Raw genomic sequence first — 57671 nt, 5'->3', positions numbered from 1 at the left:
ATGCTGCTACGCCAACCGTCGCTACCCGTCATCGCCGTGCTACGTGACAGTCTGCCGGCACTGCTGCTGCGAGTGCGCATCATCGCCGAAGCTGTTGCCGAACAACGGAAAGCGGCCCGCGGGTGAGCTTGATCAGCGTTCACTTCGACATCGACGTCTTGGCCCGATCCTCGATCGTGCACCGCGAGGACTACAGCGCCATCGGCACCGACAATTTCGCCTTGTTCCGCCGAGAAAAAATCATCACCCCTACCGGTGAAGTGATACTTGTCCCGATCGTGTCGGGCAGCGGCTTCCGCGGCATCTTGCGCCGCATCGGAGAGTCACTGACCGCCGCCGTGCTCAACTACGAAGACACCGCCCTGCCCATCCCGGCAGCACACCTACTCACCAACGGCGGCCGGCTGGCCAAATCCGCGCGGCCCCTTACTGACGAGCAAGAACGCCGCCTCAAGGCTCTACTGCCCCAGGTCGCGGTATTCGGCGGGGCGGCGTCGGGCCGCATCATGTCGGGGCTACTGGACGTCGGCAAGGTGCTGCCCGAGATCGCCGAACTCTCCCACATCCTGCCCCGCCCACCGCGATCCAAAGCCTTGTCTGCCGTGCTTGGCGTCGCAGAAGAATCGTTTAGCCACCTGTCCGATCACCGCACCACCACCGCCTGGCCTCCCAGCACGGACTCGGATGAAAACAGCAGTCCGCTCGGACGATTCGGGGTGGAGACGCTGCCGGCCGGAACCCGACTTCAGACCTGGGTTCGACTCACCAACGCCACCCCCATCCAAGCAGCATTTCTGCTTTCCGTCCTGGACGAATTCGCCACCCGAGGACACCTCGGCGGCCGCATCGCCGCCGGCCACGGACAGGTCACCGCCACCGTCACCGCGACCACGCTTCGCGGAAATCTGCCCAGCGACAACATCGACTGGGCAGCGGACCTAACCGCTCACCGCGACGAGGCGATCACCACGCTATCGCAACTGAGTTGACACACACACATGATTGCTCTGCAGATCACCGCCACCACACCACACGGTGTCGTGCTGTCCCGCCCCTGGGGCGTGGCCTTGGATGGATTACTCGCCTCAGTACTGTGGCACCGCCGTAAGTGGGCCGCCCGCACAGCGGGCGAAGAGTTCACCTATCAGCACACCAAAGACCCTGAGACACTGGACCTTCCCCTCGCCAAATGCGGCAATCCCACCTCTGACGCCGACTGGCACTGGATGGCCACCTTCGCCGACCTCCACCCCCATCACGTCACCGACCCCGACATGCGCTGGCGCACCTCACGCACGAATCGGGGCCGGCTTCAGCAGCTGACCCCCGTCATTGGAAGCCAAGCAGTTTCCGACGCCCAGGGCCGCTATCAAAAGCGCATCGTCCCTGTCATGGCGCATCCCGCCGCGACCTTGACCTGGCGCGCCGTCGGCGACGCCGACCTCATCCGTGAGCTGCTCACCGACCTCTTTTCGATCGGCAAGCACCGCGGGGTCGGAGAAGGCCTCGTCACACGATGGGAAGTCACCGAAACCCCCGATATCTCACGCTGGGCCGCCGGCCACGAACACGAGCCCGGCGTACTCGGCCGCACAACGCCGGTGCGCTGCCTCACCCACACCCCCGGTGTCCAGACAGGACAGCTGGGTACCGCCGCCGTCCGGCCCCCGTACCTGCACCCTGCGAGCCGCGCCAACGCCTACCAACCAGCCCGCTAGCAGGCTCGCATCACGGCCACGAATGGACATTCTGCGCTTCTACGGCCTGAGACCAATAACACGTTAGCGGCCCGCTTGAACCCGGCGCCGTGGGCAGTGGAAAGCCTTGCTCGACAAGGGCTAACGCCGCACGAAACGCCGCCTGCCACTCGAGATATTTCAGATCTATCCCTTCGTGCACAGCGTCATTTCGCCTGGCCACTAGATCAGTTTTGAAACCCTCCGAAGGGCCCTGCCCCAATTCCCTCAGCAGTACTGCCTTCCCTCCAAGTCCCTGATGGCTTCGGTCGCGGAGGAGCCTTGCTCGCTCCCCCGACTCGGTTCCCACTAGCAGATCGTCAACCAGCTTGGTCGCAGCCAGCTCTGCTGCAGTGGCTGCATCGATGACCGAGCGGCGGTACTGATCGGCGTTTTGCAGAGCGCGCGCGTCCCGCAACAGAGTCCATGCCAGTGGCGGCTCAATGTGTGCGAGCGCCAAGCAATCCTGCAGAATCGTTGCGGTCACACCGAGGACTCGCTCAGGGCCCTGAACAACAGTGCCGCCGGCCCTCAACGGCTTCCTTTCCCCGCTTTCGTCGACCGTCCATATCGACGTCCGCGTATTCGGGTTTAACCAATCGCTGGCCTCGTGGCCGACTTGTGCGAGGCGTTGGTTAGTTGCAATCTCGAGCCATGTCCTGACATTCTCCCACCAGGTATCAATCGTGTTGAGAATCTCCAACGCTAGAAGGTCCTGCCCCCACTCCGAACGTATGGCGGGCTCCACGACCTCCGGCCCAGCCTGAATGCTGAAGGCAAGACGTTTGATGACAACACCTTTGAAGCCCAGCGTATGGTCCTTGTAGTGGATTCCCCATTCTTCATCGGGCGTGGGTAGCGCTGCCGCCCAATCGCGCGGAGGCGCCAAATAATCCGCAAGCCCGGTTTCAGCGTCGGGCGTCCGTGGCAGACGTACAGTCGCGGCGAAGACGCCGTCCTCTGTAACGAACGACGTCGAGTAGCTTGACCTGGCGGCAAGCAAGTCCACTTCGGCTAGAAAAGGCCGGTCCAGGTCGTACCACCATTCCAGATGCACGCCGTGCTCCGATGCGGCCATTTCTTCGTCAGACACTCGACCACGGTACCTACGAAGCCATGCGCGCACTGAGCGTCGAGTTCGTCTTCGTACTGATGATTGGACCCACAGCGAGCGCTTCACGTGGAGATGTACGCGCCCGCGTTGGCAGCCGCGTACAAGACCCGATGGCTTTGGCGGGCAGTCGTGACGTCCGTTGTTCGCGAATTCTGGTGCCGCTCCGGTTGCCGCCGGTTTGACTCTGTTGGTCAATCTTGACAGCAGGCTCGTCAGCACCGCCACGAACGGATTCTGTTCCCTCACCAGCCCATGTCGCGCGACACTTCTGCTTGGGCCGCCGCGACCTCGTCAGCAGTCGCCGCGGTCACATCCGCATCGGCCGCCCATTCGAACCGGGTCAAAAGATCAGCCAGCGCCTGCTTTTGCGCCGGATGCGTGATCGGCACCGTGTTCAGATCAGTATGGGCCAACCAGTCGAACAAGACGATCGCGTCGGCACGCCACAAACGCACGCTGACGGTAGGCAGGTCTTCCTCCATGTCGGTCAATCGTGCCATCCTCACGTCAGGGCAGTGCCTGGCCGATGGCGATCAGAAGGCCATAATCCGTAGCACCCATCACCTTGCCATGATGGCAGGCAGAGAGTAACTCAGCCGAGTTTGGGCTGATCAGGGGCTCCCTTAATGCCTGACCAGTCTCCAGAGTCCTTGCAACCAGAGTTGAAGTCGTCTTGGTCGAGACCTGCCGCATCACTGCTCTCTAGGGCCAGCAGCAGCATCGTGACGCATCCGGCTGGGTAGCGTGAGTTCTTGTCCTGAAGTCCTGCGTTATGCCCCAAGTTGTATGAACGCATGTCCTTGAAACCATGGGTGGAAACACCCCACACCAGGACAACCACGGCGACGACAGCGGCGATGGCGATTACCAAAAGCTTTCTGTCCCTCGTCATCCTGACCTTCCTATCGTCTTCGCGAGGGCCTAACCCCACCCACGGCCCGTTACCAGTCGACTGCTGAAAGGTATTGCGGGCAATAGAACCTGATCGCTGTCTTGACGAACGCGAACGCGCCGGCGCTGCCCGGAGGGACCACCCACCAACTCCCACTGTTGGCCGATTGCCGGGGGGTCAATCCCTGCATCGATATCCCGTTACATACGTCATGCCCCAACCGGACGGTGGTCGTCGGGCTCGACGTGTGCCACTGAACCTCGGCTAGCGCGTTGATGAACTGCACATCATAGGCGGTGAGAGGATCCGCCTTCGCCAGCGGCGCCAGCGCCAGCAACGCGGCAACCGCGGTGACAAGCGGGGTCGACGTCCACCGCACGGCTATCATCGTTCCACCTTCTATCGGGCCACCGGTCGCCTGGCCAGAAAAAGGTACCCCTGGCGACAGGCCTGCGGAGCGAAATCGCCGATCGTTCTTTTGTCGAAGTGGCCAGTTTTCATCGAGCCGGACTGGCTTCCGGCGGTTTGAGGTGGACGCGAGGCCTCCCTCGGAGGACCGCCTGGCAACCAGACGTGTCCGCAGGCGGGAAAGCCACAGTGGAAGGCCCGCATCCCATCGGCCGAGTTTCGGCACGGAAATCGTTGAGAGAGTTCTCCTCCAGCACTTCCAGAAGTCTCAAGCGGTGCAGTGATAGCCGCTGTGAGAATCGGGTTGAGACCGGGGCCGGCCATCACGATGAATTTGCGAGGGAGCCGGGGTCAGGAACGGTGGCAGGTTGAGATGAGGGCTTGCTGTTCGTCGAGCAGCTCGCTGATCGTGCTCAGATATGCGGATTGGTCGCTGTGGATGGCATCGCTTGGGCGCCCGGCTATTTCGTCGTTGTTGATAGCTTGTCGCCGCGCCACTGCCTGCACGGATAGGTCGGCGATCCGGTGAAGGCGGCGAGCAATGTCGGGGGTGGATGCTTGTCGTGCGTAGGTTTGCAGCTGGTTGGACCAATCTCGGTAGCTGGCCAGATCCACGTCGGTCGCTGTCAGCCGCGCTGTGAGCACGCTATTGGTTTTGAAGTTGAAGTTGGCGACCGAGTCGACGGTCCGGCAGTCCGGGTTGGGGCGATCCGATAGGTATGCGATTGTCACAGTGGCGATTCCAGCCACGATAAACAGCGGGATCGACATCCTTAGTCGCCGCGGCGGCGCAGCATAGTCGACGTCCACCGCCGCGTCGTCAGCTTCTGCGCTTGCGCGCAACGACTCCACGTGCGTGGTCAGCTGATCCTTGCGGTACCCGAGCCATGCGTAGTAGGCCGCGAAGTACAGCGCGAACCCGACAAAGAACACTCCGCGCCGAATATCGTTGGCTAGGAAGGACAAAACTCCGGCGAGGATGAGGAAGGCCGGCGTCAGCCATATCAATGCCCTCGACCCGCGCAGGGCCCTACGCGTGTGCGCCAGCCGCAAAGTGCCCACCTTGACGGCAGCCACCAGCACGCGCGGTTCAGAAGGGATCTCTCCGCGGCGCAATGCCCTGTTGATTTGGGGCAGCTGCTGGCGGCTAAGTCCAGTGAGGGCTGCAGAATAAGCCCGGCGGAACGGGCGCTGGACGAAAGCCAGGCACGCGGATATCAGTAGAGCGAACCCCGCCACGGTGAGCGGTCCCCACAACCATCCGGTGACGGCGAAAAAGTTCGGGTACAGCAACGCCGCGACTGCGCCAAGCGTGATCGCGCCGAACGCGGCGTTCGCCAGCCAGCTCACCCACCAAGGCGCAACAACGATTCGAGCCCACACAGGTTCTAAGTGTCCCAGAAGGGAGGCGGCCCTTGGGAAGAACCAGGCCGATCCAGCATTTGCAACTTGCGCGACATGACATCACATCGGCCCGTTCACGCTGGCACACTGGACGATCATCTGTGCGAGCTGTGGGTCAATCCCGTTGCCTTCGAGACGCGAGATCTCCGCCATCGAGGAACTCCCGTTGTTGCGAATGTTCCGGGAGACTTCTTGTCCGATCGTGTTGTAGACAAGCTGCTTTGCCTGAGGTGGTTCCGGGTTCAAGTGCTGTCTACTCAACAGGATGCAGTTCATGTAGCTATTCATGTCCGCCGCCGCAGGGCTTGCGAGGACTCCCGACACGAGCCCACAGAGCATCATCACGAGAGGAAGCGTTTTCTTCATCTGTTCACCTCCTTTCGCGGTCCGTTCTCGAGACCATCTCAACTGACATCCGAACTCTCGACCACACTTTTCGTGAATATCGTGGTGAACATCGTTGGTTGCACCGCTACCGCCGTCGGTTTTCCATCTCGACGCAGCGCCGCTCACCGTAGGCTTTGGCCATGTCTTCACGTCGTTATCCCGGCGCGGTGATTGTCAGCGTTGTCGCCGCTGGCATAGCCGCGACGGGATGTACCAAGAGCGCCGGACCTGCTGCAGGGACCAGCAGCGGCGTGGACGGCACCACCTCATCGAGCCTTGCGGGCATAACGAAGGTTCTCCAGTTCGAGGAAAGTTCACATGAGGGTGCCGCGGCCGGATGATCACTGGGGGTCGCCGGAGGCTTCGCCGCTGCCGTGGTCTTCACCCGCCGGCCGGCGACCGAAGAGCGGCAAACAGGAGTGGATGCTCGTGGGGGCGGCGGCATTTGCGGTAGCTATCGCCGTCTCGGTCATGGTGACCATCGTCGTTGTCAGGCATTCCTCGCCGCCGCGTCCAGGCCTGGCTAGTGCTAGAGACTCCGCACCGATCAGCGTCATCACCGAAGAACCCACCTGCGGGGGGTGGAGTAGCGTTGCCCATCCCTTGGCGGCCAGCGAGAAAGCCTCTGGCTGGCACGACAGAGACAAATCCATCCCGGCATCTGCCTGGAGTGCGCAGTTGAGCGCCCAATATCGGGCCGCCGGCACGGCAATACGTGAGGCCGCCGATAAGACTGGGATGCTGGCCAGGCAAACCCCGCACCGGGTGGTTCGGGAACTCTACGAGCAGCTGATCGCCTACTGGCGCGCTTACGCAGACCGAATCCCGCAGTACACCTCACCTGATGATCTGCTGTTGCGTGTTACCTATTCGGCTGGCAACGCGATTTTTGCCATCTGCGATGCGATTCGCCACGGGGCGGCCGCACTGCGCGGACCGCTGGTCACCGCGGCGGCCCCACCGACGAACGCGTCACCGCACACGGACGATCCGGCCAACCCGCAGCGATTCCTTCGCGCCAGCAACTCGATATGCGCGGACTTCACCTCGGTGTTTGCTCACTTCAATGACGCCGCCGCGGCGTGGCATGACACGGATGAGGACATCCCCGCGAGCCAGTGGAGCCCGCAACAGAGGGCCCTCAATGACGGCATCCGGCCGGCGATGAGCGCCGTCGACGACGAATTAGACCGATTGGGTCGGCGTAGCGGCAATCCGGTGATGGAAGACTTCGCGGTGCTCACCGCGGTGTATGGCCGCGCCTATGTTGAAGCGCTTCCAACATATGTGGTGGCTGACCACTACCTGTACGACGTCACCGCCCAGGGCACCAGCCTCATCTCGACGGGCTGCAAAGCAGTCTAGGGTAACGCACAGTTACTCACATCGGGATGTAAAGGCAAGGCAGGCAAGGTGCTTGGCTTCGTGATCAGTGCAGTGTCGCGGCGTGTCACGCGCCGGCTCCCGGCACCGGTGAAACGGGTATGCGTGGCGGCCATGGCATGGCTGGCCTTGGTCGTGGCTGCGTGCACGCCTCCTGATCGCAGCGCCGAGGTGCGCCACCTTCAGGCCGAGATCGCCAAAATGCCGGGCGTTGATGACGTTAATCCACTATATACCAACGATTTTGAGAACGGCGCCCAGTTGAATCTGGTAGTCGCGATGCCGAAGGCAAGCGAGGAACAGATCGCGGCGGTGGCCTCACGTATCACCCGCATCAAAGGCGGGGATTTCAACGGCTACCGCCAGTCCACCACCTTCGTCATTGGCGACCGAGTCGAGGTAAAACGCGGCGCAGAGCTCAACCCCGCCCAGATCGCCGGTGACACACATCAGTTACGACAACTCAGGACCCGTGTGCCAGAGGCGTCGATCCTGTGGTCACGTGACAGTGCCACGGTGCGCCTTGAAGTATCAGATATCGACCACACCAACGACGTCTTGAGCGCAGTGTTGGCCACTGTGCAGCCCGAACCGATGACCGTCTATATCCGTTCGGCCGAGCCGACCAAATTCCCCACCTGGGAAGTCGGTATCCCAATCACCGCCGAGCAGCGCGCAAACATCGACGCCCTGATATCGCGGCTGGCACTGCCGATCTATTACGTGCGGGTCGACGACGCCAGAATCACCGCGCTCTCGGTTTACATCACAGACCCTGCTACGGCCTACCGCGACCTCAAATCAGTCATTTCCACCATAGCGCCCACCAAACAGCACCCGCTACAACTGCAATGGCACCTCATGGTAGAGCCCGATAATTTCCACCAGTTCACCGGAGATCTTCAAGTGCCTGACTGCCGCGACGACAGTGGATCGCCGAAACCCCAAGCCCCTCTGGGCAATCAGACGGCAGAGGCGGCTCAATTGCAGCGGCAACTAGCCAGCGACTTTCACGACTGTAGATAGGCACCAGCGTGTCGTCTCATGAGGTGGTCCACTCGCCGGAGGGTCGTCGTGTCCGATGCTGAAGTAGACGGGCCACACCCCGCGGCCCCCGGGGCCACCATAGGGGCGGTTTTCTGGCACGTCGTGGGCCGCCTCGCGGTCGGCGCCCTTGGCCTGATGTTCATCGCCCTATTTTTCGGGGCAGGCCTAGTCGCCTACCAAGATCTGACTGGGCCGCACTGCGATGGACACCGGATGGGCCCGGCCGACACCTGCTCGGTGCTGACCTCCCGCGGGTACCGGTCGATAAGAACGATCGAGAAGTTGAACCGGGCAGGCACCGATCCAGCGGTGCTGACCGCGCCGGTGAACTGGCATGCAACACAGGAAAATATCCACCAGGGCGTGTACTCGCCGGCGAGCATGCGGGATTTTCACCGCAACACCGGCTACACCATGTTGGGCGGCGCGTTACTGATCGCACTGATGTTGGGGTCATGGGCGTACAAGGCCGCCAAAGCACGGTCATCGGCACCACGACGGCTCTGACGGCGCTATCACGACCGAGCCCGCCTCGGGCTGAGGTCGGTCGCTGCGGCAATAACGAGCGAGTTGCAGAGCTCGTCGGAAGTATCCGGCAGTCCCCCTAAACCCGCGCCCCCGCGCGACCGACGCCGAACGAAGCCTCGCCGAGAAATACGCAAGCCAAGAGCGAGGCGTCATAGTGTGGCGCTCGGCAGTAATGCCGCTCCCGCTCGACCGGATTAGGCGTAAGTCATGCTTAAGGACATGCCGAAAAAATCACTAGAGGCACAGACCCAGCCAGAAACCGGCTCCGGTGAGCGCGTCCTCGGTACGTGGCAAGCCGCCGGACTGAGCGTTGCGGTGATTGTGTCTGCGGCGCAGTACGGACTGGGCGCGCTGCTCGGTGCAGCGGTCATGGTCCCGGTCATCTACGCCTTGGCGCGACTGCGCCGCTATGCACCCCATGCGCGCAACACCGCCGAATTGGTTGGTGCCACACTGGGCCCGAAGGCGGGGACTGCAGCCGGCACCGTTCAACTGCTCGCCTATGTGGTGCTGACAGCGAAGTTCGCCACCGCCCTCGGATCGCTGCTGCTGCTGCAGTTTTCATCCGGTGAAGACCCTGCCGAGAACTTTTCGTGGTTACCGGTCGCCGCGGCGGGGACCGCGGTCGTCGTTGGCGCCATTGTCTGTTGGGCGTCGACTCGGGTCATCGCGTCGCTGGTGGCGCCGCTCGTGATCGCCGGGTTGCTCATCTCCGTCTACCTTGCGGTGGCAGTCACTGCGCGCGTCGCCGCAGGCAGTGACCCCGTTGTCATCGGGACGGCCGCTACCCAGGGCCGGCTGTCTGGTCAGTTAGTCGGCTTCGGACTGGGGATGGTGGGCGTTGAACTCATCACGGTCCGAAGCGCGCGCGTAGCCAGGCCGGGGCGATCCATGTCGCTGGCGGTCGCGGTAGTGGCCGCGGCGGCGCTGGTGTTGTGGGTGGGTGATCACCAGGGGGTGGTGGGGCCGTGGCGATGGAGTGCCAAACTCCTGGGCGAAGCTGTGCCGGAGTTCTATGCCGAAGCGGGTCGGACGTGGATGACTATCACCGGCGTCGCTGTCGGGGTGGCCGCTGCGTTGGCCTCGGGGTGGGCAGTGGTGCGCGTCGCCGCGGACCTGGCGGTAACGCGCCAGGCGCGGCCGAACACCATCGCGCGAGTGGTGCTGATGGCGCTTGTCGCGGTGACGGCTGCCGTCTTGTCGGCGCACGGTGCGCGCTGGATCGGGTTGGTCATTCTCGGCGCGGCGCCCCTGCTGCTGATGGCGCTGTATGTGTTTGTCACAGAAGCTAATTCGCGAGTCCCCGGCGACAGCGTGGTGGCCTGGTGGGTGCGGCTGGTGATGCCCGCGGTGGCCGCGGTGGCGGTGGTCAAACCGCTGGTGGACTCCGAGTTCGCCGCGGTCGAGGTGGCGACGGTGGCCGCCGCGGCGATCGGGGTGGGCGCGGCGGGCGCGGCGGCGGCGCTGCTGGCGCGGCCCCGCGACCGCACCGCGAAATCTGAGTAGTCTTACGGATCCCGCGAACGGTCCGCTGCCGCAGGCTTATTGGCATGACCGTTCCCAACAGCATGTCGAAAACCACCGCCGCCTTCTTCGTCCAGGCCGCCGTTGCATTCGCGATCAGCTTCGTGGCCGCGCTCGGCGGAATCTATTTCCTGCCGCTTGACCCCTGGCCGCGATTGTTCCTCGGGGTCACCTTCCTCTTTCTGGTGTCGAGCGCGTTCACCCTGGCCAAGGTGATCCGCGACCAGCAGGAGGCCGCAACCGTTCGGGTGCGGCTCGATGAGGCCCGCATCGAAAGGCTGCTGGCCGACTACGACCCGCTCAACGCCGCGGGCTGAGTAGAACTACTCAGCCTTGTCGCGTAGAAGTGCGCAGGCCCGCGCCCGCGCCACCGGCGATGCTTTCCTCATCGCACGATTCCTGCTCCACCACAACGCTCCGCAGTCACAGCACAGAAGGGCAATTCCGCTCCCATGACCACTCTTGTCCGGTTTCCAGACGTCGCCGAGGTGGCCGCGAGTACGCCGGCCGATCGCGACCGCGTCCTGGACGTCATCCGCATCACGTCGCTGGTCGGCGTGGTGCTCGGCCATACCGTGATGGCGGCCAGCATCATCCGCAATAACGTTTTGATCTGGGACAACCTGCTCACCACCTCGGCGCTGTTTCAGGCGATGACGTGGCTGTTGCAGATCATGCCGCTGTTCTTCTTCGCCGGCGCGGCGGCGTGCGTGTCCTCCTGGGCTCCGGGCACCAATTGGGGTGACTGGCTGATGAGGCGCTGCACCAGGCTGTTCCGGCCGGTGTTTTACTACCTGGCGTTCTGGGCCGTGGTGCTGACGGTGCTGTATCGGGCGCTGCCGCGGCACATCTACGATCCGATCGCCGGCGTCAGCACGCAGCTGCTGTGGTTCCTGGGGGCTTACGTCCTGGTGCTGGCCGCCATGCCGCTGCTGCACCGCGTCAGCACGGCCGGGCGGCTGGCCGCCGGGGTGGCGGCGGTCTACGGGGCGATCGCGATGATCGACGTGATCCGGCTGCACTGGCCGGCGATGATGCCGTTGGGTTACCTCAACCTGGCCGTCTGGCTCATTCCCGCGATGTTCGGCGTGGCTTACCGTCGCGGGCTGCTCGGCGGCCGCGCCGCGCTGGCCGTCGCCGCCGTCTTCTTCGCCGTCGACGTCGCGCTGGTGCGCTGGGGGCCGTATCAGATCAGCATGGTCGGCACCGGTGACCATCATCTGTCCAACACCAGCCCGCCGTCGCTGCTGCTGGCCGGGCACGCAATCATCCTGAGCGCGTTGGCGATCGCGGCCGCACCGGCGATCGCGCGCTGGGCGCAGCGGCCGCGGGTGTGGTGGTGGACCGCCATCGGCAACTCGGGCGCGATGACGCTGTATCTGTGGCACATGCCGGTGCTGTTGGGTGTGCATCTGGTCTTCGATTTCTTTGGCTGCCCGCGCTTTCCGGGTGCGCAGGATTTCCTCGCCATCAGCTTCGCGCAGGTGTTCATCGTGATGGTCGCGGTGGCGGTGCTGTTCGTGGCGCTGCGGCCGCTGGAGAACAACCCGCTGTCCGGCTGGGACGGTGCGCCCGCGGTGACGTCGCGGTGGCGCGGCGCGGCCATCGGCGCCCTGCTGTGCACGTCCGGCGTGGCGCTGCTCGCGGCGATCAGGTGGGGGCTCAAGGACGACGGCCTGGCGTGCATGGCCGTGGTGGTGAGCGCGCTGGTGAGTGCGCGAATCCTGGCCACACTCCCGGTGCGACACCGCCTCGCAACGCGGTAGCCCAAGATCGTTGGCCCGCGGGGTAAGTGTGGTTATCCGGCCGCCCCGCGGGTCACGGCTCTTCGTCCAGGCCGTGCTCGATGGCGTAGCGTGCCAGCTCCACCCGATTGGCGACCTGGAGCTTGCGGAAGGTCGCCTGCACATGGTTTTCCACCGTGCGGTGGCTCAACGACAGCTTCTGGGCGATCTGCTTGGCGGACAGCCCTTTTGCCACGTAGCGCAACACCTCTGTTTCGCGTTCGGTGAGGCTGGGGCGGGCGGGCCCGTCGTCCGTGCTGTCCTTGCTCTGTGCGATGCGCCGGTATTCGCCCAGCACCAGCCCGGCCAGGCTCGGGGTGAACACGGCCCGCCCGGCTGCGGTGGCGGTAACCGCCTGTGCCAGTTCGGCTTTCGAGGCGCTCTTGACCAGGTATCCCGTCGCGCCGGCTTTGACCGCCTCCAGGACGTCGTCGCGTTCGTCGGAGGCTGACAGCACCAGCACCCGCGACGAGGGGGAGACCGCGAGCACCGCGGCGGTCGCCTGGGCACCGTCGCCGTCGGTCAGCTGCATGTCCATCACCACCACGTCGGGCTTGACCACGGCGGCCCGCCGTCCCGCGGCGGCCACGCCGTCGGCGGTGGCGACCACGGTGAAGCCACCTTCGGCCAGGTCGCGCGCGACGGCGTCACGCCAGATCGGATGGTCGTCGACCACCATCACCGTGGTCGGCGTCTCGTCATCCGCCATGGCGTCCCTGTCCGCGTGGCACGCACAACTCCCACTCGGTGCCTTCCCCCGGCTCGCTGTGCAATTCGGCGCTGCCACCCAGCGCCGTGAGGCGCCCCACGATCGATTGGGCGATGCCAAGGCGCCCCTGACGCGTCGCTTCCTCGAGCCGGCCGGCGGCAATACCCACGCCGTCGTCGCGGACGCTGACCACGACGGAATCGCCGAGGTCCTCCACGAGCACGAAGGCGTGCGCATCCGGACCGGCATGGCCGACCACGTTGTCCAGCGCGTTGCCCACCGCGGCATCCAGTTCGGTTGCCGCCCAACGTCCCAACGGCACCGCAGTGCCCGGCAGGCTGAACGACACCCGATCGGACTCCCGGCACCGCAGCAGCGCGCGCAGGTCGATCGTCGCGCTGTCGGCGTCGGGATCGACGTCCGCGCACGCCAGCCAGCGCCGCAACGCGCGCTCCTGCTCGCTGGCCAGGTCGGCGAGTTCGGCTGTCGGGCCGCCGATCTCGTGCCCCTTCTTGGCGACCAGCGCCAGCACCTGGATGGCGCCGTCGTGGACCTGGCGGGATAACCGGTCGCGTTCTTGCACCGCGGCCGTCAACTGCGCCGCGCGTTGCAGCTCGTCGTGCGCGCGGCGCGCGGTCTGCGCGGCCATCCCGATGGCCATGCCGATCGCCAGTTCGATGATGACGGTGGCGTTGTGCCCGAGGTTGAGCGCGAGGTAGTTCTTGACGGCGAAATTGGTGGCCATCACCGCCAGGCCCGTCAGCATGCCGCCCGCGGGGCCGAACTGTATGGCGGCCGAAATCGTGGGATTGCTGGCCCACAACGTCGTCGGCCAGGTCTGGTTGTCGGCCGCCCAGTGCGGGCTCGCGACGAGGTTGTTCGACCACATCAGCAAGACGACGACCGCCAGCTCGGCGAGCACCCACGCCGGTTTGCGGCCGAAGCCCCGCAGATAGGCGATCGCGCAGGCCGCGCTCCAGCCGATCAGCGCGGCGAACAGCACCCAACCCAGCACGGGCCGAACCAGATCCGGGTTGATCGCGATTTGAAAGCCGGTGGCGTAGATGCAGCTCAGCAGGCGGAACACTTGCGCCGCGCGCCACAGCGGCGTGGTGGGATCGGGGCCGTGATTCGCCATCGTGGTCAGCATAAAGGCGCTGGGTCCCGCGGCGGACCGGGCAAACATCAGTCGATTGTTGCGTCGGTGGCGGTCGATGCGAAGCTCTTGGTGGTGACGGTGCCGTCGCTGTGGTTGCTGGTAACGGTGCAGCGGGTGCTGGTCGCGTCGACTGCGCAGGTGCCGGACCAGACGCTGCTGGTGTAGGTCAGGCTGCTGCCTGCGGGCAGCGGGATGAATCCGGCGGCACCGGTGGGTTCGCGGGTGACGCCGTCGGGTCCTACGCGCTGGGTGCTGAGGAACTCTTCGCGCGTGGTCTTCGAAAAGCCACTTGGGGCCGTGGTCGTGATCCGCACGAGGTTGTTGCCTTCGGCGGAGCCGTGTAGCTCGCCTAGGCATTCGATGTAGGCGAACATGCCGCGGGAGATGACCACGATTCGGCACAGTTGGCCGCTGGGCGAGGTGAACTGTGCGCCGCCGCCGCCGTAGGTGTTGAAGGTCTGGAAGGGTTTCGGGTCGACGGGGTGGTAGCCGGTGTAGTTGGATGGATCTGCGGCAGCGGGAGGGGCTGTTAGGCCGGTAAGCGCAGTGGCCACGCCGGCGCAGAGTATGGCGCCCCGCAAGCCGATCAGGTTGCTGTTGTTGTTGCGCGGTTCGCGCTCGGTGATCTGTTTAGCCACAACATCATCCAATCAGTAGGTCTGGCTGACTTGGGGCAGGATCCGGAAGCCATGTGTGCCGTCGTGATAGAGGTTCTGGATTTCACAGGTGATCGAGTCGTCAGTGACGACGGCGCATATTGATGTGTTGAGGTCGTCGTCGCCGCGGTGTCCTCCGGGGACGACAATCTTCTGCCCAGGATTGAGTAGGTGGTAGCTGGCGGGGTCGACGGTTCTTTTCTCGGTCGGGCCGGCGTGGTAGGTCTCTTGCTCGTTGAGGTCGGTGTGGCTGAGCAAGGAGAAGACTTCGGTGTGCCCTGGGGGCGCGGGTCCCCGCGTGATCGGCGTCAAGGTGTCTTTGTCGTAGGGCCACTCGGATACCTTTGCGTAGTTCACCCCAGATGCCACGCCAGGGAGCGGCCCCCAGCAGTCGATTGCGGCGGCGTACTGGAACGAGTGTGGGCCGTCATAGATTCGGCAGCGGATTCCGGCGCGGGTGGCGAACTGAATTCCGTTCCAGCCGTAGGTCGAATAGGTGCGGTAGTCGTCGGTGTTGACGGACCGGTAGTCGTCGAAGTTGACCGGAGGGGGTAGCGGCGGGGCGGCGCAACATGCCGGCTTTTGGTGGCATGCCACGCTCGCGGCGCCGATGAGTATTGCTGAGACGGGGACGGCAAGCGCGCGCACTGCCGGCACCTCCTTCTTCTGTGTCATGTGCCCATCAAGTCGACGATGGACTGGCGAGCTCGCTGGGTCAGGCCTGGGAGATGGCGCCGGTGGTCTTGGCGACGATGTCGCTGGCTTGGCTGGTGGTGTCGAAGCCGCACCACAGGGTGTCGATGATGACGTTGTTGGCCAGCCCCAGGGCGCGTTGGCAGGTGAAACCTTCACCGCTGGCTTGGGTTTGGGTGCTGGTCAAGGTGGTGTCGGTGGCACGCAGCTCGCCGAAGTTCCATGTCACCGGGGCGTGGCTGTGCAGGACGACGGTGAGCGAGTGGTTTGCGCAGCCCGACCAGCGTGTTTTGGCTTGGCTGAAGAATTGTTGGGCTGAGTCGGCGTCGCGGAAGCTGATGAGGGCCTGGACCAGTGCGTGGCGGGCGCTCCCCGGTGTGGTTGCGTCGTCGAGGATTTGGCCTTGCATGGCGGTCCAGTTGGTGCCTTGGTAGGCGTTGGCTTCGGCTGGGAAGTAGGTGTCGAGGCAAGCCGGGGTGGAGATGGTGTCCTCGTCGTGCCACATGTGCGTGATCGGTGTGCGCACGGCCATGCCTGTGGTGTGCGCAGCGGTGTTGATGTCGTTTTCGCTGAGCAACAGGTCTGGCAGGTGTTGGGGCAGGATCGCCGGCGGTTGCCAGCGGCCGAGGTCTGCGGCGGCTGCGGGGTGGCCGGTGGTGGTGGCGGTGCAGCCGGTGAGCAGCAGGCATAGGGCGGTGGCGGCGAGGATTGCCCAGCGGCCGGTGGCGGTCAGCCGCGATGTACGGGTGCTGTGTTTTGGTGCGCTGTTTTCTGTGGTCTTCGCGGGTGGTCTTGAGGCGCTCATTCGGGCGGTTCTCCTTGCTGGGCCTGGTGGATACGGATGCAGACGCTACCAACAAAACCACAGTGGTGCAATGTTATGAACCATTGCGCTATGTTTTTTGCTGTGGTCTAATCCAAAGCATGCATGACAGCGCGGCAGCGTCCGAGGGCTTCACCCCTCGCCTTGGACAAACCCCGGCCGCCATACAGCGACCCACTGCGCACCCCGCAACCTCGCCTATCCCCGAAGGACAGCAGATGCCCCACCACGCGAACCCGCCGCTCAGCACCGCCCAGACCGCCCCGCCATCGGGCAATGCCGCGATGCGCAACGGCTACCAGCCTGCTGCGATGCCGCCCATGGGCCCCGGGCCCGGCGAGGAAGCCACCGTGGTGCTGCCGCGGCGGCCACTCGGATTCGCAGGCGGCCCTCCCCCGGTCCGGCCCCTGCCGCCGGCGCCGTCCTGGGGCGCCGGCCCGGGCTACCCTGCTGCGATCGCGGCGCCGCGCCACCAGCGGTTCCCCCTGTGGGCCCGGATCGGCGCCGCCGCCGCGGTCATAGTCGCCATAGTGGCCGCCGGAATCGTGATCAACGTCGCCAGCAGCCCCGATGACATGGGCAGCGTGGCAGTGACTCGCTCCCCCCGCCCGTCCTCGACGCAGGCCAGCCCGAGCCCAACGCGGCAAGCGGCGGCAACGGTGCCGTTGTCGGCGCTGCCCGGGCTGCTGCTGGATGTGGCGACCATCAGCAGCATCGAGGGCGCGACGAACATCGCGCCAACACCGGACGCCGGTAGCGACGACGTGGCCTACAGCGGCGTGAATACCGACCGGCCCGAATGCGGCGAGATCCAAATCCCCGCGCTCGAGTCCGAACTTGAGGGCACCGGTTGGGTAGGGATACGCACCCAGTCCCTGCAGGACCCGAAAGTCGTTGAGCACCTGGACAACAGCGCCGCGATCTACTTCACGACCGCCACGGCGGCCAGCGACTTCGTGGCCAAGCAGGCTGCGGCCTGGCCGAAATGCAACGGCGCCACCTTGCGCCTGCTCGAGCGGGGTCAACCAGACAGCATCTGGATGGCCAGCACGGTCGCCAACCGTGACGGCATGCTCAGCATCATCAACACCCAGGAAGGTGCGGGGGGCTGGCAGTGCCAACGGGCCATGACCGCCCGCAACAACATCGTCATCGATGTGCGCAGCTGCGGTAATAACCGCACCGATCAGGGCCTCAAGATCGCGACCCGGATGGCCGATCGTGTCAACCCCCGCTGACCAGACCCACCGTTGCTACTCGCGCGAGAAGAGAGGAGCGGCCATGGCTTGGATGCGCTTGGCGCCCAATGTCGTTCGGCTGATCCTGGTGCTGGTGTCCTCGGCGTTGATCACGCTGGTGGCCGGTTGCGCTGATGTCGTCAGCGGCACTGTGCGCGCGGCGCCGGACCTCAAACCGCGCCCGCTGGTCGGCGAAGTCATCAAGCAGGCGATGCTGACCGATGCTGAGTTGTCCCACGTGTTCGGTCAATCGTTCAAACTCGATGACAGTATGCCGCCGAAGTTCGGCGGCCCGGCGGAGATGTACTGGGACTGGCCGGACGCTTCACGCAGCGATTGCGCCTCGCTGGCGCACATCCTGATGGGCGAGGCCTACCGTAATGCGCAGGTGGTCAACGTTGCTCACGAACAGTGGTGGGCCGCCGATGTCGGCGAATTTCCCACGGTGATCGATCTCGTCGAGGGTGTGGTCGCGTTACCGAACACGGCGGCGGCCAATGCGTTGTTTGAGAAATTCGGTTCGCAGTGGTCGCGGTGCGCCGGTCAGCGCCTCGACAGCGGCCTGGGATTTCAGAATGAGATCACCGAGGTGCACGCCGGTGCTTCAGTCGTGGAAGCCACCGTGGAAGAGGTAGACCTGCACACGAAACTGCGGCGGGTGCGCGCGCTCGGTGTGCGGGGCAATTGCCTGGTGGAGGTCGAGGCGGTCTATTTCCGCGACGTGGCGCCCGCGCCAGGCAAGGACGCCAGCGATGTGGCCAGGGCGATGATGGGCAAAATCAGCGATCGAAGCTGACGCCCTGGTAGTAGCGACTACCATTCTCCCCATCGTTGCCGGCGCACACAGGCCGGCCGCGGGACCTGAGAAAAGGAGGGATCGGACGTGCGCGACGAATCGGCGGCTGAGCCGATGGCGACGCTGCTCAACAGCGCGCGCGCCCGCCAGCTGGATGCTGCGGCGCGGAACCGCCTGCACCGCGCCGCGCGCGAGGCCGCACTGCTGTATCCGGACAATCCCGACTTACAGCAGTGCGCGGTCGACGCGGCGATCGACTATCTCAACGACAATGCTGACCTGGACGCTGACGGTGCCGAATGGCATCGCATTCGCGACCAGGAGAAGCGACTCGGTGCCCGAGTCCGCCAACTCGCGGTGATGGCGGTGGCCGACAAGGCTGTCTCGGAACGGCGGGCGGCCAGCGCCATCTTCATCGACCGCATGGCGTTGCGGCGCTGGTCGGGCAAACGGCCCAACAGGCGCCGGAGCGGATCAGCGAAAGCCGCCCGGTGAAGATCCGACACACAAGCATCGCCGCCGCGCGCCGGGGCTTATCGCCGCTGCTGCTCAGCCTCGCCGTAGTGGTCGTCGTGGGCAGCGGCTGCTCGAACCAGGTGACGGGGGTAGCCGTCAAATCCGGCGGCCCGGCGCCCGCGGCGGCCAACGCGGCCCTGCTCGACCCCGGTAACTATCCGCGCCGGCCCCGGCCCCCCTTGGGCAACGTCGCCGATGACGCCGCCGGGCGCCGCGTCGAGGCCCAGCGGATGGCCGACATGGTGGCCGGACCGTGGCAGATCGACGCCACGTTGATCAGCCCGACGAACGCCGAAATCGCGCCCACGACAGCGTTTCCCGAGCCCACACGGCTATCGGCGCTGGTGCGTGGGGATTCGATCGCCGCGATCGCCGCCGCGCATCATTTCGTGGCCGGTTTCGTCAGTGGGCGCGCCACCCCGCCACCTCCACAGGGACAGGCCGGCGCTGACAAGCCCAAGATCCTGGACAACGGGGTGTTTCGGTTCCCCAGCCCCCAAGACGCGACGGATGCGGCTGCGGCGATGGCCGCCGCTGATGTGGGCACCATCCGCCCGGGCAACATCCCAGCGACCCGGCTGGCGATCCCCAACTATCCCAACACGCGGGCCTACGTGGCCCCGCTGTCAGGAGGTTTTGAAGCCTCAGCGTTCAGCGCGCACGGCCTGTACGTGTTTTTCCAGTTCGCCGGATCCAAGGAAAGCTCCGCGGCGGTCGCCGACATGATCGCCAAAACCCTGGATTTGCAAGGCCCGGCCGCTGACCACTTTCAAGCCACCCCAGTCGATCGGCTGGCCAGCTTGCCGGCCGACCCGACCGGTCTGCTGGCCCGCACCGTGCCGGCCACCGACCCCAACGTCAACCAGGGTGGGGTCTACTCCGCGCACGGCTCACTACATTTCCGATCCGACCCGGTTGCCACCCAGGCGATGTACAACGACGCCGGCATTACCCACGTCGCCGTCGACCGCACCACCATCTACGAGGCCGTCGATACCACCGGCGCCCAGCGCGCCGCTGATGGGCTTGCCCGCATCGACGTGCCGTTCCTGGGCTATCACTCCGCCCCCGGCATCAACGGTCTACCCTCAGCGCGCTGCTTTGACCGCGGGCCCGACATCACCGACCTGGGGGCGGTGCGGTTTGTGTGCATCGCCACCGCAGCGCGCTACGCGTTCAAAGCCACTGCGGCCCAAGAGGTTGAGGCCCATCAGATCATGGCTGCCCAATACCTGATGCTGACCGCGCCATGACCGGGCGCATCCGTTCATGGTTGCGCGCCGCGGCCGTCGGAGTCGCGGCGCTGACGGTGGCCTGCAGTACCACGATCGCCGGCAGCGCGGTCAAAGCCCCCGGGGAGGCCAGCCCCGACGGTGTGAATCTGGCGTTGCTCGATGCTGGGAACTTCCCCACCACCCCCCGCGCCCCATTGGGGTTGGCCGGCGACGCGCTGCGCGGCGGCTGGGCCGAAGGGCGCCGCCTGGCCAGCGTGGTGGTGGGCCCGTGGGAGGTCGACGCCGACCTGATCGACTATGCGCAAATCGAATCCGGCGTGGTCAAAGACGTCGATGCGGTCAACGCGCTGCTCGGGGCCCCCCTGGGGGAGGCGCTTAACGGCCACAACTTGCTGGCCGGGTTTTCCAGCGCCCGTCACACCGACAAGGGCCCCTATAAGGACCTGCTGACCACGGTGTTGGAACTGGCCAGCCCGGCTGATGCGAGCGCCGCGATCACCGCGATGGCAGCCAAAGGCGCTGCCCTGACGATGCCCTTTGACACCAAACCCATCCCGACGCAACTGTTTTCGATTCCCCGATACCCAGCTACGACGGCACTGACCTACCAATGGACAGCGCAATACCCCGACCCCGGCCCGCGGTTCTCGGTGACCGCCTTGACCGCACACGGACAATACGTGCTGGCACAAACAGCGACGTCGGCTGACAAACCCGATACGGCTGCCGGGTTGATCGCCACCACACTGGATTTGCAGCAGCTCCTGGTCGACAAATTCAAGCCGACCCCGCCGGATCAGATGGCTCAACTGCCGCTGGACCCCGATGGGTTGATGGCCCACACGGTGGCCCCCCGCCAAGAAAACGAATCGATCAGCGACGGGATCTATGACGCCCATGGGGCGCTGCACCTGGCCACCGGCGACCCCGTCCACTTGGCGGCGATGTTCAAATCCGCTGGCGTGCAACAGGTCTCCTACGTCCTCGAAACCCGCGTCTACCAAACCCCCGACACGGCCTCCGCGGCGCGCCTCGTCGCCGATGAGACCGGGCCCAACCAGGTCGGCGGGATCAGCGGCATGCCCAAGGCGAAATGCTTCAACGAAACCCTGGGCTACTGGTGCGTGGCCCGCGCCGACCGCTACGCATTCGAGATGCAAAACGAACAAGAACACGCTGTGCACCAGATGATGGCCGCCCAATACCGCATGCTGACAGGGAAATGAGCCGCTGAATGCCCCTTGATGTAGGAACTATCATCGCCGGCTACCGCATCGAAGGCGTGCTGGGCCAGGGCGGGATGGGCACAGTGTATCTGGCCCGCCACCCGACGCTGCCCCGCAGCGAGGCGCTGAAAATCCTGTCCGGCGAACTGTGCGGAGACCGCCAATTCAGGGAGCGCTTCATCCGCGAAGCCAACCTGGCCGCGAGCCTGGACCACCCGAACATCGTGCGGGTCTACAACCGAGGCGAAACCGACGGGCACCTGTGGATCGCCATGGAATACGTCAAAGGAACCGCCGCCAACGATTTGGACCGCGCCAACCTCACCCCGGCCCGTATCGTGCGCATCATCACCGACGTCGCCGCCGCACTCGACTACGCCCACTCGCAGCACGTCTTACACCGCGATATCAAACCCGGCAACTTCCTCGTCGCAGCGCCCGGCAGTGAGCGTGAACGAGTGTTATTGGCGGACTTCGGCATTGCACGCGCTCTCGACGATGCCACCGCCCTGACCGCGACGGGCTCGATGGTCGGCACCGCGGCCTACGCCGCGCCGGAGACCATCGAAGGCCGACCCGCCGATCACCGCACCGACATCTACTCGCTGGGGTGTGCCCTGTTTCGGCTGCTTACCAGCCGCACCCCGTATGAGGACCCCTCCAACAAGTCCCTTGAGGCCATATTGGTCGGACACCTGATGCGGCCTGTCCCGCACCCCAGCGACATCAACCCCACCCTGCCACCGCAGATCGACGAGGTGATGGCTCGCGCGCTGGCCAAAAATCCAGCTGATCGTTTCCAGACCGCTGGCGAACTGGCTGCGGCGACTACTGCGGCGCTGACTAACAATCCGGCACCGCCAACCATCACCGGACCTCGTCCATCCCAGCCGACCAATCCCACCCTGACCTACCCACCCACCGGACCTTCCCTACCGGCGGGCTCCGCACCGGTGTGGCCGGCCTATGATCCCCGCGCAGCATCCGCGAATGGAGCGGCGCCGCAGCCGTTCACGGGCGCACCGCCCCCCTCAACCCCGACCGGTCGCCCAACCGAGTCCGGTCCTAAACCCAAGCGCCGCAACCGCACCCGGCTGATCGTGGGAGCAACCATCGTGGTTGCCGCGTTGGTCGCAGCGACAGTGGTGGGCATTCACCTGTTCGGCACCACCAGGACCGGATTGGGCCCATACCAACCGCAGACCCTGAACACCAAATTCGGCACCCTCAAACTCGAGCACCGCCCGATGGCCATCGCCGCGCTCGGAGCTGGCGACCCCGATGCCGTGCTCTCACTCGGCGCCCCTGTAGTGGTGATGAACGCGCCCGGCGCGACCACACCGAGCTGGCTGCAGCCGCTCATCCATTCCACCCCACCGGTCTTCGCCGCCGCCGACACCGCCGCCATCACCGCTGCCAAACCCGACCTCATCATCGACACCGACAACATCGACCAGACCACCTACAACTCGCTGGCCGCGATCGCCCCCACGCTGACCCAACCCGCCGACAACACCCAAGACTGGAACTGGCAGGCCCAACTGAACTGGATCGCCACCGCGCTGGGCCGCACCGACACCGCCAAAACCTTGGTCGACAAGGCGCAGTCCGAGCAGAACCAGATCCGCTCCGAGCATCGAAGTTTCGGCGGCAAATCCATCGTCGCGGTCAACTACACCGGGACCAACACCACCGCGGCGGCGGTCCCATCACCGCCGAGCAGCTACCTGGAAAGCATCGGCTTCCCCTACAACACCCACTACAAACGCGCCCCCGGCGGCCCACCAACCGTCCCGTTCAACATCGACGACGTCGACTACATCGCTCAACGCAGCGACGTCATGCTGCTGCTGCGCACCGACCCGGGCGCCGGCGGCGGCGGATACGGCGGCCTGCCCGCCAAATACAGCAGTTTCGGCGGCACGCTCGTCATCGTCGATGACCCCGCCACCATCGCCGCCCTCAACGCCGGCGGCCCAGCAGCCACCACCTACCTCAACACCGCGCTGGTCACCAAACTTGGCAACCAAATCCACTAAACCGCCAACGAGACACCGCGCGCCGCGTTCAGGCTGCAGCGCACGACGCGTTAAGAACCAGGCCATCGTTGAATCACGCTATCTGTGCAGTCAGGGGAATCCGTATGGCAATGCCAACCGAGGACAACGGAAACCGCGCCACCCTGGTCGACAATGTGGCGCTGCGACAAGCCGTCGCCGCCTTCGCCGCACAACCCAACCAGCGCGGGGCGCTCGAGGTACTCCGTTTGTGCATGGTCGGTGAGGTGCTTTTCGACATCACCGGATCCGATGCATTTACCGGCCAAACACCGTTCGCGGCCGGGTCTCGCCTCCAAATCCGCGGCGGCACAGGCCCCCACGGCAAAGGGTCGGCGCTGTTCGCTTATACCCGTCATGAGGAGATCGCCCGCCTGCACCCGCCGGGTACGCGCACGCAGTCATTGGTGCAGTCGGCTACCGGGGCCCTGGAGCTGGCCCAAAGCCAAGGCAACGACTGGCTCTATATCGACCCCGCCGGCCCCACCTGTGCATTGTCGGCCGCCGAAATCGATTTCGCCTTGCGCAATCCGAATAACGAGCCGCTCAAACGGGCGCTGGCCGATCACGCTGCCGGCAAGATCGACAGGCACACCGTCGTCGACGTGGTGCGCCAGAACGGACCGTTGGCAATCGCCGCCGACGATTCCCAAGGCAACGGGCACATCGCCGTTCGCAACACCACACATCCCGACGGCAGCTCCAGCATCTTCGGCTTCACCAGCGGCCCAGAAGTTCTAGCTTGGAGCCCCGCTGATGCGGCCGGGCCCCTCACGGTCGAACAAGTGGTGAACATGGCTCGCGCGCAAGGCCACAGCGGGATCGTCATCAACCCGGCAGGCCCATACCTGTGGGTCTCGCTGGCCGAAATCACCCAATAAAAAATGAAGAACGCCAACATCTTTCACGCGCCGAGAACCCGGCTCAAGGATGTTGCTGCGAAACGATCGCTCATATTGATCGCGCTGGCGCTTGCCTGGCCGGCGTTGGTCGGTCTGCCCCTGCATGCGACCGCAGCGCCCGATGACATTGATGCACTGATCGACGACAGCGGGCCACTGCCCAAACAGACCCGCGACCTCACGGCACTACCTGATCTGCTGTTCACCACCCCTAGTGGCCTGCTGTGCAAAAAGACCGTGGTCAAGGTGATGCATGACGTGACGTGCGCGGGTGATCTGCCCGGGGCGCCGGCGGGGACCCGGGTGGTGACACTGCCCACGGTCTACGCCCAGGCCAACGGGCCGGCGCGGTTTCTGCCCACCCCGCCCGAACGATTCTTCGGCGACACCACGGGCCAGGCGCCGGTCCTGCTGCCAGCGGGGCACAAAATCGTGTTCTGGGCGTTCTCGAACACCCAATCGCTGGTCTGCGGGGTGCCGCGATCGGCGGATCTGGTGTGCAGGCTCAACGCGCCGAAGGCCATCGGTGCCGACAACAGCGGTCCACAAACCCATGGCTTCGTGATCGCGGCTCCCCACAGTCACGTCTTCTGACGACAGCCAAGACGCGCGCGGCGCCCCGACAGCATCGTTCGCTCACATCGTGATCGGTTATTTGTCTAACAGGTCGGCGATCAGGAGCTCGATTGCGTCGGCGACATCGGGCGTTACGGGACGTTCGGCTTCGGCGTCTTCAAGGGCTGAGGCGGGCAGCCCGGAGCCTATGGCCGCCTCTTCCAGGCTCAGCTCCGCCCGGTGGCGGGCCCCGTAAAGCCGCTGCCCCAACGTCGCCGACGGCGAGGCGGCGGCGCGCATCATCACATCGTTGTAGGTGCGCCGCACACGGCTCAACGCCTTCATGGCCGCAGCGCCCCCAGTGGGCTGGCGCGCAGCAGTCAACGCCAGGCCCTCGAGCCTGCGCAGATCAGCCAGGATCGCAGTGGCTTTGGCGGTGAAGTCCGGGGCGTTCGGTTCAGGCAAGTCCGCGATGGTCACGCTGACGGCTTGCAGAGCGAGCTCGACCGTGCGCGAAATAGTCGGCGCGTGAATGGAGTCGGTCAACACCTCGGTCGCCTCGTCGCTACCAGCCTCAGGGACGGCCGCTGCTGCTAGCTCGCCCTCGCGTCGCTGCGCCTCGATGTACCCGGCGGGCAAGTCCAATTTCTTTTCCAGTTTTGCCAGCGTGCTGGGATGCGGCCAGCTGCGACCCAGCTCGAAATTGATGAGAGCGGACTGGTTATAGATCCCGTCGTTGTCCAGGCCCCGCTGGGAGATCCCCAACTGCTCACGACGCGCACGGACCGCTTGGCCAGCCCGCAGACGCCCCGCCGCGGCGATTTTCTCGGCTCGCGACGGATGCTCGGTCTGAGCTGACCCCAGTGCCTGGGTCGACTCATCCTGAGTCACGTCGGTGGTAAGGGTCACGGCCACCCCATCTGGGGTCCCGAGGTGCAGGGTCGTGGTAGCGGTAATGGGTACCGGGGTGCGGCGTTCTCCGTCGACGAACATTCCGTTGGTGCTGACATCGACGGCGTACCAACCATCGGGGTGGGGTTCGAGGACAACATGGCGCCGTGAAACCCGCTCATCATCGATGTCGACCGCCGCCTCAGGATCTCTGCCGATGAATACCGCGCCCGCGGCGGCGTGAAGAGTGTGCGTCGCGCGACCGACCCGCACAATTAGCGCGGGCGTCGTCACTGGGCTGGCAATCAATCGTCGCTCCCTTTCCCGGTTGAGGCACTGATGCTCTGCTGTTAAACAAAGCGCTCGGCTAAATGCTACCTCATCCGAACCGTAAAGGTGGGCTAGAAAGCACAGCGCCGCTGTCGAGGGCCTGCGGCGTTCTGCGATTCTCGCGTCGTGCGTACCGATGGGCGACTCACCACATTAATCCAGGTAGACACCCTAGAGTGAGCTGCTGACGCGGTTGCTTCACCGGGCCCATGACTCGCAAGCGGGACGGCCCCACAAGCGTGCTGTGGTTTCTAAACCATTGCGCTATGGGGACTGCTTGGGTTACTGTTCGGGCACGATGCCATTGCGGCCCTCGGCCACGCACAGAGAAAGGTCGCCGATGCAACACCCACAGCAGCCGCCCCTGGCGCCACCGCGCCACCCGTACGCGCCGGGGATGCCGCCGGTCGCTCCCCAGGGCTTCTACGAACCGCCTATCCAGCCACTGCCCCGCCCACAAGCCTTCCCGATGACGCCCCAGGCCGGCCCCTTCCCCTACCCGCATCCTCACCTACCACCAGGCGCGAACCCCTGGGCACCAACCGCCTTCACGGCCCGTAGTCCCCGAGTTGGCCTGCGCGGCAAACACCTTCCGCTCTACCTGGGCGGCGCGCTCACCGCGATCACCGCGGCGGTGCTCTTCGCGGGATTCGTAGCACCCGGTTTTCTCGTCACCAAACAACTCGACGTCCGCGCTGTCGCAGCCGGCGTCACGCACGTCTTGTCCGATCCGAACGGTTACGCCGCCAAGAACGTCAGCGACGTCACCTGCAACGACGGCCACAACCCCACCATTCTCAAGGGAGCCACCTTCACCTGCCAGGCCACCATTGACCACATCAAACACCAGTTCACGGTCACCTTCACCGACGACGCGGGTGGCTACGAGGTCAGCGCCCCGAAGGGAACAAAAATCTGACCATGCGCTTGGACGACATGGGCCAGCCGGCACGAATCCACTGCGGCCAGGCGCCAAAGCCGCCTAACCGCAACCTGTTAGGGGCGTGCCTAGCGCTGCTGGCGATGGTGGTGCTGGCGCTGGTGATCCTGCTGTTGTTCAACGAGTTGAGCAGCCCGGTGTTCGGGGTCAAACTCGAAGAGGGCTATTTCCCCGACAATTCCGCGACGATCGTGCATTCCGCACGAATCGGGGTCCTCACTTCGACCGGGTTGATCGTCGTCGCGACTGGCCTGGCCGCGAGCGCCGTGGCCGTACGCCCGCACCCATTTCTCCAGGTGGTCGCCGTGCTGACCCTGGTGTCCCTGATCCCGCTGCTACTGCTGCTCTTGTTCTGCTACGCCCTTGCCTTCTAAACCTCCTCGGGAGGACAGGAATTCTCCGTCCCGAAGCGCCGCGAGTTTCGTGCGATTGCAGATGGGATCAGATCGTCCCACCGGGATCCATTGCCCATCCTGGCGGGCTGCCATCCGCGCGGTGTCAGCGGGAGAGCTCGACGAGTTCTCCGCTGATTTCCCACCGCGAGCCGATGGGTTCAACGGCCAGCAGCTCACCGGCCACACACCAATCGTCTCCAGGGCTCCACTGGACACCCCCGGCACCGAAAGGCTTGACAAGCCGCGGCACAGCGCCGAGCACGCCGCGTCGTTGATCAAGCAGGTGCGCCTCGATTTCGGCGGCATCGGCCGCCAGCATTGTCGCAAGCCGCGCCACAACTTCAGCAAGCACGGTCGCGTCTGCATGGGTGGCGAACACCGAGATGACGCCATCGAAAATGCCTTTTACCAAACCAGCACCCCACACCGGTGGTCGACCCCCGCGCGGCGGCCGGACCCGGACTCTGACACCAAAAGGTGTATGGGGCGTGCATTCTGGCTCGAATACCTTCACCGGCCCGCGCGCGAGCGCTAGCCACACTTGTTCCAGCTTCTTCTCGCCAGAGAACGCGCCCAGGTCCGTCCAGTCGAACGACGCCAGCAGTCGGCCCTGCCGCCAGTCGGTGAAGGAGGCCGACCGCGGTGCCAGCGCATAGCGGTAGCAGAACGGATACTCGCCACCATCCGGAGGGGCTGGCACGACAGCACCGTGCTCGAAGCGAATCCCGTTACACCCAGCGATCGCAAACGAGCCAATGTTGTAGAGCAACAGGTTTTCCACGTCAGCACCGTCGGGCTTTGCTCCGAAAAACGTGGCGTGCAGCACCTGGCCATCCGAGGGTTTGAGCTGCCTGCAGCGAGCCTGAATCTCGCTGCTTAGGTTCTTCTGGCGGACACGCCGGTCCCCAGACTGGATGTAGGCATCTGCCCAGGCCTCGACGACCGCACGCCCCGGCAATGGCCCGTGGACCACGCTGCGACCCTCATACTCACGGCGTGGGCCTGTTCGCCGGCTCCGCCCTGTCGTGGTGGATTCCAGGTTTCGCGGGCCCGAGTGGCAGATCGCGCACACCGCAAGCGGCTCCCCCAGCTCTTTGATCGCCCACCGCTCGAGTTCGGCCGAATGCTGCGCACAGACCTTCACGTACGGTCCGGTCCAGCTGCCGGCGCGTGGGTTCGTCCCGTTGATCGTTCGGCACCTGGCACGGTGCACACGGGCGCCGGTGGCAGTGTGGCTGCGCGCAATGTTGATCACGAAGCCATCCGGGTGGTCAGTCAGCCAGGCTTGATAGCCCGCATCATCGTCGCGAAACTCCCGTGCACTCATCCCCAGACCTTCATCGTGCCCTGCGGGTCTGCACCCCGAGCCATCACCCGTGTCATCATTCCCACTGCCGCTGTGCTGCAGAGGGTTTCGTAGCATGCGCTGACTTCCCCGTGAAACTCCCGCCGCCGCAGGGGCGCAGTTCTGGCCGGTTATGAGTGGCGGGTGATGTTGTCATTGATCACGCGAGCAAGTGATGCGCCCGTGGTGATGGTGTTTTGCCCGCACGCGCGCACATCCACCACGACGTTGCGCCGCACACCCATCGCGCGCTCGCACTCACTGCCTTGGTGTTCGCTCGCCCCGGCGGGCAGCAACACCGTGCTGGCGATGCCGTCGGTCTCGCTGATGATCGTGATCGTGGCGTGGTCATCGGGTTGGCCGTTGGTGAAGGAAACGGTGACGCCGGTCAGTCGGCACCCTCGCCACGCCGAGAGCTGTTGGGTGTAAAACTGTTGCGCGGCAGCCTCATCGGAGAACGCCGCCACCGCCTGAATCACCTTGTGGCGTCCCGGACTGGCCTCCATCAGTCCTTGGACCGCGACGCCGGTATACCCCGACCCGGTGTAGGTGCTTGCCAACGCCGGGGCCACGGCGCTGGCGCACTTGGCCGGGTCTATCGACACGTCTGAGGCAAGCGACGTCGCCACCTCACGCGGTCGCATCTGCACGTCGTGGAGTACATTGCCGACCTGGTCGGCAGATGCCAGCAGGCTCGGCAGCGCTGCGATGTCTAGCGCCGGCGCCGCCGGCGAAGCGCTCGGTGACGGTGTCGGCGGCGCCGGCCTACTCGAGCTCGAGGCAGGTGCCCGCGTCGATGACGGCGCCGCCGAGTTCGACGTCGTCGTCGAATCGTTGCCGCCCACCACCACCAGCGTGATCACCACTACCGTGATCACGGCGGTGATCGCACCGGCAACCCACCAGGGCCAACGCCGGCGCCGCCGCGGCGGCGGGTATCCGATGGGCGGCATGCCCGGACCGCCCACTGGGTAGGGATACGGCGGCCCACTCGGTGGCCCCTGCCAGTGTGGTGGGGCTTGAGGCGGCTGCCAGGCCGGGCCGGGTTGCGGGAAGGATCCTCCCCCCGGCGTCGGTGGCGGCGCTGGTGGGCGCTGCGGGAGGTTCATCGTCGGCTCATCGCCCTGCCCGGGCCCCCAATCGGTGCTCATTGCTCTAACCCTGCCTCAATACGGTGAAATCCTCAGTGGGATTGCGGATCCAATGCCTCGTCGGCGAGCGGCTGTCGTCGCACCGTGTCGCTGCTCGCTCACCGGGCCCGCATTGATCCAGCACCTGCGTGCGGCTCTGTTCAGGCGTCGGTGAAACGTTGGTAGCACAGGTCGTCGTTGCTGTTGACGACCCCGGAGCGAAATGCGGTGATCCGGGTAAACCCCGCCGGCACGGTCTGCCCGTTGACGTCGCTGGCCACCAGGTGGTTGGTCAACAGCCCGGCAACAGCTTTGTCGAGGTCCCCGGCAGTCAGGGTCAGCGCATTGCCCGACGGCACCGACACCGTGCCAGCCATTTTGCGGTGCGCCAGGCCGGTAAGGCAGGCGGTCCGCAATGCGCTCACCGGTGAATCGAGCTTGAGGCCGCGTTCGTGTTGCACCGCAAGGACATACCGCGACATCACCACCGACATCGCGGTGTCATCACCCTGGATCAGCACATGACCGGACTGCTCATTACCGGGCGCACCCATCTTTTGGAGCTGGGCGAGATCGACAGCGATGGTGTTGGTGGCCGGGCAGTATGAGGCGGGCGGGCTGGCTTGGGCGTCAGCGCAGCCGGCGGCGGTATAGGACAGCTGCGGGGGGCTTTTCAGGGCGAAGATCGCCCCAAGGGTGTCCATCAGCGACGACAGGGTTTGCTCGGTGATCGGCACTTCCCCGGTCTCTAAGCGACCGGATTGGTCGTAGGTCAACGCGATCGGCAAATCCCCGCGACGCTGCTTGACCTCGTTGTCGTCGATCGCGGCACACGCCGAGGCGCCTGAGACAAAACCCATCTGGAAAGCACTGACACGGTCGAGCGCGGTGCCGTGGCCTTCTTCGATCAGCTCCCGATCGTCGGGGGTAAGGATCGGGTCACGCAGGGTGATCAGGCCGGCCAGTACATGGTCGAGCCCGTCACCGGTACTGAGGGTGAAGCGCGTCGACTTGCCTTCGGCAACCCAGCGCATGTAGACACCGCCAAAGCAGTCCGCCTGCTGTTCTAGCACGATCGTCGAGGTGCCGCGGGGGGCGATGTTGGCCATGTCCTGAATGGCGTGACCATACTCGTGAGCGAAGATGCCTGTGACCGGCATCGATCCGAAATATGTTTTGCCGGTGGGGATAAGCACCCCGCGGTCCCAGGCGATCAGGTTGCAGCGCGGCGAGAACAACGCGTTGATCAGTTTGTAGGTTCGGTGATGGCATACGGCAGGGCTGGCCGGATCCTCGGAGTCGTAGGAGACGAGTTCGTCGACGGGCTTGAATTCGCCTTTGAAAAATTTGCTGTAGTTGGAGCGCCAGAAACTTTGAATGTCGTTGACCGACAACAGCACCAAAGTGTCGTCCTCACCATGGTCGGTGTTTTCCACTGTGCCGGTGGGTTGGGGTGCGTCGCTGCGAGGTCCGCTTGGGCCGTCGACCGCCAGCAGGCCCCCGACGTGGAAAGGGTCGTAGAGCATCGAGGCACCGTGTCCTTTGATGATGGTGGTGCACCCCGCGGCGGCGACGGCGATCATCGCGACGACGCTGACCGCCGTCGCCGCAGCGACCGCACCGCGCAGTCGGCTAGTCACGAGGCAACCTTATCGTCGCAAGATCCGCGCGCGCCCCGTTCTGTGTGGCCCATGCGCGGGCCGCACAGAACAGCACATGCGTGCTAGTATGTGCGTATGAACGGTTCGGCGGCGCCCGCGTTGGGTGCCCTATTGGCCAAGCACCGGATTGACCTCTCGGTGGAGGAGGTTCTCAACGAGCTAGATTCCGCGTTTGCGGCGATCCCGGGAGCAACCACGCTGTCGAAGACGGAGGTGGACTTTCTTCGCACCCACGCCGAACCCAGCGCCGAGGCAGTCATCGAGACATGGTCGGCCGACGATGAGCGCCAGGCCCGCGCCCGTGTTGCGTTGCGGCAACTCACCGGCGCGCTTTCTGGATCGGTCAGCATCAAAGAAGCCGCCGCGATCTTGGGTGTCGATCGGTCGCGCGTGTCACGGCGGATCACCGGAAAAGCGCTATGGGCCTTCGATCTTCAGGGAAGCCGACGCATCCCCCGCTGGCAGTTCCTCGGGAAGGAGCTGCTTCCGGGCTTGGACGTAATCGTGCCTGCGATACCACGCGACGCTACCCCCGCGGTCCTGGATGCGTTCATGCACACCGCGCAGCCCGACTTTGACAACCGCACGCCGATCGAGCATCTGGCCGCCGGCGGTGACGCCGAGTTGGTCGCCGGCTTCCTCGAGGATCTCGGACGCTGGTGAGCCCCCAGCCCAAACCGAAAGCGCCTCGAACACCTCCCGCGCAGCTCGTCCAAGAACCGCAAGACAGCATCGACTACACCGGCACGCTATGGCGGGTCCACCGCACCGCCGGCGAGCACGTGCTGCCTTGGAACCAACTGCGCACCTACGGGCCGCTGCCATCGATGCGGTGGGACCCCCACCCGGGCCCTTCACCTGGCGCACGCAGCGAAGGTGTGCTGTATGCCGCAGCCGATCTCGCAACCAGCCTGGCCGAGGTCTACCAAACAACGCGCGTGATCGACACCCGCGCAGGCACTCCGACCCTGACCGCCTGGCACCCCCAGCGGCCACTGCACCTGCTCGACTTGTCCACAACTTGGCTGCTGCGCAACAGCGCCTCGACCGCACTACTGGCCGCGCCACGCTCGGTATGCCGGCGCTGGGCCCGTGCTATCTACACGACTTGGCCTGACCTGGACGGGCTCTACGTCCCGTCGACGATGACCGGGCGGCCCAACATTGTGCTGTGGACCGCGGCCGCCGACTCTATCCCGATGATGCCGGCGTTCTCACGCCCGCTCGCGCACCCGCTCGTCTGGTCGATCACGCAAGCAGCAGCTGGCGAGATTGGCTACACGATCTTATGACCATGGCCTCCGATGATGAGCCCGTCCAGCCGGGGCCAGTGACACCCGAGGGCGCTATCACCGTTCACACGATGGGCGTCCACTACCGGTGGCAAATTCCTGAGGTGGTCCGCCAGCAACTGCGGCTCGCACATAGCCTGCGCGAGGATCTGGTCACCTTGCAACTGGCCTATGACGAAGACATCAAGGCGATCTGGTCGTCGTATCCGACGGTAGCGGCCGCTGAAGCTCACGTCGCGGCGACCGAAGCGGAGGCCATCGCGGCCAACGAGGCACTGAAGGCTGCCCGCTCCGCAGCCAGAGGCAAACGCGTGAACACCGCGATCACCGAGCGACTACACGACGCCAGGACCGCACTCAAAGCCGCACGCCACGCCCGCCGGGAAGCGATCGCCGACGTGAGGCAAGACGCCGCGCAGCGCCGCCGCGACCGCGGCGCACAACTGGCGGCCGAGCAGAAAGCCCTCTACCGCACCTACTGCCAACACGGCGACCCGACGCTGTTCTGGGCGACGTTCAACAGCGTCATGGACGAACATAAGGCGGCGGTGCGCCGAATCCAGCAACAGCGCGCCCAAGGCCGCCCAGCTGCGCTGCGCCACCACCGCTTTGACGGCACCGGCACCCTCGCGGTCCAACTGCAGCGAACCGCCGGCGCGCCGCCACGGACTCCGATGCTGCTCGCCGATCCCGCCGGGCGCTACCATAACGTCCTGCACCTGCCGTGGGTTGACCCCGACCAGTGGGCATCCATGACCCGCGCCGAGCAGCGCCACGCAGGACGCATTACGGTGCGGATGCGATGCGGATCCCTTGGGGGCCAACCACAGTGGATTGACTTGCCGGTCCAAGCCCACCGCTGGCTGCCCCAAGACGCCGATATCACCCGCGCCAAACTCACCGTCACCCGACTCGGCGCCGATCTGCGGGCGCGGCTTTCGATCACCGCGCGGCTCCCCCATCCGACTGTCCCCCGCCGCGGCGATCTCCCCACCCTGGCCATACATTTGGGCTGGCATGCCATCGATGAGGGTGTCGTGGTCGCGCATTGGCGCTCAGACCGACCAGTGGCGATCCCATCCGAACTGGCCGACGTGATCGTGCCCATCGTCGAGGGAATCTCGGGCCGCATCATCGCGCCCGGCTCCGTCGGGACCCGGCTAGAGCGCTACGCCGAGATCGCCTCGGCTCGTGATGCGGCATTGAACGACATCCGGGACCGGCTGAGCACGTGGCTTGCCGACCAGGGGCCGCGGCCGCATCCGATCCGGCCCGACGAACAGATCACCGCCGCCGATGCTGCGCGGTGGCGCTCCCCCGCTCGATTCGCCGCCCTCGCGCTCGCCTGGCGCGGCTCCGACCTCGAGATCGCCCAACCGCTTGAAGCGTGGCGGCGGGCCGACAAACTGTTATGGCAACAGCAAGCGCACGGCCGTGCACGAGCCCTCGGCCACCGCACGGACTTGTGGCGGCGGGTTGCAAGCGCGCTGGTCAGCCAGTGCGGGCGCCTAGTCGTCGATGACACCAATATCTCCGCCGTGATACGAAACACCATGGAGCACACTAGGATTCCTGCCGACCTACAGCGCCAAATCGATCGCCGCCGCGATCATGCAGCGCCTGGCGCTCTGCGGTCGAGCATGGTCGCCGCAGCGACCCGCGACGGCGTCCCGGTGATAGTGGTGCCCGCTGCGGGGTTGAGCCGAATCCACGCCGGCTGTGGATATGAGAACCGGGTAGAGAGCCGACGGCGGCGCCGCAAGATCATTTGCGCCGGGTGCGGTCGCACCTATGACCCCGATCTTTCAGCGACGGCGCTGATGCTCGCTCGAGCGGCGCAACCACCGGTGCAGCCTTGACCCGCCGGCCTAGCGTGCCACTGGCTACAATGACTCACGAGGACTTCGCCCAGCGATCCGGGCCCAAAGGATCGACGGGTCATTCCACGGTTGCCCACGGACTGACAAACAGAGCCCAGCGATCCGGGCCCAAAGGATCGACTCCTTCTCCGGTTGGCAGGCACCCTGCAACGGATATCGCCCAGCGACGCGCTGCCGCGCATTTCAGAGGCGCGGAAGATTCCTGGTGTCCCGCAGTCAGATTCGTGCCGGATAGCGACGGCTCTCATTGCTGCTGTCGGTACCGCTGATCGTCGCGGCGCTCGGCTACGAGAGGTAGCGCCACATCGCGCACGTTTCCAGCAGCGGCTTAACCAAGTCCACAACCTCGCCGTAGCTCATGGAGACGTTTCGCATCGTGCGGTTGCCGCCCAACTGGGGCAGGTAGGGCCGCGGCTCTGCGCCGTTGAGCCGGTCAAGCAGCGCACCGGCCATCTTTTCGACGACTGGCCAGGCTTGTTCTAGTTGGCCCGACCAGTACGGCTCGTTGTCGGGAATGCTTGGGACGACCTGGATTAGACCCGCATAGCAGGCGCCGTCACTGTCAGCCCCGAAGTCGAATTTCTCAGCGACGGTCTGGCGAAATGACTTACCGTCTTCGTCCGTGTCGTCCACTGCGTGCGCTGGCTTACCCCACTGCAAGCGGGCCTCTGCCCACGGGCCCGCGTAATAGATGAACGCGGCCTGCACCGGGTGATCGCTTGATATCAGTACCTTGCTGTTGCCCCCGGACGGACCTCCGTCGATCGTGCCCATGGTGACGGCCATCCGGTCATCAAGTAGCCCGTTGTTCGCAGTCATCAGCGCAGCGACGGTGTGGGCCGCCTCGTGGTGCGCGACCGCAGTCTTATCGGCCATGCCGCGCAGACTACAGACACATACGGTCGGCCCCGGGGAGCCGACCGGTTAGTCGGGTCGGCCCACTTCGTAGTTGCCGTTGTTGTCCAAGAACGTCACGGTGACCTGCCGAGGGGTGCCGTCGACGCTAACCCGGCAGGTGAAACTGGCGCCCTGCCTCACAGGAACATTCGCGCCGTCATTGCATTTGACGTCGGAAACGTTCTTGTCGCCGTAGCCGGTGACCTCGTCGGTCAGTACGCCTTGGACCTCCGCTTCGGCAGCCCCGATGTCGAGTTTCTTGGTGGTTAGGAAGCTGGGCTTGGACAAACCGATAGCCACACCCGTCGCCAGGAGCGCGCCAGCCAGTCCCAGGCCACCCCACAACAGGGCCTTAGACCGCTGAGGGCGCCTGGGGCGTGCGGGTGCAACCGGGCCGTAGGGCGCGGCGGCGTAAGGCCCGGGCGGCGGGAAGCTGTACTGGCTGGCCGGCCCATAGTGCAGTGGTTGGGGAACGAAACCCGGCTGGGGAACCGCCGGTGCTGATGCGTTCTGGGGCGCAGCAGGCGGATAGCCCGGTGTAGGGGCAGGCCTCGGATGCTGCGGCGGCGCCGCCGTTGGCGGAGGCCCAGATGGCGGACTGGCTTCCTGGTTCGGGGTCGGCTGCCAGTTCCCGAGTTGTCCGTACTGTCCGTCGGAAGCGGCCTGGACAGGCCTACCTCGTCGGCTGTCATCTGCGACGTCGGCGTCTTCACTGCGTCGCGGCTCGAGCGACGGGGGCGCCACCATTGTGCGCTCAGGGTCGTCAACCAACTGCTGAGGGTTGGGCACCACGACGGTGCATTCTTCGTCGTCGTGCGAGTGCCCGCGGGGCACGACCACCGTGCGCTCCGGATCATCATGCGGTGCGACCAGGCGGGATTCTTCGCCGCCTTCTCGCGCCAATGACCCCGAGGCGCTGGTGGTCTCCCCGTCCTCCGGACTGTTCATCATCACTCCCTCGCCTGGCTCATGATGTTACGCAAAGGTGCGTCGCGCAGCTCCTTGCCGGGCAAGGTCGAGTAGAAGCGGGAGGTGCCGGGATCCGCAGCTGCCGTCCTCTCACCGGTCGTCGCCGCATGCGGCGACCGCGCTCGCGACCCGCGTCGGGCCGAGGCTGGTGGCCACCCCGCCCAATGGCCGCCCCTGGTGTGCTCAAATACGGGTATGTGGGGACGATTCCGCTGAGCAAGGGCGACTCCATGGATCCCTACGAGCAAGCGCTACTTTGGACGCGGGCCCAGCTGGGCATCGTCGTCACTGCTGAGGAACGGATGCACCTGGTCGCGATCAGCGATCACGTCGTAACCGATTGCATCGGCAAGCAAGTCGAAACGCTCACCGCTCGTGGCGGCGCGGTGTTTTGGTTCGGCCATACCGGCCGAAATGCGCCGGTTAATCGCATGGCGACACTCAATCTCTTTGCCGCTGCGACGATGTCGGCATTCACCCTGCCCTTGCTGCGTGGCCCGGTCTTGATCACGGGGGCCGATCCGCGCGGCAACCCGAGCGGGCTTTCAGGCTCTCAATTCCAGCTCCTGAAATCTGGGCCGGGCGCGAACTGGCGGCAAAGACTCATCTTCCGGCTTCGTGAGCGCCGGATGGATTGACCTATCCGCTCGGGTAAGGTCAGGGCGGACTTTCGGCTTTTGCCGATCGGGGCCCACGCACCGGCCGATTCCCAGATGAAGTTGCACTAGTACGGCTGCAGCAGTTACGGCTTGACGTTTCCCAGCATTGCGGTGGCCACCCGTTTGGCATCGGGGACAGCCCATGCAGGATCCCGCGGCCATCCCTGATCGGGGTCGTAGTTTGAAGCGATCTTCGGGACCTGGCAGCTGCGCGTTTCGACGATGACGTTCCCGTGGGCTCCCATTGCCTGCTGGCATGCATCTGGCCCGTTCTCCCCACTATTTGTGGCCATGGAAACGGTGATGAGGTCTCCTTGCCGCTGCACTGGGCCCAAGACATAACCGGCGCCGTTCTCGAAGCCCAGGGAGGCATCGACTTCACTTTTCGCACAGGTATTCCATTGAGCCTGCGCCGAATTCAAGAAGTCCTGGGCGTCTTTCGCGGAGGGATACACCGCTGCGGTTTGTTCGATGAGGTGCGGGCCCGGCGAACCGAGGTACACGTGGCCAATGGTTTGAGTTTTGATTTCGGTGGGCTGGGAGGGGGCATAGACGTCATGCTCACCGGTGAACACCACGCCAACACATGATCGTGGCGTGACTTGGCTTGAATGATCCGACATCCCGTACGACGACGATTCAATGGCAAGGCCGCCGCCCCCATCACCGGCGGGAGTGCTGGCGACGGTCACTCCGAGCACCTTGCTCAGCTGGTCAGCAGTCAGCAACACTTGATCGATCGCCTTTGGCGAGAATAACGGCTGCGTTGGTGACGTCGGCGATCCACTGACTGATCCGACGCGATCAGATCCATCGAGGAGCATCACGCCGTTCACCAACACCACTTTGAGCCAACGGGTTTCGGTACTTGATGTTCCGTCTGGTCGGACGTACTTGAGTTCGGCAACCACGCTGCTGGCGTCGCGGGGGCTGACCGAAAGAACGGTCACCGACTGTATTGTCGCCCAGAAATCAACGAATTCACGTTGCCCTGTTTGGTTTTGGTACTTGCTATCGAGTTTTGTCCACGCGTCTGTGGGATGAGCTGGGAGCTCCCCGTAATAGCTGGTGACGAAATCCCGCATGTTCTCGAACGTGACCGGTGACGCAGCCGGCGCCGCGGTAGTTGCGGTGCTCCGCGCGGATTGGTCGTGCGAGGACTGCCGCATCAGCAACGCGGCCGCGCTGATTGAAGCGCCCACAAGAACAGCGACGGTGACGGCTACGGCTACCCGCCGTCGCCGCGATGGCCCGGCCTCGGCATCGACCGAAGGGGTAGCCCGCGGCGCTGACACGGTAGGAGCCGACGGTGTTGAGGCACTGGCAGAATCGAGTTGTTCGGCCAGGGCGTGCACGAAATCGGAGCAACGTTCGAAGCGGTCTTCGGGACGTTTGGCGAGACCGACGGCCAGCACGGGGTCGAATTTGGCAAGTGCCGGTCGCAGGTCAGCCAGAGCTGGTGGAGGCACATTGAGGTGACGGCTGATGACAACCGCGGGGTTTGAATTGTGGAAGAGCTGCGAGCCGCAGAACAGATGGTAAGCCGTGGCAGCCAGTGCGTATTGGTCCGCACGACCATCGAGGTCTTCGCCGAGTAACTGCTCCGGTGCACAGTAGGCCACCGTGCCCACCGTCATGTTGGTCTTCGTCAGCCCGCTGATGTCGTCGACGTTACGAGCTATCCCGAAGTCGGTCAGCAGGATTCGTTGCTCACCCTTGTCGTCGAGATGGGTGAGCATGATGTTGGCTGGCTTGACGTCTCGGTGGAGCAAAGCTTGCTTGTGGGCGTGGTCTAGCGCGCTGGCGACGCCGCTTACGATGCGGACGACGTCTTCGGGGGGCATTCCAGCGGGGTATCGATCGGCCAGGAGCCGGGCAGCGTCCAGTCCGTCGACGAAGTCCATCGAGATCCAGAGTTGACCATCTTCTTCCCCGCGGTCGTGGACACCGACGATGTGGGGGTGCCACAGCGTCGACGCGAGATCGGCTTCGCGGTTGAAGCGGGCCCGGAATTCGTCGTCGGCCGACCACTCGCGAGGTAGCAGCTTGAGGGCATCTCGGCGCGGTAACCGTGGGTGTTGGGCGAGATACACCTCGCCCATTCCGCCCGACCCAAGCAAGCGAATGATGGTGTACCCGGCGAACGTCTGGCCGGTCGTCAATGGCATAGCGTTGACGTCCTCCCCGCAGTCATTGCGGGCCGGCCAGCTGTGGTTTCACGGCTCCTGAGAGTAATGAGCCGCCGTCGGTCCCGACGGGAGAATCCAAGAACTGAGTAATCGGGGACCCCGGGGCTCAGCTCGCGGCTGTCGGCGGCCGAGGTCCGACCGCTGCGAAAAACGGTTCACGCCGGCGCTCAGATGTCAGGGGCGGTCGTGCGGCTGTTGAGGTAAGTCGCGGTGGCCACCAGCACGGTGTAGCTGGCGATGTTCACCGAAACCAGCAACGCAATAGGGGCTCCGTGGAACGCCGCCGTCAGCGCGAGAGTAAGGCCGTAGCTGGTGCCGCCGGATAGTGCCAGGCCGATCAGCCAGCCCAGTGCCTGATTTGAGGGGGATCCGACTGCCACCACTAGCAGTTCCGACAGGTGGGGGTGGCGGTCTAGGAAGGCTTGGGCCGCACCAGTTCTGCGCCCGTTTTGGACTGCGGTTCGTCGTTGCCGTTCCCAGGAGGCGGCCAGGTGTATGCCGGCTGCGAAAAACAGCAGGGCCCCGGCGCCGGCTGCGATGACCGCTGCTGTCGGTAGAGGGCCGTGCTGGCGATGGGGGCCGAAGAGGGCATCGAGGGCCGTGAACGCGAGCACGTAGAGCGGCATCAACCAGATCAGTACGCGGGTCATGCCCAGGTAGCCGTGGCTTGGGTTCTGGTCTGCATTCGTCCACATCTAACACAGTTGTGTGCCATTTCAGCGCGCCTTGAGCCTTGCGCCAATGACACCGAGGCGTGTCAGAATCCGGGCTGTGCCGGATTGGACTTATGTGCCGCTTCGTCGGCCTGCGGCGTTGTTGCTCGGTGAGCGCCTCAGCCAGGTTTGGGCACTGCGGTTGCTCGCTGCATTGATTCGCTACACCGGCGGGCGACGCTGGATTCCTCTGGTGTTCGATCACCCGGCTGTGCCGGCGCAGTGGGCCGGCCGGTTCGGCGCCTCGGTCCCACCCCGGATCGCGTGGGAGGCCATCGCGGTTCTTCCTGTGCAAGGCGCCTCGGTAATCGAGATTAACCCGGTCGGTGTCGATGATGTCGCGACCGTGCGTCGCGCGGCGGCCGGCCGCCGGTGCCGGGTCACCGTGGTGGCCGACAACGCGCAAACATGTGCAGCGATCGCCGGCGACGTCGACGCCGTCAGCGTCGGCGATCCGGACGGCCCCGTTGTGCGGTTGAGCGGCGCGGATTTGGCGCCGGCGGTGTCTGCGCTCACCGATGCGTCGACGACGGTGCTGGCCCGGCCCTCAGTGCTACTCGAGGCGGGGCCGGGCTGGTTCAACCGGGTAATTGAAGCGGCTACCCCCACCTCGCCGGTGCCGTCGTCGCGCTGCAGCCTCGCCGCGGGTCCGCGCCGCTGGCCCGATTGGTTCTGGGCCTCGCTGACCGGGCTGGGGTTGATCGTGGCCGGCTTGGGTGCGGGCGTGGTCGCGTTGGGCCCGGTGCTACTGGGCTATGACCGCGCCTATCTGGGTGCAACGGTGGCCGATCTGCATCGGCTCAACCCACATCTGGTCGGCTTTTTGCAGCATGATCGAATCACCATGGCCGCCAACATGATCGGCATCGGGATCCTCTATCTCGGCGTGGCTGCGGCGATGCGCCAAGGCTACCGGTGGGCGCGTCGTGTTCTGCTGATTTCGGGTGTGGTTGTCTTCGGCAGCTACTTCTATTTCCTTGGCACCGGCGGGTTCGTGGAACCGTTGCACACGGTGGTCGTCGTCGTGTTATTCCCGACGCTGGTGATGGCGGTGTGCCGGCGGGCGACCGGGGCGCATTGGGCGCCGGTGGTCGAAGGGCCTGAGGCGCAGCGCCGCCGGGCGCTATTCGGGCAGCTGTTGATGGTCGGCGTCGGCGCAGGCCTAACGGTGGCCGGCGTGGTCATCTCCGTCGTCGGATTCACCTCGGTGTTTGTGCCCACCGACCTCGGCTTCATGGGCACCTGCGCCCATCATCTGCAGGCGGCTGACGCGCATCTGCTGCCGTTCATCGCCCATGATCGGGCGGGCTTCGGCGGCGCCCTGATCGGGGCGGGGCTGGCGGTCCTGTTGATCAGCACGTGGGGTTGGCGTCGGGGCCAGCGCGCGGTGTGGTGGACTCTGCTGTTGGGATGTGCGTGCGCGACCGCGCCGGTCCTTATCGTCCACTTCGCCATCGGCTACACCGATTTCATGCACCTGCTGCCGGTCTACGTTCTCGTCGCCGCGGCTAGCGTGGCGCTCGCCTTGTCGAAGAGCTACCTGACCGCGCGGCAGGATCTCGAATCGACCAATCCGGTTGAGGGCACCGCGCGCAGCCGAAAAGGCGTTGCCGGCTAACCGGTGCTGGACCATCATGGTTGGGCAAACTGTGAAGGAGTAGCTGTGAAATTGGCAGAGGCGTTGTCGCTGCGGGCGGATGCGGTCCGCAAGATCGAACAGTTGCGCACCCGCATCGTGAGCAACGCCCGCTACCAGGAGGGCGAAGAACCAGCCGAGGATGCTGCCGCCTTGCTCGCCGAAGTCGACGGCGTCATCGACGAGTATCAAATCCTCATCCAGCGGATCAACCGTACGAACGCCGCCACGACGATCGGCTCGGACGGCACGCTGACCGACGCGTTGGGCCGCCGCGACGCGCTGCGGTGGCGCCACCATGTTCTGACCAGCGCAGCGGACGCGGCCGCCGGGAAGAATCAGCAGGGCTACACGCGGCAATTGCGCTCAGAGCTCAAGATGCTGTCTGCGGTGGCGGTCGCTGATCTGCGGGCCCGGGCCGATCAGGTTGCCCGCGACCTCCGTGAGCTCGACGTGCGGATCCAACGATCGAACTGGGAGGTCGACCTACAGGAGTGACAGGACCCCGAGGTGTAGCAGGTAGTCGTCGCGGAGGCGTGCACAAGCCTTGACCGGCGGGCCAAGCCCGGTCTCTGCTGGCGCACGAAGGGCAGTGCGGGGGATTCGATTTCCCCTTTCACATCGCAGCCCAGCATCGCGCACAGGTGACAGGGCACGGCACACAGCACATCACCACGTGCAGATCCGGGACGATGAGGGCGGGCATGGGGCATACACCTCGCGGTAGGCCGCCACCAGGGTCTCGCAGAACACTCTCGTCGAGGCGCAGAACACGCCAGCCGCTCGTGGCATGTCGTGCCCGCGAACAGGATTGGGCCTGCCGTGGCCTCAGTTCTTAGTGAGGGTTGCTGGGACCACGGCGACACCCGGAGGCTGCGCGCACGGTAAGGAGTTGGTGGCGGTCCCCGTCAATGTTTGGGCGTCAAGCGAGTAGCTGATGTTGGAGGGCTCCGCGGCGCAGTCGGCGGGCAGTTTCCGCGTTGCCTGCCATGTGTGTTCGACAAGGTGTAACTCAGCCGTCCAGCCCAGTGAGGACTGCACATGAGCGCAACCAGGCCCGCATGCATTGATCTCCCAGACCGTCTTGGACACGACGCCTCCCGCGCGTGGCTGACCGTCAACGGGTGAGTCGCGCGCCGTCAGTGGTGAACGTGTAGCTTCCGTTCAGCGCTGGTATGGGCTCCTTGGTGGATGGCGCCAGGGTCGGCGCCGACGACGAAGGATGGGACGAACATGCGGTCAAGCAGACCGCGGCGAATGCGGCCCACCCCCACCGTGGCCCGCTGGCAATGCGCATCGAAAGCTCTTTCCGGGCAGGGGGTTTGACCGACGAGTCGAGCCTATCGCACAGCTGTTGGGTCGGAAGGGTCATGCACCATCCAGATCGGGTCAAACCCTGAGACGCTTGCCCGCTCAGGGAGCCAACCATGCGGATCACGACCACGAGCCCAGGTGGCTTTTCGAAGACCACACGCGAAAAAACTCCTCAGCGCGCAGCGCGTGGGATCCGACGGCGTCACCCGCGAATCCACCGGTGCGGCCGGATGCATCCCGCTGCCCACGGGCGACAGTCTGACCTACGCCAACAACGTGGTCCAGCACCTGCGCAGTCGATACCGCCAGCACGCGCTGCACCGTCACCAGCAACCACAGCGTCGGCACCAGCACCACCAAGAGCTTCGTGTCGTCATGAAACTCGGCTACTTTGATTGCTGCAAGATTCACGCGTCTTGAGAGATCGAGGTCGAAGGGTGTCGCAGCCGAACCCGCAGCCACTACCGGGCGGTTATCCTCCTAGCGCCGGGGGCGCGAGACCCGGTTATCTGCCGCCAGCGTCGCCGGGTTATCCAGCGCCCTCAAGCTCGGCTCCGGCGGCATATCCACCGCCGCCAGTGGAGCCGACGTTTCAGGTGCGCACGTTCAAACACACTGGCGCTGTGATGTTGTGGCTGAATCAGCCGTGCATCACCACCGGTAGCTATGCGCAGTGCGAGGCCGCGATCGATGCTGCTCAACAGCACTGCATGCTGGCCGGTTGGTGGAGCATGGGCTCGCTGGTGTGGAATCCGATCTCGTTGGCGCGAAACGCGCGCGCCCGCACGGTGCTGCGCCGCCAAGCCGGTCAAGTTCACGACTACGCGCTATGGTGGGCGACTTACCAAGCAGGCGGCCGCCACATCCATGTATGGGCGCCTCCACCCACCCGTCCGGCGTACACCAAATGGTGGATGTGGCTGCCGCTCATTATGATTCCACTGATTGTCGCACTGATTGTGGCCATAGCAACCAGCAAGGAAAGCCACCGCAGCCCCACCAGGCCCACTCAGAATCCTTTGACAACAATCACGTTGCCCACGTTGGCGCCCAAAGCTACGCAGTCCGCTTCGCGCTGACCTTCCGGCGAGCAAGACACTGGTTCAGGCCGCGCCCACTCGTCGTCGACGGCGTCGTTGTCGCCTGTACGCACGGCGGGTCAAACGCCAGTTCGGGCAGTCAGGAAGCCACTGCGCATAGGCGTCAGGTCGGTAGGGATCTGCCAGCCCGTATGCCTCGAGCGTGACGACAGCACCGGCGTGATGCTGGCGTTCACTGACTGGCTCAGCGGCCACCGCCACCGCCATTGAGCGCGGCGCGGGGGCCCCGGCCTGGGTCGCTGCGACGGGGGGCGCCGTCCCTGATGGCAAGTCGATCGCCGATGAGTCGATCGAGCTCTGACGCCGCATGCCAAAGAGCGGCTGACTCAAGGCTTCGGCGGAGGCGCGTTTGATTCGAGTCCGCGCGGCGAAGCGCCTGAACAGGACCACTTGCTAAGCCTAACCGGCGCTCTGGTCGGAGGCCGGGTGCACTATTCCCAGGTCAGCGGCCAGCGTGGCGAGGTCGACCGGGGGCGCGTCTGCCATCCAGGCTTGTGTACGGCCGGCAGCAAGATAGCGCGGTGCGGGGTGGACTCGCCATGCTTGTTGACGGACCATCACGGCGTGGGCCAGGACTTGGGCGTGGAATCGTGTCGGCACCGTCCGGCTGGCCACTAGCGTTCCCCGGCGTCGCAGTTCCCCTAATGCCCGTGTGCTGGCGTTGGTGACGGCGACTTGCAGCCAGGGCTTGGCGTGAATGGCGATGATGGCCACGGTGTGCGGGTCGAGCCAGCCTTGTTCGCGCCAGGGCGGCAGGATTGCGCTCTCGTCCTCGATCGATGCGAGCGCATTGAGCGCGTATCGATACTGCTGGTCGTTGCGCCGCTCGACATCGGCGGGACCGCGTTGCAGTTGGGCGATCCGATGTTTCGGGATGGCCATGCGCCGAGATGGCGGGTGTCGCTTGGAGATCCAGCGGCGAACGGTGGAGGGTGTGACACCGGCATACGCGGCGACCGCCGCCGCGTCGACGGTGTTCCGGTTGGTGGCGCCGTAACAGTCGAGCAGCATGTCGATGAGTCTTTTGCGGCTCCACCGGGGGCCAGCGTTGGGTCGTATTGCTTTGGCTTGCAGGCTCATTCGGGGGTACCGATACCGAAATCGTCTATAGTGACGAAGTCCCAGCCAGCGACGTACTTGTCGTCGAAGAACTCTTTCATCCACTTTCGAAGGCCCTCATCGCCGCCGTCCTCATAAGCCCGCAACAGGGCCTCGATCTCCTCGGGACTGATGTCGTTGGCCACGCGGCGATCGCGCGCATACCCCTGGTCGTAGCCGCCCACGCCTTGCTCACCGCTGACCCAGATTTTGCTGCCAGTGCGAAGCGCCTGCCTGCCTTGTGAGCTGCTGCGGAAGTCCGCCGTGGCCCCCCGTCGACCCCGTTTGGTCGTCGTGACGCGCCGCGCCGCTGCCCGGATCGACGCCAGTCGGCCCTTCGACGGTTGTTGGGTGCCAGCGGCCCAGCGCCGTACGGTGCCCTGGGAAACTCCGAGTGATTGCGCGGCGGCTCTGGCGTTGACTGTCCCACCACGCGGGCCCCGGCCGAACACTGCCTGCAACATGCCTCGCATGCTGCTGCCCTCTGCGGAGTCGGCCTCACGCCGGCCTGAGATCCGCCGCAAGAACGTGTTGCTTTGCGCTGCTTGTGCTTGCCGGATCGCTTGGCGGACATCGCGTTTGGATGCACCCAAGCCCCGTGCGGCGCGGTCGACGTCGACCGTTCCGTTAGCGACCGAGCCGTACCCCGCCAGGTCGCTGGCACTGATTCGGCTGCGTCTGCCTCGGCGCGCCATCAGCAGCCCTCAGCGTCAGTGCACAGATTGGCGCGCCACTCACGGGCGGGGATCAAGTCTCGTTTGCCGCGGTAGTCACGTCCGTTGAGGTGCTCGAGGTGCTCGTCGAGCAGCCCAGAGCCTTCCGGCTTGTACTGCCCGAAGCCGCGGCCAAACGACTCTGGCCCGCCAGGCCAGGCTGTCACCGGATCCGGGTCATCGGAGGCGTAGAGGACCGTGTCGGTGGCCACCGCCAAGGGCCATTGCCCCGTCTTCTCACCGATTTGGTGTAGCCGGTAGACGATGTTGGCCTTGGCTTTGGCGAGTACGTGCAGCCGCCGTTCGGGGCTGTAGGCGGGTTTGCCTTTGAGGTGCTCATCGGAGCCGATGATGCCGATCCCGTGGGTGCGGATGATTTTGGCTTGATCACGCGCGGCTTGAGCGTCGGGATCGTCGAGGTCCAGCATCGCACTGGCGTCGCGGAACCGTTCGTACCAGCCCAGTAGCACTCGGCCGTGGCGCGACCACAGCCATGCTTGCAGGATTTGTGGTTGGTAGCCGAGCTCGATAGCGCGCTCCAACGTCGGGGTGCATACCCACTTGGGGCCGGTGAACTGCAGTCCTCTCGGGTTGAGGACATAGGGCAGCCGCCAGTCGGGGGTTTCGGGGATGTCGACTAGCCAGTAGCCCGGTGTCTTGGCGTTAAATGGTGCCCCATCGGGGTGGTGGATTGGGTCGCCGATGGGCAACTCCAGACCGGCGATGCCGGCCACGTAGGAGCCGCCACGGTCATAGGCGTGGATGTAGCGGCGTTGGCGTTCGTCGCTGGTGGGTCGGCGTGACCAATCGAAGTCCGATTCCACATCTCCGATACCGAACGGCGGCGCGGTTGTCGACGGCGCGAAGACGACGTCGCGCCACTCCTGTGGGGACCACGTCTTGGTTCTGGTCTGCAACATCAAGTCCACCGCGGTGACACCGGCGTTGATTTTCCACGGGAACCGCAACGCGTCAGCCAGTAGCTGCAGCCGCTTGGCGATCTGAGCTGGCGCCGGTTCATCGGACAAGATCGGCATCTCATCCGCGCCGGTGCCCATGCCGGGGATGAGCGCGATCATCACACCGCGCTTGTCGTCTCGATAGACGCGGGTCCAGGTGCCCAGCCGGTGAGCGTTAGGGTCCTCCCCCGCCCCGCCTAGGCTCCATCCTTCGTTGACCGCGCCGGTGACGAAGTCGATGTTTTCGGTGAGTTGGCGCAGCGACTTGGCGCGATCGCGGCGACTGATGGCAGCGACGTCGATACCGAATTCCTGGCACGCCGCTTCGGTGATCCAAATTTGTCCTGGCTCATTGTATTTCGCGGTGAGGCGGTACCCGAGATGGTGCGTATAGGCAAGCTCGGCGACCTGACCCACGTGCACGATCGGTGGGCCCAGTTCGACTCGGGTGCCATCGGCCAGCCAGAGCCCGTCGGTGTGTAACACCGCGGCCGGTGCGCCGCCAGATACGGCCCTGTTCGAGGCGCGGCCAGATTGGGTCCCGGCCGTCGTCGGCGACGGTGTCACATCGTCCTTGGCTGCCGATCCTTTAGCCGTTACCGACGCCCCGTTGAGGGGCCCCTGGTCAGCATCCACAGCAGCGGTTTCCGATGCCGGGCTCTCCACACCTCTTGGATTGCTGGCTTCCATCTTGGGCGCGACGGCGATGGGCGTTCGTTGGCCGGGTCCCTCGAGTGCAGCGCTCAGCGCAGCGGCGACCTCGGCGGTGTTCTCAGCGGTCAGGACCTCGAGGATGAGCTCGTCAGTCACCGCCGCTTGGTGGGTCACCGTCATGCGTCCCAGGCGGGAATGGGTGTCGGACAGATCCACTGGCTCACCCGTCGCTTCGTCGAGGCCAGTCGCATAGATCATCGCGGCATCGCGCGCATACACCGGCCACAGCCGGTATTCGCGCGAGATCCGCATCGCTGCCCGCCGGCCACGGAATCGCACTCGCGCGGCGATCGCCGCGGCCCAGGCTGGCTGGAAGTGCTGTCGCCACGCTGGATCAGCCCACGGTTCGGGGTCGGCCAGCGCCTGCAGATATTCCGCGGCAGCCGAATCGACGAGCGCACGTAGTGGCGCATCGTTGGCGAACTCTTCCCGGGCTTCGCGCAGCCGCGTCGACCAGGCTTCCAAGAGGCGGGTCTGCTGGGGCCACACGATCGCCTGCTCGATGCCGAGCCGAGCGGCGGGCAGGCCGGCGCCGCCGTCGCGGACGTCTTTGGCCAGCCCGTCAAGATCCTCGGTGGTCACCCAGGCCAGGGTTGGCGTATCAAGGCGCATCTGTGGGTGAGGCGGCGGCAGCATCTGAGGCAACCGCATGTCACCAGCTGGCGGGAGCGTGACCCTCCACAGTCCGAATGGCCGCTTCTGGCCGGTGCTGGCTGCAGCTGCTGTTATGGCGTCCAGCACCTGCGGTTGGCCGTATCCGAACGTCAGTGTTCCCGCGGCCGCCAGCTCAGGGCATTCCTGGGTCAGCCACACCAGCTGGTCGCTGTGCTCGAATTCCTCTTCGACCTCCGAAGCAGGCGCACACCAAGGTGGCTGAACGCGGATCTCGGCCATAACGTTCGCCGGCAGCACCCCGGGCTCGGACACGACGGCCCCCCGCCGCCCGGCGCGGGCCCGCATGATGCGGTCATTGATCACCGCTGCCGAGGCCGCTCCGCTGCCTGCGGGCAGCGCTCCCAGCACGGCCGACCACCGGTGCAGGCGGCGCCCCAATTCAGCCGCGTCCTCGACAAGATCGTCGCGCTCACCGACTAACCAGGGATGCAGCTCGGCCACGATCTCGACCGAAACACGTTGCGCGCCAACTCCCCGAGCCAGAACGACCGCACGTCCCTTTCCGTGCCGCAGCTCCCAACCGCGCCCCACCAGCGGCGCCAACGACCGCCCCAGCTGCTCGACCAGTCCGGAATCCCCCGCGCCGGGGTCGGGAGTAATCAAATGGCGACACCCCGCACCTACCACCCATATCCGGGCAGGGTCCGCATCGGCATCCCCGGCAGGTATCGGCTGCAGTAGGCCACGATTGCCGTGCGCCCACTCGATTAGCTTCTCAAGCTTGTCGACGGAGTCCACCGGCCCGGTAAGGACATCACCGCCGACCGTGAACGCACCCGAGCCGGTGACAATCACGACGTGACGCTCAACGATTAGCGACGCTGTGTTTGCGTCCGTCATAGGCGGCCTTCAGGCGTGCGGGCGGCCAGGTACGGACGGATGCGCGCGCTGGCCCCCTGCTGGGTCATCCCGAGTACGGCACCGACTTCGGTGTAGGTCGCACCGGCCGCGATCGCCGCCGCGGCGGCGGGTCGCTCATCGAGGCCGGCGGCGCGTAAGAGCGCGGCGCGCGTCAGCTGCACCGCTTTGGTTTCAGCGGCACTGGCTCGTTCCACAGCTTTAACCAGTCGAGCACGTTGCGCAGGTGTAGCTTTGCGACGGGCCACGCGGCGCAGCCAGACATCCACTGCGGCCGCCAGAGATGAATCAGCCATCTTCGAGGCAAAGCTTGCCGATTCCCGTTGCGCGGCAGCCTGAATCGACGCGACGCTAGGATCCGTCGTCGTCATGGCCGCCTGCGTTCTGCAGCTACGTTCAGCACGGGTTTCTCCTATGTCAAGCCGCTGCCGGTTGGCAAGGCTGGATTCGGTTGTGGTGGTCGGTGTGGAGGTGGTGGAACACGACACGGGCCAGGCGGCGTTTGAGGCAGCGCAGGGCCTCGGGCCTGGAGTCACCAGCGGCGAGCCGGCCTCGGTAGTAGGCCCGACCAAGGCCGTCGAGGCGGATTTGAGTGACCGCGATACGGTGCAGAGCGGCGTTGAGTTGACGGTTGCCCGAGCGAGTCATGCGCACGCGGCCGGCGGTATTTCCCGACCAGACCGGGATCGGGGCTACCCCGGTGTGGCGGGCGAAGGCGGCCTCGCTTTTGAAGCGGGTGACCCCGGCGGTTTCACCGATGATCTTGGCCGCGGTCAGCTCGCCACAGCCGGGCATCGCCAAAAGCGCCGGAGCGATCGCACGGACGCGCTCGCCGATACGTTTGGTCAAGGCATTGATGGCTTCGGTGAGTCGGGTGATGTCGGCCAACTCCTCGCGGGCCAGCTCGGCGACCAGACCACGCTGGGTAGCCAACCAGTCACCGAGCAAACCTGCGGTGCTTGCTCAGATCCAGCGACGCCGGTTTCGGTGCTCGGCCCGGATCAAGTTCGTGCACGCGCCACAACAACCGGTTGATCGTCGAAGTACGTTGCCCCACAAGGTCTTCACGGCGGTCCACCAGCAGCTTCAGCTCCCGCGACACCTCGTCGTGGGAGGCCACCGGAAGATCGGGCTCACGCAGGTAAGCTCGCGCGACGGCCAACGCATCGATCGGATCAGACTTGCCTCGGGTACGCGCCGAGGCCCGGCTCTGAGCCATCAACTTCGATGGAACTCGCACCACCTTCTGATCGGCGGATAACAGGTCGCGCTCGAGGCGGGCTGACAAGTGTCGGCAATCCTCGATCGCCCACACCAGCTCGACCCCGAACTGACTGCGAGCCCATCGCACCACCTGGCGATGACCTGAAGTCGTGGCTGCAACGACCTTCTCGCCGACTTTGCGGCCCACCTCGTCCACGGCGACGAACGTATGCGTGCGCTTGTGTACATCGGCTCCAACAACAACCATGGAGGTTGCCTCCTTCACTGTGAGGTGACGGTTGGGCCGGTCGGCGGACACATCTCAGTGGGGGGCGACGCCACGCTCCTATCAAGTCACGCCGGCCGGTCCTTCACACCTGATGCCGACAAAACCCATGAACGCCAACCCGAGGGCGGCAGCGACGCTACGAGCCAGACACCAGGTGATCAGGATCCAACCACCGCAACAAGCGGCAACCTCACCCTGACACTGAGTGTGATGCTATCCACGAACTGTGACACCAACAAGCATTCGTTGTGCTTGTCTACAAGTGTTTCTTGTGCCCCTTGATGACCTGGTCCAGGTCTGGCCTGCATAAAGGCACGACGCAAAACTGCTTATTTGTCACACTCAACGCTTTCAGCTAGTCAGTCCACGTGCGATCACTGTGTTCGCCATACTGAGCCGCCACGTCGTGTGGCGACCCACCGTGCCTGCGCGGATTACCTGGCCGCGTTTCTCGAGGATCTCCAAGTTGTGATAGATGCGTTTGTGAACCACGTCCGCGCCGAAACTAGTTGAAAGACCGCGCCGTAGTTCAGCGGTCGTCATTGGCCCGGCCGCTTTAGTCAGCGCGGCGAGCAGTCCTTGTCGCACCGCCTCCGGCGGGAGGCTAGGCATACGATGGACCTTCGTGGGTGGTCTGCGCCGTACTCGCCGAGGTTGGGAAGAACCGCCGCCCCCACCGCTGTGCCCCAACGGCCACAGGCTGCGAGGTGGCGGACGTGTCCTGGTCGGCAGCCAACAATGTTCCTGCGGATCCGTTCATCGCAGCTTTCACTGCCGCCAATGTGCGGCCACGGTCTACATGCCGACCCCTGGCCCGCAGTGCGCCTTCACCAATTTCGATGGCCGTCATGCCGCACACGATGATGATGCGTAGAACGCGCCACAGCCCGCACACCCGCGATCTATCCGCCATGTAGGTCAGGCGATTCCCCTCCCCCGTCGCTGATCAATCCCCGGTCGACAATTAGGTCGTCAGACCACGGAAATCCTCGTCAGCGCGGTCGCTTTCCATCGCGGCGTCCAGTACCTCCCACCCTGTATCGGAAAGCCGTCCTCTACCGTTGCCGGCCACGAGCATCGCGGCGGCCACGTCGGCGGCGGTGTCGCGGTTCCGGGTGAACATATAGTCGAGGTTGGGCTCTGCCACGCGCACTGTTTTCGGCAAGCTGCCGGCAAGGATCTCACGCACAATAGCGACCAAGGCTGGTTCACCACCAAGTAAGCCGCCAGCAATCCCGCCGGGCGGCCCAACTGCGCGCCGCTCGAGCGCACTCCACGAGACGACCCCTCGGGAGGTGCTGAACGTGATGGTCGTGGCGACCATGTTGGGGGCTCCTCGGTTCGCCGGATCAGTGCCCGTGACGTCGGTCGCACACGAGCCCGCGGTAGGGCGCGCGCACACCGGCGTCGAAACATGCATGGCGTCCTGATGTGGGCTCAGCGGACTGTTCATTGGCCAATTGCGGATCCTCTCGGTTCTGCTCTTAACTATCGGTGCTCCGAGTGACATCTCCCCCGAAACCGGCCGATCAGATCAGTCCCGCAGCCGGCTCGGGTGCAAACCTCCACTGTCCCGACAGATAATGCTTTGGTGCACACACACTATCGGCGTTGGTCGACGCGGTGAGTCCGGTCATCCGAGACGGCAAGAGTTGGCCGATTGGTACGCGCGCGGATGTCGCATGGATCACCACGGCTACCTCGATCGGCGTCAGAATCACGTCGGCGATCCCGCCGATATTCGATGACTACGCCACCGTTTTACTGCCAAAGCCCCAAGCTGAAAAGCAGAGCCACGACCAGGCTATCGTCGCACTACTCACTAGACAGTCGCCGGATCAACAGTGGTGGATTGGTTACCTCGACACTGGGTCCGCGGACGTCGTTTTCCCTGACGCGCCAAGAGTGACGTTGTATGCGAACTGGCCTTATGTACTCGTACAGGCCGGACCAGAACAGGCCGCCTGCTGGCGGTCCGACGACTTATGGTCGTCGCGGTCAACTCGCCTGCCGGACCTGATGTTCCCGGTGGATCGGTCCTGGCTGGTGTCCACGCTGTGGGACGACGACTGGACCTGTGTCGGCGGGCCGGTTCCGCTCATCGACGGCTTCCTGAGCGACCCCGATCTGAGGACCCGCGTGCGGCGCGTCGGCCCCAAAGAGGACGCCACTCCACCCGGGCGCAACGCGATCTGACCGCCGATGGGAATCGGTGAATAGCGCCAGATTTCCCCGAACCGACTGGACGTGAACAGATCCCGCGGGACTAACGCCACGCTGGATAATCACAGTCACCCTCGCGCGCAAAGTACTTGACCGTAGCGGACTTTCGCGGGTCAACAGCTGCTCCCGCTCTTCGCGACGGGCGGATGTGACTTATCAGGATGCGATCAGCAATTTGTTCCCGCTGCGACGCGCAGCCAGGCGAATTCGCGCGAATCAGTCCGGGATGAGCCCAAATTCGTATCTGAGTGCTTGTTCCACGAGTGCGCTTCGCGTGCCGGCGGCCCAGGCCTCGACGAGGTTGTCAAGCCGTTGACCGTTTGCGGCTGTCACTCCTGACAGAACGACGGTGCGTGGAGCGGTTGCGTGGCGACGCCGCCGCGGGACTGCGTGCGAGGACGGGCGTTCGAATAGTTGGCCCTCCCCTACGGCGTATCGCTGGGTAGTCCAGGTTGTCGCCAGTTTCGTCGCGTGGGTTTCGATGGCGTCCAAGACGATGGCGCCCATCGTTCGGGCGAGTCCGCGGCGTACCTTCTTTTCGGCGATCTGGGTTCGGTAGAGCTCGTCGTAGACTTCCGCTGATAGCAAGACCTCGGGTGGACGGGTTCTTGTGCTCGGCCGTCCGGTAGTTGTCTGTCGCGGTTTTGTGGGCTGTTCCGGGCTGGTCGTTGCTGGCGTGGTTGCGCGGGCCGATTCAGTCGCGGGGGCGCTTGCGAGTACCGGTTCGATGACCGAGGCACTTGCCGGCCGCGGGTCAGAGTGGGCCGGTTCGGCACTGACAGCGGTGTCTGCCGGTTGTGGCGAAACCGGCGGTGGAGTCGGCGCGGCAGCGGCGCGTGGACGGGCCGGCCACAGTTCGTCCAGGTCCTGATTGAGCGCCTCGGGGTCGAACAGCGGCTTGCCGCGGGTGCGTGAAGGGCTCATCCGACCCGCTCCCCCGCCGTCACTGATTCGTATCGGCCGAGCCGTGTGACGATTTGGCGGACGAGCTCTTGGTAGTCGGCGGCAAGGCCGGTGGGGTCACTCGTCCACATGGCGCGCTCGGGACTTTGGTTGTCGCGCAGCTTCGACAGTCGAGCTCGGCGGTCGTCGTTGGCTAGCGCAACGAGTTCGCCGGCGGTTTTGTGGAGCGTTCGCATGTCGACGGCGGCCGCGGGTGCGGAGCGGATCGTGATGTCGAACGGCGTTGTCCCGCTGCCTTCGAGCATTTCGCTGACTTGATCGAACACGTCCTGGTTGCGCTTTTTCGCTCGTGGGTTGACATCGAACAGCAGCACACCGAGAAGTTGGATGGAGGCACCGAGTTTGCGTGCTCGCCAGAAGCGTCGCGCCAACCGTTCGACACCGCCCAGGCTGGCTTGGTCGTCGCGGGTGGGGATCAACAGATAGTTGGCGACGGTGAGATAGGTATCGAGCAGCGGTACGTCACCTGGACCTGAGTCGATGAGGACCAGGTCATAGCCTTCGTCTTCGCATAGTTTGGCGAGCTGGTTTTCCAGGTTGGCGGCCATGTCAATGCCGTTCTCGGCCATCAGGTGAGCGCCGGCGCCGACGACGGCAAGTTGTGGACCGCCGGCGACTACGTCGAGGTTGGCCCGTACGTTGCGCACCGGGACAAGCGGCGCACCGAATTGCAGGGTCTGGGCCAGTGATTGTCCGCGGTCTCCGTCGACGCCGAGATCTTCGACGGTGACGTTGGCCTGTGGGTCGCCGTCGACGACGAGCACGCGACGGCCCCTTTTTCCCGCGGCGGCGATCATTTCCGCCACTGCGGCGACGGTCGTTGACTTTCCAACTCCGCCTTTCTGATTCGCTACGAGGATGGCCCGCGCATCGGGCCCAGTCATTGTCATGCGTCGCAACGTACGTACCCACCCGCGAGATGTCATGTAGGCGCACGGACGTGAAGTCGAACCGTTACCTAGCCCACTATTTGGACGTTGCGACCGACGGTCCTTCGCCCGTGGGCCCGGGCGGCGATCGGCCCGTGTGGTCACGGCACTGTGCTGCCGTCAATTCGGACGTCTGCGCGTCCGGGACATGTTGTGGGTGCACGGGTGGTCGCTAGAGCGTTGCGACCGCCGTGTGTTCACGCGGTGGGCCGCACGGGTAGTTGGCTGAGGCGTTGGACGTTGCGCCACACGGGCATACGTGCGTTGTCCGTGCGTGTGGCAACGCGTCGGTCAGCCGACAACGATGCGGCGCTAGACCCGGCACCACAGGCGTCACTGCCACGTACGCAGATTCGCACATAGGGCGGGCAGTCACCCGTTGATGACCCTCATGTTATCCGGTGCGATACCCGCGAGTCACACGTCTCGTTATCCGGTTATCGCCCGGATATCGCAGGTCACACGGGCTATATGGACGCGGCAGTGGGGGAGCCTGGTCGTGCAGCGGGAGGACCCTTCACCGCCCCTCGTGTCCGATGCGGCGCCAGGGCACTGAGTCGCGGCTTCGGATTCTCATGGGCGTAAGGCGAAATCAGCCCGGGTTCTTGAATGCGGCGGCGTGCGCACTCGGGTCAGCAACGTGACCTCAGTATCGTGTGCATTTGGCGTCGCCGCATGAGCCCGACGGCTCATCGTGGAGCGGCGGGGCTGTCAACGCGCCTTAGCGTCGCCCCGGTTCGAGGGGTTGTGGGTCGGGGAGGATCTCGCGGCCCTCGTTGTAGTCGTGCTCGATTACGCGCAGCTGGGCGACGATAGCTTCCTCGATGAATTGGGTGATGGTGTAGCGGCGGCCTGTGACGCGCTCGACGATGCGCACAGCCGCGCGGGCCCTGTGGTGCAGCTCGGTGGGGACATTGACCTTGCTGAGGTCGCTGGATTTGGCGGGGCCGTCCACGGAGCTAGGCTTTGATGGCTGCTGGGCGGAACATTCCTTGGCGCTTCATATGGTCAATGACGTTCTCGTAGTCTTTGCTGACGTCTTTGGCTCGGTATCCATACAGCGGGACGGGAAGGTAGTTGGTGTAGGCCTCATCCACGATCGAGCTACGTCGGACCGCCGGTGTGACCTTGTCACCGAAGCCTTCCTGTAAGTACTCCATCTGTTCGCGGTACACGCCGCCGGTGCCTGGCACGGCGCACGGCACGATGGCCAAAAGCGGGATGTCGATCCTGAAGGTCTTTTTGATGATCGCGAGTTCTTGCAAGAGCGCCTGGATGCCTTCTGATTCCTTGCCTGCTGGTTTGGTGCACATGATCAATCCCCATCCGCCGGAAGGGCCGTCCTCGTCGACTGAGGACGCGATCAGTGCCGTGGTGACTAGTGCGCTGTTGGAGCCGGGGGAGTCGATGAGGGTGACGTCAACAGGAGTGGCCGCTTCGAGGGCATCCCGCAGGCGCAGTACGCCTCCGGTCACGGCCGGTAGTTCGACCATCAGTTTGTCCAGAGTCGAGCGGGCGGCGGGCACGACCGTCAGGTTGCCGATGTGCATTTCGGTGGCCTCGTCGGTGGTGTATTCGGGTTCGCCGGCGTCGGTGAAACCCTGGATGATGCGAGCGGGCCGTTCGATGTCGTCGATTGTGGCTTGCTGGCGTAGTACATCGGCGATGGTGACACCGCTGATGTCGGGGTAGCCCAGCCAGGTGCTGGCGTTTGCTTGGGGGTCGAGATCGATGACGCGCACCCGCAGGCCAGAGCCTGCGAGCTGGATGGCGGTGGTCACGACGGTCGTCGTTTTCCCGACGCTGCCAGACATGTTGGCGACGGTGTAAGTGGACATCGATAATCTCCTTTGAGCATGGGGCGGGTGATGCAGCCTGCATCACCCGAGGCGGTTGTGACGGTCGATGCGGATGGTTTAAGCGCCGGCGGTCTCGAGCTGGCGGTGTTCCCATGGAGTCGGTTGGTAGCCGGCTCGGTTGATGAGCAGGTTGACGTGGGCGACGGCGTCGTCGTCCCAGGCCTTGTCTTTGAGTTCCGCGGTGTGTAGTTCAGCCGCGGCCACCGCACGGTGCCAGGCCCGTGCGTTTCGCGCCTTCTCCGCTGGGCCGTCAGCGGTGGCGTCCCAGTCCCGTAGCAGCGCGCTTACCGCTGATGTTGCGCTGCGCGCGGCCACGCCGGACAGGTATTGCGCCACCAGTATCTTGAGGAGCTCGGCGTTGGAGGGCTGCTGATTGATCAGTACCGCGCAGAATTCCCGCCTTGCGCGTTGGGCCTGGGCCGCGGCTTGGGCGTCTGCCTGTCGCTGGGCGGCTTCCGGAGACGGTTCGTCACTGTGGCCTGGATCCTGCCCTGTTTCTTCTCGAGGCGGGGGTGCGTTCGATTCGGCTGGCGGGTCGAGAATTTCAGCAGCGCCCGGCTGAGCGGCCGGGTCCGCGGCGGCCGCGTCGCCGATGCTCGACGTCGTCGACGTCAACCCTTCGCCGGCCAGGGGCCGTGCGTAGAGATCTAGGGCCCCTGAGGCGGGGTTGATGGCGCCGATGATCTCGGCGCCGGGCTCGTAGTCGGGGACGCGGTGGAGGTGGTAGTTCTCGCCGAGCTCGGCGCGGGGGTCCTCGACGAGGGGGATCCCTAACTCGTCGGCCTTGGCGCGGGCAGTGCGCTCGGCGATGACCCGCTCGGCGGCGCGGGTAGCGATCATCCCACGCGTGAGGATCAGGTGCAGGGCCTGCGTTTGTTCTTCGTGGCGCAGGTCGCTGAGCTGGTCGGGGTCCTTGGTCTTCTGCCAGCGCCGAGGCGGGCCATAGGGCAGCTTGCCGGCCAAGGCCGCGGCCTCGGCGCTGGGTAGGCGGCCGTCGTCGACGGCGTCGCGGACTTCGGGAGCCAGTAGCTTGAGCGCGAGCTTGCGCGACACTGTGGCTTGGTCGACGCCCAGT

At 65.1% G+C, this 57671-nt stretch carries 57 protein-coding genes and 1 pseudogene (2 of these 58 cut by a window edge); 28 read left to right on the top strand and 30 right to left on the bottom strand.

What is annotated here, in order from left to right; genetic code table 11:
* The 3 genes in view from BN973_RS28300 to BN973_RS28290 are tightly spaced (at most 9 nt apart) and all read left to right on the top strand, a layout consistent with a single transcriptional unit that may run on beyond the window.
* Nucleotides 1-126, top strand: partial view of a hypothetical protein gene (locus BN973_RS28300; protein ID WP_036473597.1) — the final stretch only. It extends 342 nt beyond the left edge of the window; 126 of the gene's 468 nt are visible here — the last part of the coding sequence; the start codon falls outside the window, past its left edge; its stop codon occupies nucleotides 124-126.
* Nucleotides 123-989 (top strand): RAMP superfamily CRISPR-associated protein, encoded by an 867-nt coding sequence (locus BN973_RS28295; protein WP_036473596.1) that lies wholly within the window; start codon nucleotides 123-125, stop codon nucleotides 987-989. The genes BN973_RS28300 and BN973_RS28295 overlap by 4 nt, the downstream gene beginning before the upstream one ends.
* A 9-nt stretch (nucleotides 990-998) precedes the next feature.
* The gene (locus tag BN973_RS28290; RefSeq protein WP_036473593.1) at nucleotides 999-1718 is read left to right on the top strand and encodes a hypothetical protein; all 720 of its coding nucleotides are present in this window, start codon (nucleotides 999-1001) and stop codon (nucleotides 1716-1718) included.
* A 10-nt stretch (nucleotides 1719-1728) separates the two neighbouring features.
* Here the strand turns inward: BN973_RS28290 and BN973_RS28285 are convergent, their stop codons facing one another.
* From BN973_RS28285 to BN973_RS28260, 6 genes are all read right to left on the bottom strand, one after another.
* Nucleotides 1729-2829, bottom strand: coding sequence for a hypothetical protein (locus BN973_RS28285; RefSeq protein ID WP_139813804.1), 1101 nt, complete (start codon nucleotides 2827-2829; stop codon nucleotides 1729-1731).
* 263 nt (nucleotides 2830-3092) lie between these two features.
* Nucleotides 3093-3341 (bottom strand): hypothetical protein, encoded by a 249-nt coding sequence (locus tag BN973_RS28280; RefSeq protein ID WP_196771085.1) that lies wholly within the window; start codon nucleotides 3339-3341, stop codon nucleotides 3093-3095.
* Between the two features lie 101 nt (nucleotides 3342-3442).
* Nucleotides 3443-3742, bottom strand: a complete 300-nt coding sequence (locus BN973_RS28275; RefSeq protein ID WP_139813803.1) for a hypothetical protein — start codon at nucleotides 3740-3742, stop codon at nucleotides 3443-3445.
* Nucleotides 3743-3791: 49 nt separating this feature from the next.
* Nucleotides 3792-4130 (bottom strand): DUF732 domain-containing protein, encoded by a 339-nt coding sequence (locus BN973_RS28270; RefSeq protein ID WP_064942984.1) that lies wholly within the window; start codon nucleotides 4128-4130, stop codon nucleotides 3792-3794.
* Nucleotides 4131-4501: 371 nt separating this feature from the next.
* Entirely contained in the window at nucleotides 4502-5500 is a 999-nt protein-coding gene (locus BN973_RS28265; protein WP_036473585.1) for a hypothetical protein, read from the bottom strand.
* Between the two features lie 114 nt (nucleotides 5501-5614).
* On the bottom strand, nucleotides 5615-5920 hold the full coding sequence (locus tag BN973_RS28260) for a hypothetical protein (RefSeq protein ID WP_036473583.1): 306 nt from the start codon (nucleotides 5918-5920) through the stop codon (nucleotides 5615-5617).
* Between the two features lie 624 nt (nucleotides 5921-6544).
* Between BN973_RS28260 and BN973_RS28255 the strand changes: the two genes are divergently transcribed.
* From BN973_RS28255 to BN973_RS28230, 6 genes are all read left to right on the top strand, one after another.
* Nucleotides 6545-7306, top strand: a complete 762-nt coding sequence (locus tag BN973_RS28255) for a hypothetical protein (protein ID WP_139830019.1) — start codon at nucleotides 6545-6547, stop codon at nucleotides 7304-7306.
* Nucleotides 7307-7366: 60 nt separating this feature from the next.
* Entirely contained in the window at nucleotides 7367-8350 is a 984-nt protein-coding gene (locus BN973_RS28250; RefSeq protein ID WP_139813800.1) for a hypothetical protein, read from the top strand.
* Between the two features lie 48 nt (nucleotides 8351-8398).
* Nucleotides 8399-8878, top strand: coding sequence for a hypothetical protein (locus BN973_RS31270; RefSeq protein WP_139813799.1), 480 nt, complete (start codon nucleotides 8399-8401; stop codon nucleotides 8876-8878).
* Nucleotides 8879-9118: 240 nt separating this feature from the next.
* Nucleotides 9119-10405, top strand: coding sequence for a hypothetical protein (locus BN973_RS28240; protein WP_036473576.1), 1287 nt, complete (start codon nucleotides 9119-9121; stop codon nucleotides 10403-10405).
* A gap of 44 nt (nucleotides 10406-10449) precedes the next feature.
* Nucleotides 10450-10740: a YiaA/YiaB family inner membrane protein gene (locus tag BN973_RS28235; RefSeq protein WP_036473574.1), complete on the top strand. Its 291-nt coding sequence runs from the start codon at nucleotides 10450-10452 to the stop codon at nucleotides 10738-10740.
* Nucleotides 10741-10875: 135 nt separating this feature from the next.
* Entirely contained in the window at nucleotides 10876-12189 is a 1314-nt protein-coding gene (locus BN973_RS28230; RefSeq protein ID WP_051641691.1) for an acyltransferase family protein, read from the top strand.
* A 52-nt stretch (nucleotides 12190-12241) separates the two neighbouring features.
* Here BN973_RS28230 and BN973_RS28225 read toward each other — a convergent pair whose 3' ends face one another.
* The 5 genes from BN973_RS28225 to BN973_RS28205 are packed head-to-tail and all read right to left on the bottom strand — an operon-like array spanning nucleotide 12242 to nucleotide 16229.
* Nucleotides 12242-12916: a response regulator gene (locus BN973_RS28225; RefSeq protein WP_036473572.1), complete on the bottom strand. Its 675-nt coding sequence runs from the start codon at nucleotides 12914-12916 to the stop codon at nucleotides 12242-12244.
* Complete coding sequence (gene macS, locus BN973_RS28220) at nucleotides 12906-14066, bottom strand: MacS family sensor histidine kinase (protein ID WP_036474078.1); 1161 nt, start codon at nucleotides 14064-14066, stop codon at nucleotides 12906-12908. The genes BN973_RS28225 and macS overlap by 11 nt, the downstream gene beginning before the upstream one ends.
* A gap of 35 nt (nucleotides 14067-14101) precedes the next feature.
* Entirely contained in the window at nucleotides 14102-14713 is a 612-nt protein-coding gene (locus BN973_RS28215) for a hypothetical protein (RefSeq protein ID WP_036473570.1), read from the bottom strand.
* Between the two features lie 12 nt (nucleotides 14714-14725).
* Nucleotides 14726-15406, bottom strand: a complete 681-nt coding sequence (locus tag BN973_RS28210; RefSeq protein WP_036473568.1) for a hypothetical protein — start codon at nucleotides 15404-15406, stop codon at nucleotides 14726-14728.
* Nucleotides 15407-15446: 40 nt separating this feature from the next.
* Nucleotides 15447-16229: a sensor domain-containing protein gene (locus BN973_RS28205; protein WP_036473566.1), complete on the bottom strand. Its 783-nt coding sequence runs from the start codon at nucleotides 16227-16229 to the stop codon at nucleotides 15447-15449.
* Between the two features lie 236 nt (nucleotides 16230-16465).
* On the opposite strand from BN973_RS28205, the gene BN973_RS30180 reads away from it, so the two are divergent.
* The 8 genes from BN973_RS30180 (at nucleotide 16466) to BN973_RS28165 (ending at nucleotide 24811) form a co-directional block, all read left to right on the top strand.
* Entirely contained in the window at nucleotides 16466-17485 is a 1020-nt protein-coding gene (locus BN973_RS30180) for a sensor domain-containing protein (RefSeq protein ID WP_051641690.1), read from the top strand.
* 94 nt (nucleotides 17486-17579) lie between these two features.
* A complete protein-coding gene (locus tag BN973_RS28195; protein ID WP_036474076.1) occupies nucleotides 17580-18281 on the top strand; it encodes a sensor domain-containing protein in 702 nt (233 codons plus the stop codon).
* Nucleotides 18282-18368: 87 nt separating this feature from the next.
* Nucleotides 18369-18776, top strand: a complete 408-nt coding sequence (locus BN973_RS28190; protein WP_036473556.1) for a hypothetical protein — start codon at nucleotides 18369-18371, stop codon at nucleotides 18774-18776.
* A complete protein-coding gene (locus tag BN973_RS28185) occupies nucleotides 18773-20050 on the top strand; it encodes a DUF7373 family lipoprotein (RefSeq protein WP_231122303.1) in 1278 nt (425 codons plus the stop codon). Before BN973_RS28190 ends, BN973_RS28185 begins: the two co-directional genes overlap by 4 nt.
* Entirely contained in the window at nucleotides 20047-21258 is a 1212-nt protein-coding gene (locus tag BN973_RS28180; RefSeq protein ID WP_036473554.1) for a DUF7373 family lipoprotein, read from the top strand. Before BN973_RS28185 ends, BN973_RS28180 begins: the two co-directional genes overlap by 4 nt.
* Before the next feature lie 8 nt (nucleotides 21259-21266).
* A complete protein-coding gene (locus tag BN973_RS28175) occupies nucleotides 21267-23297 on the top strand; it encodes a serine/threonine-protein kinase (RefSeq protein WP_036473551.1) in 2031 nt (676 codons plus the stop codon).
* Nucleotides 23298-23401: 104 nt separating this feature from the next.
* Nucleotides 23402-24196 (top strand): SseB family protein, encoded by a 795-nt coding sequence (locus BN973_RS28170; protein WP_232232243.1) that lies wholly within the window; start codon nucleotides 23402-23404, stop codon nucleotides 24194-24196.
* 3 nt (nucleotides 24197-24199) lie between these two features.
* Nucleotides 24200-24811: a hypothetical protein gene (locus BN973_RS28165; protein ID WP_231122301.1), complete on the top strand. Its 612-nt coding sequence runs from the start codon at nucleotides 24200-24202 to the stop codon at nucleotides 24809-24811.
* 57 nt (nucleotides 24812-24868) lie between these two features.
* Here the strand turns inward: BN973_RS28165 and BN973_RS28160 are convergent, their stop codons facing one another.
* Nucleotides 24869-25957 carry an FHA domain-containing protein gene (locus tag BN973_RS28160; protein WP_051641688.1) on the bottom strand — a complete coding sequence of 363 codons (1089 nt, stop codon included), beginning with the start codon at nucleotides 25955-25957 and terminating at the stop codon, nucleotides 24869-24871.
* Nucleotides 25958-26333: 376 nt separating this feature from the next.
* Between BN973_RS28160 and BN973_RS28155 the strand changes: the two genes are divergently transcribed.
* The gene (locus BN973_RS28155) at nucleotides 26334-26912 is read left to right on the top strand and encodes a DUF4333 domain-containing protein (protein ID WP_231122300.1); all 579 of its coding nucleotides are present in this window, start codon (nucleotides 26334-26336) and stop codon (nucleotides 26910-26912) included.
* 2 nt (nucleotides 26913-26914) lie between these two features.
* Nucleotides 26915-27307 (top strand): hypothetical protein, encoded by a 393-nt coding sequence (locus BN973_RS28150; RefSeq protein WP_036473545.1) that lies wholly within the window; start codon nucleotides 26915-26917, stop codon nucleotides 27305-27307.
* Between the two features lie 124 nt (nucleotides 27308-27431).
* Here the strand turns inward: BN973_RS28150 and BN973_RS30175 are convergent, their stop codons facing one another.
* Nucleotides 27432-28655, bottom strand: coding sequence for a hypothetical protein (locus BN973_RS30175; RefSeq protein ID WP_051641686.1), 1224 nt, complete (start codon nucleotides 28653-28655; stop codon nucleotides 27432-27434).
* 149 nt (nucleotides 28656-28804) lie between these two features.
* Entirely contained in the window at nucleotides 28805-29374 is a 570-nt protein-coding gene (locus tag BN973_RS31885; RefSeq protein ID WP_254902468.1) for a sensor domain-containing protein, read from the bottom strand.
* 7 nt (nucleotides 29375-29381) lie between these two features.
* Between BN973_RS31885 and BN973_RS31880 the strand changes: the two genes are divergently transcribed.
* Complete coding sequence (locus BN973_RS31880; RefSeq protein WP_036473540.1) at nucleotides 29382-29648, top strand: hypothetical protein; 267 nt, start codon at nucleotides 29382-29384, stop codon at nucleotides 29646-29648.
* A gap of 316 nt (nucleotides 29649-29964) precedes the next feature.
* Here BN973_RS31880 and BN973_RS28130 read toward each other — a convergent pair whose 3' ends face one another.
* Complete coding sequence (locus BN973_RS28130) at nucleotides 29965-31386, bottom strand: neutral zinc metallopeptidase (protein ID WP_051641723.1); 1422 nt, start codon at nucleotides 31384-31386, stop codon at nucleotides 29965-29967.
* Between the two features lie 153 nt (nucleotides 31387-31539).
* Between BN973_RS28130 and BN973_RS28125 the strand changes: the two genes are divergently transcribed.
* From BN973_RS28125 to BN973_RS28115, 3 genes are all read left to right on the top strand, one after another.
* Nucleotides 31540-32127 carry a helix-turn-helix domain-containing protein gene (locus BN973_RS28125; RefSeq protein WP_036473535.1) on the top strand — a complete coding sequence of 196 codons (588 nt, stop codon included), beginning with the start codon at nucleotides 31540-31542 and terminating at the stop codon, nucleotides 32125-32127.
* A complete protein-coding gene (locus BN973_RS28120) occupies nucleotides 32124-32756 on the top strand; it encodes an RES family NAD+ phosphorylase (protein WP_036473533.1) in 633 nt (210 codons plus the stop codon). Before BN973_RS28125 ends, BN973_RS28120 begins: the two co-directional genes overlap by 4 nt.
* Before the next feature lie 71 nt (nucleotides 32757-32827).
* Complete coding sequence (locus tag BN973_RS28115; RefSeq protein ID WP_064942980.1) at nucleotides 32828-34615, top strand: hypothetical protein; 1788 nt, start codon at nucleotides 32828-32830, stop codon at nucleotides 34613-34615.
* Nucleotides 34616-34921: 306 nt separating this feature from the next.
* Here the strand turns inward: BN973_RS28115 and BN973_RS28110 are convergent, their stop codons facing one another.
* Together BN973_RS28110 and BN973_RS31875 are read right to left on the bottom strand one after the other, a co-directional pair.
* Nucleotides 34922-35512, bottom strand: coding sequence for a hypothetical protein (locus BN973_RS28110; RefSeq protein ID WP_036473529.1), 591 nt, complete (start codon nucleotides 35510-35512; stop codon nucleotides 34922-34924).
* Between the two features lie 48 nt (nucleotides 35513-35560).
* Nucleotides 35561-36481, bottom strand: a complete 921-nt coding sequence (locus BN973_RS31875; RefSeq protein WP_232232242.1) for a DUF4333 domain-containing protein — start codon at nucleotides 36479-36481, stop codon at nucleotides 35561-35563.
* Nucleotides 36482-36732: 251 nt separating this feature from the next.
* Between BN973_RS31875 and BN973_RS28100 the strand changes: the two genes are divergently transcribed.
* On the top strand, nucleotides 36733-37140 hold the full coding sequence (locus tag BN973_RS28100) for a hypothetical protein (protein ID WP_139813798.1): 408 nt from the start codon (nucleotides 36733-36735) through the stop codon (nucleotides 37138-37140).
* Nucleotides 37141-37244: 104 nt separating this feature from the next.
* On the opposite strand, the gene BN973_RS31870 is transcribed toward BN973_RS28100, so the two are convergent.
* Both BN973_RS31870 and BN973_RS28085 read right to left on the bottom strand, forming a co-directional pair.
* Entirely contained in the window at nucleotides 37245-39329 is a 2085-nt protein-coding gene (locus tag BN973_RS31870; protein WP_231122297.1) for a serine/threonine-protein kinase PknH/PknJ, read from the bottom strand.
* Between the two features lie 188 nt (nucleotides 39330-39517).
* Nucleotides 39518-40000 carry a hypothetical protein gene (locus BN973_RS28085; RefSeq protein WP_036473518.1) on the bottom strand — a complete coding sequence of 161 codons (483 nt, stop codon included), beginning with the start codon at nucleotides 39998-40000 and terminating at the stop codon, nucleotides 39518-39520.
* Between the two features lie 121 nt (nucleotides 40001-40121).
* On the opposite strand from BN973_RS28085, the gene BN973_RS28080 reads away from it, so the two are divergent.
* Nucleotides 40122-41681, top strand: coding sequence for a hypothetical protein (locus BN973_RS28080; protein ID WP_036473515.1), 1560 nt, complete (start codon nucleotides 40122-40124; stop codon nucleotides 41679-41681).
* Between the two features lie 45 nt (nucleotides 41682-41726).
* Nucleotides 41727-42197 carry a DIP1984 family protein gene (locus BN973_RS28075; protein WP_036473513.1) on the top strand — a complete coding sequence of 157 codons (471 nt, stop codon included), beginning with the start codon at nucleotides 41727-41729 and terminating at the stop codon, nucleotides 42195-42197.
* A gap of 936 nt (nucleotides 42198-43133) precedes the next feature.
* On the opposite strand, the gene BN973_RS28070 is transcribed toward BN973_RS28075, so the two are convergent.
* On the bottom strand, nucleotides 43134-43475 hold the full coding sequence (locus BN973_RS28070) for a hypothetical protein (protein ID WP_139813797.1): 342 nt from the start codon (nucleotides 43473-43475) through the stop codon (nucleotides 43134-43136).
* 116 nt (nucleotides 43476-43591) lie between these two features.
* On the opposite strand from BN973_RS28070, the gene BN973_RS30165 reads away from it, so the two are divergent.
* A complete protein-coding gene (locus tag BN973_RS30165; RefSeq protein ID WP_051641683.1) occupies nucleotides 43592-44092 on the top strand; it encodes a hypothetical protein in 501 nt (166 codons plus the stop codon).
* A gap of 420 nt (nucleotides 44093-44512) precedes the next feature.
* On the opposite strand, the gene BN973_RS28060 is transcribed toward BN973_RS30165, so the two are convergent.
* The 6 genes and pseudogenes from BN973_RS28060 to BN973_RS28035 all read right to left on the bottom strand — a co-directional run bounded on the left by BN973_RS28060 (nucleotide 44513) and on the right by BN973_RS28035 (nucleotide 51946).
* Complete coding sequence (locus BN973_RS28060) at nucleotides 44513-45124, bottom strand: hypothetical protein (protein WP_232232241.1); 612 nt, start codon at nucleotides 45122-45124, stop codon at nucleotides 44513-44515.
* Between the two features lie 65 nt (nucleotides 45125-45189).
* Nucleotides 45190-45675 (bottom strand): terminal protein, encoded by a 486-nt coding sequence (locus tag BN973_RS28055; protein ID WP_231122296.1) that lies wholly within the window; start codon nucleotides 45673-45675, stop codon nucleotides 45190-45192.
* Between the two features lie 230 nt (nucleotides 45676-45905).
* A complete protein-coding gene (locus BN973_RS28050) occupies nucleotides 45906-49067 on the bottom strand; it encodes a hypothetical protein (protein WP_231122295.1) in 3162 nt (1053 codons plus the stop codon).
* 41 nt (nucleotides 49068-49108) lie between these two features.
* A complete protein-coding gene (locus BN973_RS28045; protein WP_036473501.1) occupies nucleotides 49109-49501 on the bottom strand; it encodes a hypothetical protein in 393 nt (130 codons plus the stop codon).
* A 46-nt stretch (nucleotides 49502-49547) separates the two neighbouring features.
* Nucleotides 49548-50619, bottom strand: a pseudogene (locus BN973_RS28040) (IS110 family RNA-guided transposase).
* Between the two features lie 967 nt (nucleotides 50620-51586).
* Nucleotides 51587-51946, bottom strand: a complete 360-nt coding sequence (locus BN973_RS28035) for a hypothetical protein (protein WP_051641682.1) — start codon at nucleotides 51944-51946, stop codon at nucleotides 51587-51589.
* 581 nt (nucleotides 51947-52527) lie between these two features.
* Here BN973_RS28035 and BN973_RS31480 point away from each other — a divergent pair.
* On the top strand, nucleotides 52528-52818 hold the full coding sequence (locus BN973_RS31480) for a hypothetical protein (protein ID WP_036474049.1): 291 nt from the start codon (nucleotides 52528-52530) through the stop codon (nucleotides 52816-52818).
* A gap of 947 nt (nucleotides 52819-53765) precedes the next feature.
* Here BN973_RS31480 and BN973_RS28025 read toward each other — a convergent pair.
* The 4 genes from BN973_RS28025 to BN973_RS28010 form a co-directional block, all read right to left on the bottom strand.
* Nucleotides 53766-54698, bottom strand: a complete 933-nt coding sequence (locus tag BN973_RS28025; protein ID WP_036473497.1) for a ParA family protein — start codon at nucleotides 54696-54698, stop codon at nucleotides 53766-53768.
* A 760-nt stretch (nucleotides 54699-55458) separates the two neighbouring features.
* The gene (locus BN973_RS28020; RefSeq protein WP_051641681.1) at nucleotides 55459-55692 is read right to left on the bottom strand and encodes a hypothetical protein; all 234 of its coding nucleotides are present in this window, start codon (nucleotides 55690-55692) and stop codon (nucleotides 55459-55461) included.
* A gap of 4 nt (nucleotides 55693-55696) precedes the next feature.
* Entirely contained in the window at nucleotides 55697-56575 is an 879-nt protein-coding gene (locus tag BN973_RS28015) for a ParA family protein (RefSeq protein WP_036473494.1), read from the bottom strand.
* A gap of 78 nt (nucleotides 56576-56653) precedes the next feature.
* Nucleotides 56654-57671 carry the 3' portion of a ParB/RepB/Spo0J family partition protein gene (locus BN973_RS28010; RefSeq protein WP_036474044.1) on the bottom strand. 623 nt of this gene lie beyond the right edge of the window, so 1018 of the gene's 1641 nt are visible here — the last part of the coding sequence; its start codon lies off the right edge, out of view; it ends in the stop codon at nucleotides 56654-56656.

This window comes from Mycobacterium triplex (assembly GCF_000689255.1).
In the GTDB taxonomy this organism is placed as follows: Bacteria; Actinomycetota; Actinomycetes; order Mycobacteriales; family Mycobacteriaceae; genus Mycobacterium; species Mycobacterium triplex.
This window is presented reverse-complemented; position numbering and strand designations above follow the sequence as displayed.

Coding starts and splice junctions, on each gene's coding strand:
- BN973_RS28290 (WP_036473593.1), top strand. CDS start 999: ATGATTGCTCTGCAGATCACCGCCACCACACCACACGGTGTCGTGCTG.
- BN973_RS28275 (WP_139813803.1), bottom strand. CDS start 3,742: ATGACGAGGGACAGAAAGCTTTTGGTAATCGCCATCGCCGCTGTCGTC.
- BN973_RS28270 (WP_064942984.1), bottom strand. CDS start 4,130: ATGATAGCCGTGCGGTGGACGTCGACCCCGCTTGTCACCGCGGTTGCC.
- BN973_RS28260 (WP_036473583.1), bottom strand. CDS start 5,920: ATGAAGAAAACGCTTCCTCTCGTGATGATGCTCTGTGGGCTCGTGTCG.
- BN973_RS28240 (WP_036473576.1), top strand. CDS start 9,119: ATGCCGAAAAAATCACTAGAGGCACAGACCCAGCCAGAAACCGGCTCC.
- BN973_RS28235 (WP_036473574.1), top strand. CDS start 10,450: ATGACCGTTCCCAACAGCATGTCGAAAACCACCGCCGCCTTCTTCGTC.
- BN973_RS28230 (WP_051641691.1), top strand. CDS start 10,876: ATGACCACTCTTGTCCGGTTTCCAGACGTCGCCGAGGTGGCCGCGAGT.
- BN973_RS28225 (WP_036473572.1), bottom strand. CDS start 12,916: ATGGCGGATGACGAGACGCCGACCACGGTGATGGTGGTCGACGACCAT.
- macS (WP_036474078.1), bottom strand. CDS start 14,066: ATGCTGACCACGATGGCGAATCACGGCCCCGATCCCACCACGCCGCTG.
- BN973_RS28210 (WP_036473568.1), bottom strand. CDS start 15,406: ATGACACAGAAGAAGGAGGTGCCGGCAGTGCGCGCGCTTGCCGTCCCC.
- BN973_RS28205 (WP_036473566.1), bottom strand. CDS start 16,229: ATGAGCGCCTCAAGACCACCCGCGAAGACCACAGAAAACAGCGCACCA.
- BN973_RS30180 (WP_051641690.1), top strand. CDS start 16,466: ATGCCCCACCACGCGAACCCGCCGCTCAGCACCGCCCAGACCGCCCCG.
- BN973_RS28180 (WP_036473554.1), top strand. CDS start 20,047: ATGACCGGGCGCATCCGTTCATGGTTGCGCGCCGCGGCCGTCGGAGTC.
- BN973_RS28175 (WP_036473551.1), top strand. CDS start 21,267: ATGCCCCTTGATGTAGGAACTATCATCGCCGGCTACCGCATCGAAGGC.
- BN973_RS28170 (WP_232232243.1), top strand. CDS start 23,402: ATGGCAATGCCAACCGAGGACAACGGAAACCGCGCCACCCTGGTCGAC.
- BN973_RS28165 (WP_231122301.1), top strand. CDS start 24,200: ATGAAGAACGCCAACATCTTTCACGCGCCGAGAACCCGGCTCAAGGAT.
- BN973_RS28155 (WP_231122300.1), top strand. CDS start 26,334: ATGCAACACCCACAGCAGCCGCCCCTGGCGCCACCGCGCCACCCGTAC.
- BN973_RS28150 (WP_036473545.1), top strand. CDS start 26,915: ATGCGCTTGGACGACATGGGCCAGCCGGCACGAATCCACTGCGGCCAG.
- BN973_RS30175 (WP_051641686.1), bottom strand. CDS start 28,655: ATGAGTGCACGGGAGTTTCGCGACGATGATGCGGGCTATCAAGCCTGG.
- BN973_RS31880 (WP_036473540.1), top strand. CDS start 29,382: ATGTCTAGCGCCGGCGCCGCCGGCGAAGCGCTCGGTGACGGTGTCGGC.
- BN973_RS28130 (WP_051641723.1), bottom strand. CDS start 31,386: ATGATCGCCGTCGCCGCCGCGGGGTGCACCACCATCATCAAAGGACAC.
- BN973_RS28125 (WP_036473535.1), top strand. CDS start 31,540: ATGAACGGTTCGGCGGCGCCCGCGTTGGGTGCCCTATTGGCCAAGCAC.
- BN973_RS28115 (WP_064942980.1), top strand. CDS start 32,828: ATGGGCGTCCACTACCGGTGGCAAATTCCTGAGGTGGTCCGCCAGCAA.
- BN973_RS28110 (WP_036473529.1), bottom strand. CDS start 35,512: ATGGCCGATAAGACTGCGGTCGCGCACCACGAGGCGGCCCACACCGTC.
- BN973_RS31875 (WP_232232242.1), bottom strand. CDS start 36,481: ATGAACAGTCCGGAGGACGGGGAGACCACCAGCGCCTCGGGGTCATTG.
- BN973_RS28100 (WP_139813798.1), top strand. CDS start 36,733: ATGGATCCCTACGAGCAAGCGCTACTTTGGACGCGGGCCCAGCTGGGC.
- BN973_RS31870 (WP_231122297.1), bottom strand. CDS start 39,329: ATGCCATTGACGACCGGCCAGACGTTCGCCGGGTACACCATCATTCGC.
- BN973_RS28085 (WP_036473518.1), bottom strand. CDS start 40,000: ATGACCCGCGTACTGATCTGGTTGATGCCGCTCTACGTGCTCGCGTTC.
- BN973_RS28060 (WP_232232241.1), bottom strand. CDS start 45,124: ATGCTGCTCGACTGTTACGGCGCCACCAACCGGAACACCGTCGACGCG.
- BN973_RS28055 (WP_231122296.1), bottom strand. CDS start 45,675: ATGTTGCAGGCAGTGTTCGGCCGGGGCCCGCGTGGTGGGACAGTCAAC.
- BN973_RS28045 (WP_036473501.1), bottom strand. CDS start 49,501: ATGACGACGACGGATCCTAGCGTCGCGTCGATTCAGGCTGCCGCGCAA.
- BN973_RS28035 (WP_051641682.1), bottom strand. CDS start 51,946: ATGGTCGCCACGACCATCACGTTCAGCACCTCCCGAGGGGTCGTCTCG.
- BN973_RS28025 (WP_036473497.1), bottom strand. CDS start 54,698: ATGACAATGACTGGGCCCGATGCGCGGGCCATCCTCGTAGCGAATCAG.
- BN973_RS28015 (WP_036473494.1), bottom strand. CDS start 56,575: ATGTCCACTTACACCGTCGCCAACATGTCTGGCAGCGTCGGGAAAACG.